The organism is Brachybacterium sp. AOP42-C2-15, from assembly GCF_052377065.1.
GTDB lineage: Bacteria > Actinomycetota > Actinomycetes > Actinomycetales > Dermabacteraceae > Brachybacterium.
In genome coordinates this window covers 55,708-110,700 of the sequence record NZ_JBQSWK010000007.1, presented here as the reverse complement: position 1 = coordinate 110,700, position 54,993 = coordinate 55,708, and the positions used below count along the sequence as shown (strand labels likewise).

Here is a 54,993-nt window from a genome sequence, read left to right as displayed (position 1 = left end):
ATGACCGCGATCGCCGCCCGCGCGGGCGGCGCGAGCACCGTCTTCATCTCCGACGTGCTGCCGCAGAAGCTCGCGCTGCTCGACGGGCTCGAGGGCATCGTCACGGTCGACGCCACCACGGAGGACCTGGGCGAACGGGTCCGCGCGGAGACCGGCGGCTGGGGCCCGCAGGTGGTGTTCGAGGCCACCGGCGCCACCCCCGCCTACAAGAAGCTCTGGGAGCTGCCCGCGCCGGGCGGCCGCATCGTGCTGGTGGGCATGCCGGTGGATCCGGTGCCCTTCGACATCGCCACCGCGCAGAGCCGCGGCATCTCCCTGGAGACGGTGTTCCGCTACGCGAACGTCTACCAGAAGGCGATCGACCTCGCCGCGACCGATGCCGTGGACCTCTCCCGCTTCGTCTCGGAGACCTTCACCTTCGAGAACTCCGTGCAGGCCTTCGAGCGCTTCCTCGAGGGCCGGCCGACGGATGTGAAGCTGCAGATCACACTCTGATGCCCCGCCTGCGGGTGCTGCTGGACCTCGACGGCACGCTGGTGGACCGCCAGCGTGCCTTCGAGGACTGGGCGCGGTCCTTCCTCGTGGAAGTCCGAGCCCCGGCGGCGGAGCTGGAGTGGCTGCGGGCGGCCGACGAGAACGGGTACCGCCCGCGACCCTAGCTCGCCGCGGCGATCGTCGAGCGGCTGTGCCCCTCTTCCCAGGCATCCGAGATCGAGCAGCGCCTGCAGCTCGAGGTGATCGAAAGCATCACCTGCTACCCCGGGGTGCTCGATGCGCTGCGCGTTCTGCGCGACGGGGGTGCTGAGCTCATCCTGGTCACCAACGGGACCGTTCTCCAGCAGAGCGCGAAGATCGAGCGCACTGGGCTCAGCCCGCTCCTGGGTCGAGTGGTGATCTCCGAGGCGGTGGGGGGTGAAGAAGCCGGATCCGAGGATCTTCGCGCTCGCTGTCGACGGGCTCGAGAACGGCATCGAGACGTGGATGGTGGGCGATCATCCGTCGGCCGATATCGCGGGTGGCCGCGCGGCCGAGTTCTTGACTGGCTGGGTCAGTCATGGGGAAATCTGGCCGCACCCCTGGGAGCCGACGTTGAGCGCATCGACAACCAGGGAGATCCTGTGGACCCTTGCCGCATGACGTGGGAGTGCTCCGCGGACGCCTCTCTCCGGAGGCGCCAGGAAGGGATAGTCTCAAGAGCTGATTTGCACCCCCATAGGAGCTGATGATGTCCGCCTCTCCCGTCACCGTCGTGCCCGCCGTGCGTCTGGCACCCGACGCCCCCGCCGCCGCCACGACGCCGGACCAGTCCCCGGTTCAGTACGCCGTGCACGTGCTGCACGACAATCCCGAGTGGCTGCCACCGTTCCGCCGGGCCTTCGAGGCTGAGGGCGTGCCGCTGGTCGAATGGCGACTCGGCGAAGGTCACCTCGACCTGGACTCCGAACCGCCCCGCGGAGTGATCTGGTCGCGCCTGAGCGCCTCCTCGCACACCCGCAACGCCCCGCTCGCCAAGGACGCCGCCCGCTCGATCACTGCCTGGGCCGCCTCCTGGGGTCGCCGCGTGGTCAACGGCCAGCACGTCGCGGACCTCGAGGTCTCCAAGATCCTCCAGCACGCCCAGCTGCGTCGCGCCGGCTTCGACGTACCTCGCACCCTCGCAGTCTTCGGGAGCGACAGACTGATCGACGTGGCCGAAGGCTTCCGCGCTCCGTTCCTGACCAAGCACAACCAGGGCGGTAAGGGGCTCGGAGTGCGTCGTTTCGACGACCACGCCACTTTCGCCGACTACGTGCACGGCGACGAATTCGAGGACGCCGCCGACGGGATCACCTTGCTGCAGGAGCTGCTGGTCGCCGACGAGCCCGCCATCACCCGTGCCGAGTTCGTCGGCGGTGAGTTCGTCTACGCGGTGCGGGTGGACACCTCCGGTGGGGCCTTCGAGCTGTGCCCCGCTGAGGCCTGCGCCATCCCCGGCCAGGACGACGCGGCGGAGCCGATGTTCCGGATCCGCCCTGAGGTGACCGCAAGTACGCCTCTGATCCGCCGGTACCAGGCGCTGCTGACCGAGCTGGGTATCGAGATCGCCGGGATCGAGTACATGACGACGGTAGACGGCCGTACCGTCACCTACGACGTCAATACCAACACCAACTACAAACCCGAGGTCGAGGCATCTCTGGAAGTCTCTGCCGCCCGGCACATCGCCCGCTACCTGGGTTCCCTGCTGAACGAAGAACGAGAGGCAGACGAGAACTGATCCCGGGACGTGGATGGTGGGAGATCGTCCCTCGGCCGGCGTCGGCGGCGCACGAGCCGTCTGCGGACGCGACGATCCGGTTCAGGCCGACTTCTTTGACAGCATTTAGAGGTTGTCCGATGAGTAACAGCGTTCAACTGTTGTCTAAATGCGCATACTGGGGTGCGTCATGGAGAGCTAGCCTCAAGCGATGAGCACCTACGACGACACCCGGCGAGCCTGGGACGACGCGTCCTCCAAGCATGTGCGGGAGTACGCGGAACTCCTCGAGCAGGCCCGCATCGCCCGGCTGCTGCCGGTCGAGGACGAGCTGCTGCGGCCCCTGATCGGCGACGCCGAGGTGCTGCATCCGCAGAGCGGTCACGGGCTCGACGACCACGCGCTCCTCCGACTCGGAGCTCGCAGCGTGCGCGGCCTGGACTACAGCCTGACGGCGGTCTCCGCTGCGCAGCGCCGGGCCGACGAGCTGGGCGTCCCGTGCCGCTACGAGGTCGCCGAGCTGCCGGACACCGGGCTGCCCGGGCAGATCGCGGATCTGGTCTACACCGGCAAAGGCGCCCTGATCTGGATGGAGGACCTCGACGCCTGGGCGGCGGAGATGCATCGACTGCTGCGTCCCGGCGGGCATCTGTTCGTCTACGAGGCGCATCCTCTGGTGCCGCTGTGGGCCTGGGACCACGACGAGGCGCGGGTGCGAGAGGACCGCAGCTACTTCGCCGCGCACCACGTCAACGACACCTTCCCGGCCCGCGGGGCGACGGAGCATCAGCGGACTTTGGCCGAGATGGTCATGACGGTGCAGGGCGCCGGCTTCGAGCTGCTGCATCTCGCAGAGCATCCCCAGCCGTTCTGGATGCCCGAGGACGAGGATGCGGCCGCCGCCTGGGACGGTCGGCTGCCGAACGCCCTCAGCCTGCTGGCGCGTCGGAGGAGCTGAGCGCCGCCCGGCGCTGCCAGAACACGACGGCGCTGGCCGCGGCGACGTTCAGGGAGTCCACTCCCCCGGCCATCGGGATCACCACGTGCGCATCGACTGCATCCAGCGTGGCGGGCTTCAGCCCGTGGCCCTCGGCGCCGAGCACGAAGGCGACCTTGCGGTCCGGGCCCAGATCCACCTCGTCGAGCGGGATGGCGCCCTCGGTGAGGGCCATCGCGAGCACATCGAAGCCGGCCTCGTGCAGCAGGTCCACGCCTTCGCGCGGCCAGGCGTCCATGCGCGTCCACGGCACCTGGAAGACGGTGCCCATCGAGACTCGGATCGAGCGGCGGTACAGGGGGTCCGCGCACTGCGGGGTCACCAGCACCGCATCGACTCCGAGCGCGGCGGCGGAGCGGAACATGGCGCCGACGTTCGTGTGGTCCACGATGTCTTCGATCACCGCGACAGTACGCGCGGTGCGCAGCAGCTCGCGAGCCGTCGGCAGCTCGGGCCGCTGCATCGAGGCGAGCGCCCCACGGTGCAGGTTGAAGCCGGTGAGCTGCTCGACCAGCGATTCCTCCCCGGCGTAGACGGGCACGTCAGGGAACTGCTCGTAGAGCGGGGCGAACTTCGCGAGCCACTTCTCGTTCATGAGGAAGGAGCGCGGCGCCATCCCGGCCTCGATCGCCCGGGAGATCACTTCGTAGCTCTCGGCCATGAACAGGCCCCGCTCCACCTCGACGCGGGAGCGCAGGCGGACGTCGGTCATGCGCAGGTAGTCGTCCAGCGCCGGATCTGCGAGGTCGGTGACCTGCTGCAGCTGAGGGTGCTCCACCACCGGGTCAGTTCAGGGAGAGCGAGCGGGCGGTGTACCGCTCGCCGCGCTGCTCGACGATCAGCGGCAGGCCGAACGTGCGGGTGAGGTTCTGGGAGGTGAGGGTCTCGCCGATGGGGCCGGCGGCGACCACGGCGCCCTCGCGCAGCAGCGCCACATGGGTGTAGCCGGGCGGGATCTCCTCGACGTGGTGGGTGACCAGCACGGTCACCGGAGTCGCAGGGTCCTTCGCGAGCCGTCCCAGGGTGCGCACGAGGGACTCGCGGCCACCGAGGTCCAGGCCTGCGGCGGGCTCATCCAGCAGCAGCAGCTCGGGATCGGTCATCAGCGCCCGGGCGGCGAGCACGCGCTTGCGCTCGCCGGTGGAGAGGGTGCCGAACATTCGCGCGGCGAGATCTCCGACGCCGAAGGCGGCCAGCAGGGTGCGGGCACGGTCCAGATCGATCTGGTCGTACTCCTCACGCCAGCGGCCCACCACACCGTAACCGGCGGTGACCACGACGTTCTCCGCGGTCTCCTCGACCGGGATGGTGTCGGCGAGCTCCTGGCTGGCCAGCCCGATCAGGGGGCGCAGCTCGAACACGTCGACCTTGCCGAGCCGCTCGCCGAAGATCTCGACGCTTCCGGTGCTGGGATGCATCCGGGCGGAGAGCAGCCGCACGAGGGTGGACTTCCCGGCGCCGTTGGGGCCGAGGACCGCCCAGCGCTCCCCCTCGTTGACCTCGAGGGAGACCGCATCGAGGATCGGCGCCCCGCTGCGGCGGACGGTGACATCGTTCAAGGAAGCTGCTGCGACGGACATGCCTCTGAGCCTATCGGGTGAGCGGCCCCTCACCTGCTCACGTGGCCGACATCCCACCCATAGACTGACCGAGCCCGACTCGCCGCTCCAGGAGGTGCTCGTGCCGCATCGGCCCGTCTCCCTGCACGCCCCCCGAGGGTCCATCGCCGCCGACGTGATCCGTGAGGGCATCGACGCCCTGCTCGCGGACCAGGATGGCGACGTCCCGCTCCAGTTCTCTCCGGAGGTGCTCGCGGAGGCGGAACGGGCCGCCGCCCAGGATCCTTCGGCCGCGCAGCGCATCGACCGCACCGAGATCCCGTTCATGACCCTGGATCCCGCCAGCTCCACCGACCTCGACCAGGCGATGCACCTCGAGCGCACGAGCGACGGGTTCCGGGTGCTGTACGCGATCGCCGATGTGCCGTGGTTCGTCGCGCTCGACGGCCCGCTGGACCATGCGGCCCGCGACCGCGGCGAGACGCTCTATCTGCCGGACCGGCGGATCCTCCTGCACCCCGAGGTGCTCTCCGGGGGCGCCGCCTCCCTGCTCCCGGACCAGGACACCCCGGCGTTCGTCTGGGTGCTCGACCTCGACGGGGCGGGCGAGGTGCGCAGCATCGGCCTCGAGCGCGCGATGATCCGCTCCGTGCAGAAGCTCGCCTACGACAGGGTGCAGGAGGAGCTCGATCAGGGCGCGGGCCAGCCGATGATGCTGCTGCTCCAGGAGATCGGGGCGCTGCGGACCCAGCTGGAGGCCCAGCGCGGCGGTGCGAGCTTGAATGTGCCCGAGCAGGAGATCGTCGCCGAGGGGGACGTGGTGCAGCTCAGCTGGCGCCGCCCCAATCCGATCGAGGACGCCAATGCGCAGATCTCGCTGATGACGGGCATGGCGGCGGCCTCGCTGATGCTCGAGCACGGTGCCGGCATCCTGCGCACCATGCCCCCAGCCGAGCAGCAGGCGGTGGACCGCTTCCGCCGCCAGAGCCAGGTGCTCGGGATCCCCTGGACCACCGAGCAGAGCTACGGGGAGTTCCTGCGCTCGCTGGACTGGCACGAGCCGACGCACCTGGCTCTGCTGAACCTGGCCACCTTCCTGTTCCGGGGTGCCGGCTATGCGGCGTTCGCCAGCGCTGCGGAGGTTCCCGAGGACCCGGAGCAGTCCGCGATCGCCGCCCCTTACGCGCACACCACCGCGCCGCTGCGCCGCCTGGTGGATCGGTTCGTGCTGCTGGTCTGCTACGACCATGTCTCCGGCCGCACCCCCTCACCGGAGCTGCTGGCGGCGATGGCGGAGATCCCGGAGGCGATGCGCGCGGCCGGAGCTCGTGCCGGTGATCTGGAGCGCAAGGCGATCGGGCTGGTGGAGACCGCCGCCCTCGCCGCCTGGGAGGGCGAGGAGTTCGAGGGGACCGTCCTCGAGCGCCGGGAGGCGACGCAGTCCAGCAACGGGAACGGTGGGGGGAACGGACAAGGAAACCGTCATGGGAACGGCAATGGGAATAGCGGTGCCCCCACCCGCGTCGAGGTGCAGCTGACGGATCCGCCGATCACGACCTGGGTGCCGATGGACGCCGCGCCCGGCGAGGTGGTGCGGGTCCGGCTCGAGTCCGTCGACCCAGCGAAGCGCCGCGCCGTCTTCGTCGCAGCCGGAACCGACGCCGCCGATCGGGCCGACGCCGCCGACGGGAACACGGCGTGAGCGAGGCCGCCGCGGGCAGGGACCTAGTCGCTCTTCCTCGCGCGGCGGTGCTGATGCTGTGGGTCTCCGCCTACCTGCGCGGTGACATGGGGCCCGACGACGCGGCACAGATGAGCTACGGCGTGGGGCGCAGCGGCCCCAGTGGCGAGGGAGAGGACCTCTTCAGCTGGATGACGGGTCTGCGACGGCTGCCGCTCGCGCAGCTGCGACTGGTCCTGCCTGTCCCCGGCCGCCTGGCCGGTCTCGTCGGCCCTCCCTCTGCGATCCCGCTCGCGCTCGCCGCGGAGCAGGCGATCGTGGTCACCGCCGCGGGCATCGCCGACCACACGCTGATCCCCGTCCTCTCGTCCGTCGAGCATGAGGGAGGCCCGGTCAGCGCGGTCTCCTGGGCACGCGCGGCCGCGCCGGTGGGCGCCCAGGTGCCGCCGGCCGCCACCTCGGGCAGCGCACGCCAGGATCTGCTGCAGGCGCTGCAGCGGGCCGCGAACGGGAGCGTCGAGCTGGATCTGGTGCCGGATGAGCCGGTGGAGCCGGCCCGGATCCCGCCCGGGTGGGTCTCCACCGCTCTGCCTCGCCACATCGACAGCTCCGCGGCGCATCTGCTGGTGCTCGCCGCGCGCACCGTGCTGCTCACCCGCGCGGAGATCGACGAGGGGCACGGCCACACCGTGCACCTCGCCGAGGCCCTGGCCCGGCGCGGGCTGCTCGACGAGTTGCATGAGGCGGCCCGCAGTGCGCTCGTCGAAGCCGTCGAGCGGATCCTCGCCGAGCAGACCGGCTGAGCCCCGGACCCCCTGTGCGTCAGGAGCTCTGCGCGAGCACGGTCCGGTACACCTCCAGGGTGCGCTCGGCGATCGAGGTCCAGGAGAAGTGCTCGGCCGCCCGGCGCCGGGAGGCCTCGCCCATCTGCTTCGCCCGAGCAGGATCGGAGACCATCCGCACCAGCGCGTCGCGGGTGTCCGCGATGAGCTTCTCGGGGTCCACCGGGGTGCCGGTCCCGTCGGTGACCTGCTCGAGCTGGACGAGATAGCCGGTCTCTCCGTCGACCACGACCTCGGGGATGCCGCCGGTCGCGGAGGCGACCACGGGGATGCCGCAGGCCATCGCCTCGAGGTTCACGATCCCGAGCGGCTCGTAGATGCTGGGGCACGCGAAGGTGGTGGCGTGGGTGAGGATCTGGGTGAGCTCGTGCCGGGGCAGCATCTCGGTGATCAGGTGGACGTTGCCGCGCTCCTTGGCGAGCTCTTCGACCAGCGAGCTCACCTCCTGCGCGATCTCCGGGGTGTCCGGGGCGCCGGCGCACAGCACCACCTGGTAGTCGCGGGGAAGATCCCGTACCGCGCGCAGGAAGTACGGCAGGCCCTTCTGGCGGGTGATCCGGCCCACGAAGACGATCGTCGGCGCCTCGGGGTCGATCCCTCGGGAGGTCAGCGCCGAGGTCTCCGGATTCGGGGACCACGACTCGATGTCGATGCCGTTGTGGACCACGTGGACCTTGGCCGGGTCGACCGTCGGGTAGGACCGCAGGATGTCCTCGCGCATGCCTGCCGAGACGGCGATGACGCCGGCCGCGCCCTCGTAGGCGGTGCGCTCGGCGAAGGAGCTCACCGCGTACCCGCCGCCGAGCTGCTCGGCCTTCCACGGCCTCAGCGGCTCCAGCGAGTGGGCGGAGAGCACGTGCGGGGCACCATGCAGCAGCGACGCCATATGGCCGGCGAAGTTCGCGTACCAGGTGTGGGAGTGGAGGAGATCCGCCCCCGCGCAGTCCGCCGCGATCAGCAGGTCCGTCCCCAACGTCGAGAGGGCGGCATTGGCGCCCTCGAGCTCGGCGGGAGTCGAGTAGGAGAATGTCCCCTCCTCATCCCTCGGGGCGCCGAAGGCCCGCACCCGCACGTCGATGTGCGGGCGCAGCACCTTCGTCAGCTCGGCGACATGGACGCCGGCACCGCCATAGACCTCGGGCGGATACTCCTTGGTGAGCAGATCGACACGCATGTCAGGCTCCTTCTCATGGGCTCGAACGGTTTCTCATGGGCAGAGTCAGATCATCGGACAGCGCCTGGGCCGCGCTGCGGTCCGAGGGACGAAGTCCGGCGTGATGGGTGCCACTTCTGGACTATCCTCGCACCATGTCGTCCAAAAAGGTTCTCGCCATCGTTCTCGCCGGCGGCGAGGGGAAGCGGCTGATGCCGCTGACCCTTGATCGGGCCAAGCCCGCGGTGCCGTTCGGCGGCATCTACCGCCTCATCGATTTCGCCCTGTCGAATATTGCCAACTCCGGCTATCTGCGCGTCGTGGTGCTCACGCAGTACAAGTCGCACTCCCTCGACAAGCACATCGCCCAGACCTGGCGGATGAGCTCGCTGCTGGGCAATTACGTCGCACCGGTCCCGGCGCAGCAGCGCATGGGCAAGCACTGGTTCCGCGGCAGCGCCGACGCGATCGCCCAGTCCCTGAACCTGATCTACGACGAGAAGCCCGACTACGTGGTGGTGGTCGGCGCCGACAACATCTACCGCATGGACTTCTCGCAGATGCTGGACGCCCACATCGAATCCGGGAAGTCCTGCACCGTCGCAGCGATCCGGCAGCCGATCGAGATGTCCGACCAGTTCGGGGTGATCGAGACCGATTCGTCGGATCCCACCACCATCAAGGCGTTCGTCGAGAAGCCGACCGAGACCGAGGGGCTGGCCGACGATCCCAGCTCGATCCTCGCCTCGATGGGCAACTACATCTTCAATGCCGACGCGCTGGTCGAGTCGGTGACCCGGGATGCCGAGGACGAGACCTCCAAGCACGACATGGGCGGGGACATCGTGCCCTCCTTCGTGGCTAAGAATGACGCGGCCGTCTACGACTTCATCCGCAACGACGTGCCCGGTTCCACCGACCGGGACCGTGACTACTGGCGGGACGTCGGCACGCTCGATGCGTTCTACGACGCGCACATGGATCTGATCTCGATCCATCCCGTCTTCAACCTCTACAACTCCGAATGGCCCACTTTCACCGGCCACCGCAACGAGCCGCCGGCGAAGTTCGTCCATGCCGGGCCGGGCCGCGTCGGCTCCGCCGTGGACTCGGTGATTTCCCCCGGGGTGGTCGTCTCGGGTGCGCAGGTCTCCAGCTCGGTCCTGTCCCCCGGCGTACGGGTGAACTCGTGGTCCAACGTCTCCGACTCGGTGCTGATGGACGGTGTGATCGTGGGTCGCCACTGCCAGATCCATCGCGCGATCATCGACAAGGGAGTCGTGGTGCCCCCGCGCACCCAGATCGGTCTGGATGCCGCGAAGGATCGTGCGCGCGGCTGGGTGGTCACGGAGTCGGGCATCACGGTGCTCGGCAAGGGCACGGTCATCACCCCGTGACCACTGCGGCGACCGAACCCACCGCCCGCACGGCGACCGGGCTGCTGGTCTCCGACGTCGACTCGACCTTCCTCACCCAAGAGGTGATCGAGCTCGTCGCGGAGCATGCCGGGGTGCGGGACCGGGTTGAGGAGATCACCACGGCTGCGATGCGCGGCGAGCTCGATTTCGCGCAGTCCCTGCGCGCCCGGGTGGCGCTGCTCGAGGGGCTCGATGAATCGGTGCTCGCAGCGGTCCGGGGCGTGCTGGTCCCCACCCCGGGCGCGCTCGAGCTGGTGCGGCGCGCGAAGGCGGCCGGCTGGGTGACAGCACTGGTCTCCGGCGGATTCCACGAGGTCATCGATGAGCTCGCCGCGGAGATCGGCATCGATCATGTACGCGCCAACCGTTTCGAGATCACGGATGGCCGTTTCACCGGAAGGGTGTCCGGACCGATCATCGACGGCGCCGCCAAGCGCCGTGCCCTCGAGGAGTTCGCCGCGCAGCATCGGGTGCCCACCTCGCGGATCATCGCCCTGGGCGACGGGGCCAATGACCGGGAGATGCTGGCCGCGGCCGGCACCGGAATCGCCTTCCGGGCCAAGCCCGCGCTGCGCGAGATCGCCGACGTGGAGATCGACGGGGAGTCGCTGCTGGACGCCTGGCCCCACCTCGAGAGCGCTGCGAGCACCGTCACCGATCGGTGACCCCAGGCAGCTGACCCACAACAACTGACGGACCATCGTCACCCGGCCGCAGGGCCTGGGTGACGAGGGTCCGTCATGCTGATCTGCTCCGTCGGGTCGACGGAGAGCCGTGCGTCAGGGCACTTCCGGTCAGGGACGGACGATCGTGTGCAGGGTCAACGACTCCTCCTGCAGCTCGTCCCAGCTGCTCGCCACGCCGGAGAGCACGGCCAGCCCGCCGGTCGGCATGCCGATGCGGGCCTGGGCGACTGCGCCGGGATCGGAATCATCGTCGGCCAGCAGCGCGCTGAGGGTAGAGATCGTCGGCTCATGGCCGATGACCAGCGTGACCGGGTGCTGGTCTCCGATGCCGTGCACCAGTGCGAGGAGCTCGGCAGCCCCACCGGTGTAGATCTCCTCGTGGAAGGAGACCTTGCCGTCGAAGCCGGGCATCATCGAGGCCGCCGCCTCCCAGGTCTGGGTGGTCCGCAGCGAATCGGAGACCAGCACCCGGGAGACCTGCACGCTCTGCGCGGCAAGGTACTCCCCGACGAGGCGGGCCTGAGCCTCCCCCTTCTCGGCCAGGGCGCGAGCGTGATCCGGCTGGCCGGATCCGCTCTCCGCCTTGCCATGACGCATCAGGAGCAGCAGACGACTGTCGGGGTCGGAAGATGACATGGAGATGCGTTCACGCCTTACGGGATCGGTGGTGCAGGTTCGGGCTCAGTGTCCCATGCCGAGGCCGCCGTCGACGGGGATCACGGCCCCCGAGATGTACGCCGCATCGTCACTCGCTAGGAACGTGACCGCCTTCGCCACTTCCGACGGATCCGCGAAACGGCCCGCCGGGATCGCCTTGCGGTAGGAGGCCTGGAGATCCTCGGAGAGCGCCTGCGTCATCTCGGTGTCGATGTAGCCGGGCGCGACCACGTTCGCGGTGATCCCGCGGGAGCCGAGCTCACGGGTGAGCGCGCGAGCGATCCCGATCAGCCCCGACTTCGACGCGGCGTAGTTCACCTGGCCCGGCGAGCCGTAGAGGCCCACCACCGAGCTGATCAGCACGATGCGCCCCTTCTTCTTCCGCATCATCGACTTGATGACCCGCTTGACGGTGCGGAAGGCACCGGTGAGGTTGGTGTCGATGACGGATTCGAACGACTCGTCGCCCATCCGCAGCAGCAGCTGATCGTCGGTGATCCCTGCGTTGGCCACCAGCACCTCGATCGGGCCATGGGCCTGCTCGACCGTCTGGATGGCCGCATCCAGGCTCTCCCCGTCGGTGACGTCAGCGGCGACGGTCAGCGCGCCGTCCGGCCCGCCCTGCCCAGATCTGCTGGTCACAGCAACCTTGTCCCCGCGACGGAGGAACTCCTCGGCGATCGCGCGACCGATCCCCCGGTTCCCTCCGGTGATCAGGACACTGCGCGGCTCGGTGGTGGCGTCGGACATTCAGACTCCTGGGTGAGAGGTGGGCGGGGCGGATGCCCTCATAAAGGACGATGTCATGCGGTGAGGGAAACGCCTCGGCATGTGCTCGTGCTCTACGATACGGGGCGAGAGAGTGTCGGGATCCATGGGGGGTACCCGTCCACGAACATCGCCCCGGAAGGTGCTGCCCGATGGCATATCGATTCAATCCTCCGCCGAACTGGCCGATCGACGATGCCAACTGGAGCCCGCCTCCCGGCTGGCAGCCGGATCCCTCGTGGGGCCCCGCTCCCGACGGCTGGAACTTCTGGACCGCGTCCGAGCAGGCCCCGGCCCCGCAGGCGACCTCCGAACAGGCTGGTGCGGCCGACGACGACGATGCCACTCGCGTCGCATCAACCAGTGAGCAGGGACCGACCGCTCCCGCACCTGACGCCGACGACGCCACCCGGGTGGCCTCCACCGGCGAGCAGACGCCTGCCGCCGAGCAGGCTCCCGTCGTTGAGCAGGCTCCCGACGTTGAACAGGCAGCCGGCGATCAGCAGGCATCCGCCGGGCAGTACGGGTCGCTGAACCCCTACGGGCAGGCTCCCGCCGCCCAGGATGCGCCCGTGCAGGGTGCGCCCGAGCAGGATGTCGACCAGTCCGCTGGCGGCGGCTCCATGCCGCTGGCCGACGACCAGAGCAGCTCAGCCCCGGCGGAGTCCGTCGGTCGCCACGCTGCGGAGCCCGCCGCCGCCGCGGAGCCCGTTGCCGCTCCGGAGCCCGCCGTCGCAGCCGAGCCGGCTGGGACCGCTGAGGAGTCCGGCCTTGCCGCCGCGCCGCAAGATGCGTCCGCAACGGCCGTCCATGATGACGCCACCCATGTCGCGGACTCCGGGCAGCGCGACAGCGCCGCTCCCGATGCCGCCGGTTCCCACGCAACGCAGGCGGAAGGCGCCGCTGAGACTGCCGAATATGGGGGCCCCGATCTCGAGGCCGACCTCGCACAGCAGGCACCCTACGAGTCCGCGCCGTACGAGTCCGCAGAGCCCGTCGCCGCCGATGACAGCAACCACTCCGGTGAGGGCTCTCAGGGCGCCGGCTACGGCATGGCGGCCGGTGCCGCAGCCGCCGGCGGGGCTGCTGGCGCGGCAGCCGCGTCCGGCCAGCAGGATCCCTCCGGTCAGGGCTACGGGCAGGCATCCCCCAGCCAGGGCTACGGCCAGCAGCCCGCGGACCAGGGCTATGGCCAGGGTTCGCCCGCTCAGGGCTACGGCGACGGCTCCTCCGCTCCCGCCTATGGCCAGGCATCACCTGCCCAGGGCTATGGCCAGCCCTCGCCGGCCCAGGGCTACGGTCAGGCCTCGCCCGCCGCGGGCTACGGCCAGGGTTCCGCACCGGACTACCCGGGACAGGGCTCCGCCTCGGACTATCCCGCACCGGGCTACGGCCAGAACTCCCCCGGAATCGACACCGGGTCCGGCTGGACCGCGTCGACCGGCGCCGGTGAACCGCCGAAGAAGGGCATCATCCAGCGCTTCTGGTGGATCGGCTGCCTGATCGCGATCGTGCTCGTGCTCGCGCTGATCGCCATCGGCGGCATCTTCCTGTTCAGCCGCTCGGGCGGCACGGAGGCCGGTGGTGGCGGTTCTACCACCACTCAGGAGGAGGATCCGACGACGGACGAACCCACCGACGAGGAGACCACCGAGGAAGAGCCGACCGAGGAGGAGACCACCGAGGACGAGATCCCGATCCCGACCGATCTCAACACGATCGACCCGGCCGCCGAGGCTGAGGCGATCAACATCGTGGGACCCGATGGCACGGGCACCATGGCGGTCCACATGGTCTACACCCCCGGCGCGGAGCTGGAGCGAAGCTACGGAGGTGCCGTCGAAGACGCGCAGCAGGGCGACTACGTCGTGCTCACCGCCAAGATGACGGTGACCGAGGGCGAGCTGTCCATGAACCCGTTCCGGTTCGATATCCAGACCCCCTACGGCGGCGCCGTGGAGCCGGCCACCGCGAGCTTCGGCCTCAAGGGCTCCGGGACCGACGGCCCGAACGAACACCAGGCAGGAGAGGAATACACGCTCACGCTCCTCTTCGACGTGAAGCGTGCCGGTGGCAACAAGCTGGTCTTCGACTCCCGTGCCGACCAGTACTCCTGGGACGTCCCTGCGTGACCCAGCGCCAGCGCTTCAACCCGCCGCCCCACTGGCCGGAGCCTCCGCATGACGGATGGATCCCGCCGGCGGACTTCCGACCCCAGTACTCCTGGGGTCCGGTGCCGGCGGGTTGGAGGCTCTGGCTGAAGGACCAGCCCTCAGGGCAGGGCGAGGCACCGTTGCAGGACTCCGAGGATGTCCCTGCCAGCGGTGCCCGCCCGCGGTCTCGGGTGGACCAGTACCCGGTCGCCGTGCTGAACCCCGGGATGTGGACGGAGAACCACCTGCAGTCCGAGGACTATGGGTTCCCTCCGGCGAAGCCCCGCAAGCAGCGGCCGCGGCTGCGGCTCGGGGTGACGATCTCGGTCACCGCTCTGGGATTCGTGGTCGCTGCGCTCACCGCAGTCATGTTCGTGCTGCTGGTCGACTTCGCGATCGAAGACCTGCCCGGGATGATGGCGGAGGCCGCGGGGCACCTGCAGGCCGTCGCCCCGGTGACCGAGGCGGGTGCCGCGGCACCGGTCGCCGAATGACCGACAGCACCGCCCGTCGACGCATCCTCTTCAGCCGAGAGACCCTGCTGGGGCTGGTGGCTGTGCTGCTCCTGGCGGCGCTCTGCGTGCTGCTGGGCATGTGGCAGTACGGACGCTACGAGAACCGCCGTGACGAGGCGGCCGTGGTCCGCACCAACTACGAATCCGCACCGGTCTCCCTGGACCAGGTGCTCCCTGATCCGCAGTCGCCGCTGAGCACCGCAGACGTCTGGACCCCGGTGACCCTGCACGGCAGCTACTGCACCGAAGGCGACTGCGTGCTCTATGTGCGCAATCGCCAGCTCTCGGGCCAGGTCGGGTATTGGCAGCTGGTTCCGTTCCAGGCCGACGACGGCACGAGTCTGCTGGTCGTTCGGGGCTGGGTGCCGCAGCAGGCGGATTCCTCCGACCCGGCGCAGCTCGCTCCTGCACCCGAAGGAGAGCTCACCGTCACGGTGCGCCTGCGGCCCGCCGAGCCCGTACTGGACCGGGAGCCGCCCCCGGGCCAGACCCATTCGGTCAACCCCGAGCAGTCCGCCGGGCTGATGGGACTGGAGGATGGGGGCCTCGTCTCCCAGGCGTATGGAGAGCTGGCCGCAGAAGATCCGGCAGCAGAACGGCCGACGGCGCTCCCCTACCCCGACACCTCCCTGGGCCCGCACCTGTCCTACGCCGTCCAGTGGTGGGTCTTCGCGCTGTTCTTCCCGGCCGCTCTGATCTACCGCACGCGCCGGCTCTTCCAGGATCTCGCAGCGGACGAGGAGGAGCGGGACGCCGTCGGCTCCGAGCACTCCGACGCCGCGCCCGCAGCTTCCCGGACCACCCTGGACCATGACGACGAGACGGGGCGAGGCGAAGCGGCATCTGCGGCCACGCCGCGCCCCTCCCGACAGCCCACCGATCACCGTCCCCGCCGTGCGGTCCGCGCTCGGCGCCGGGGCCAGGACGAGGAGGAAGAAGATGCCCTCATCGATCAGCAGACGCCCTGAGCGTAGCAGCGACCCGAGGTCCAGGTTCCTGCCGGGCCCGAGGCCGCGACGCATCGCCCACCGCGGCCTCGCCCTCGACGGGGCCGAGAACACGATGCGTGCCTTCGAGGACGCCCTGGCGGCCGGTGCCGGCATGCTCGAGACAGACACCCGCGCCACCCGCGACGGGCTGGCGCTGGCCTTCCATGATGAGGACCTGCTCCGCGTCGCCGGTGACGAGCGCCGGATCGATCAGCTCAGCGCCCATGAGGCCGGTACGGTGCGGCTCGCCGGAGACGAGCCGCTGGCGATGCTCGAGGATGTGCTGGGCACCTTCCGCGACGTCCCGCTCAACGTGGACATCAAGGACGCCGCGGCGATCGGGCCCGCGGTCGCCGCAATTGCGCGCACCCGCAGCGCCGACCGGGTCTGCGTGGCGGGCTTCGACGGCGACGTGGTCCGCAAGGCCGTCGCCACGATCCACGCAGCCACCGGGACAACCCCGGTGCGCAGCCCCGCCCGCGGCGTGATCGGGAGCTTCCTCGCAGCCCGTGCGGTGGAGGCCCCCGCCCCCGTCATCCGCCGGATCCTCGCTCCCTACGGCGCGCTGCAGGTCCCTCCCACCTATCAGGGGATCCCGGTGGTCACCACGGCGAATGTCGCTGCTGCCCACCGCGCCGGGTGCGAGGTGCACGTGTGGACGATCGATGACCCCAGGACCATGCGGGAAATGCTGGTCATGGGCGTGGATGGTATTATCACCAATCGGGTCGATCTGCTCTCCGAGCTGCTCTCGAATAGTCCCAGCAGCATCTGAGACGCGAGGACCCCACCCGGGTCTGGGAACAGATCCGGCTCCGTGCGCGTTGGCACCTTCGAGTGCCACCACACCACCTTCGAGTGCCACCACACCACAGACCTCTCCGGACGGCACACCGTCCGGCCGCCATCCCCGGCAGGAAGCGAGAACCGCATGAACAGCCGCAGCCTCCGAGGCACCCGACTGGGCTCCCTCTCCATGGAGACCGACGAGGGCGTCCTCGCCGCACCGCGCCAGGAGTCCGTCTACGACTGCCCCAACGGCCACACCATCGTCCTCCCCTTCTCGGTCGAGGCCGACGTGCCCGCCGTGTGGGAGTGCCGCTGCGGCGCCTCCGCGCTGCTCCGTGACCATGAGCGTCCCGAGGTGAAGCCGGGCAAGCCCGTGCGCACCCACTGGGACATGCTGCTCGAGCGTCGCAGCGAAGAGGACCTCCAGGTCCTCCTCGACCAGCGCCTCGCGCTGCTGCGCGCCGGGAAGCTTCACCAGCGCCGCAACCTCTGAGACATCCGCACTGCTCACCTGAGCAGAGCGACGAGGGGGCATCCACCATGCGGTGGGTGCCCCCTCGTCATGTCCCCCGCGCTCGTCGTGTCCCCCGAGCGCGTCGTGGTCCCCGAGCTCGTCATGGTCTCCGAGAGCCAGCGCACGATGGGTGGTGTGTGGCTCCACCCCTCTGAAGTTGTAGCTCCATCCCCTCTGAAGGTGCGGCTCCATCCCCTCTGAACTGTCGCCCACGAAGCCCCCAGGCGACAGTTCAGAGGGGATGGGCGACGCGAGAGCGACAGCTCAGAGAGGACGGGCGATGCGAGAGCGACCACCCAGACCGGATGGGCGGCCCGAGAGCGACAGTTCAGAGGGGATGGGTGACGCGAGCGGGCTCGCGCACGAGACATCGAGCGCTCTGGCCCTGGATGTCCTGGCCCTGGAGTGGCACGGAGCGGTGGGGAGGCTCAGTCTTGGGTGATGATGGGCGGCGTGCTGCCGTCACCGCGTGACGGGCCCGACGAGCGGCTGTCGAGGATGATCTCGCCGTCGATGACGCCGGTGCCGGAGCGGCGGTAGAGCACCTTGCGCGCCCCCTCGGAGCCGCTGCTCAGCCCCATCGCCTTGACCGAGCGGCGCTGCACCGGGGTGAGCAGCAGGACCAACCCGATCAGATCGGTGAGGATTCCTGGGAAGAAGAAGAACAGCGCGGAGAGCAGCGTGAACGCCGGGCGGGAAAGATGCTCCTGCACGTCTCCGCGACCGCGCACAGCGCGAACTAGAGAGCGCAGGCGCACGAAGGACTGCTGACCGGCGGCGACCAGCAACGCGATGCCGACGACCCAGCCCACGGCGATCGCGAGCACGGACCACCAGAGGCTGGTGTTGATCCCGATCAGGACCAGGATGGTGAGCTCCACGAGCCCCAGCAGGACGACCCCCAGCGGGATCAGGACCCCCCAGCGCGAAGTCGAGCCGGAGCGTGAGGTCGAGCCGGAGCGCGGGTTCTGCGCGCCGTCGGCGGCTGAAGCGCGTGCGGACGCCCCCGAAGTGCTGCGCTGCTGTGCGGCCATGAAGGCTCCCTTCCTGCGGTGGCGAACCAGTTCAGCCTAACTCAGGGCCTTGCGAACCGCCTGGGCACGACGTGACAGTCCCCAGACAGTGACCTTCACGAGCGCTTCCCGCACGATTCCCGAGGACATCTTGCTGGCCCCCTCGGTGCGCTCGTCGAAGTCGATCGGCACCTCGGCGATCACCGCCCCCAGGTCGCGGGCACGTCGGGTCATGTCCACCTGGAAGCAGTAGCCCTGGGAGGCGACGTCCTCGGCGATCACTCGCTCGAGCAGTTCAGCGCGGAACACCCGGAAGCCGGCGGTCGCGTCCGAGACACCGAGTCCCATCAGGGCCCGCACGTAGACGTTCGCGCCCCGGGAGAGCACCTGGCGGCGCAGCGGCCAGTCATGCACCGCCCCGCCGGGGATCCAGCGGGAGCCGATCGCGAGGTCGGCGCCGCGTCGCACCGCCTCAAGCAGCCCGGGCAGCTGCTCGGGTCGGTGCGAGGCATCGGCGTCCATCTCCCCCAGCTGCTGGTAGCCGCGTTTGATCCCCCAGGCGAAGCCGGCGAGATAGGCGGGTCCCAGACCCTGCTTGCCGGCCCGGTGCAGCACGTGCACCGCCGGATCCTGGGCTGCCATCTGCTCAGCCCACGCACCGGTGCCATCCGGGGAGGAGTCGTCGACCACGAGGACATCCGCCTCGGGCACAGCGGCGCGCAGACGGGCCAGAGTGCCCGGCAGCGCCTCTCGCTCATCGTAGGTGGGGATGACGATGAGGGTCGGCGGCAGCGGGGCATTGGAGGGATGCATGGTCACTGTCCTCGGCGGGTGCGGGATGGTGCGGTACCGGCAGAACCGCTGCGGGCAGAGCCGCCGCGGGCAGAGGCACTGCGGGTAGAGCCGGTGCTGGCGGTCGCGGAGCGGGCGAGGGCGCGACGGTCGGTGGTCAGCGCGGACAACAGCCCCACCAGTCCCAGGGCGGAGATCACGACTGCGTTCCACGGACCTGCCGCGACCGCCGGGGTGATGCCGGTGCGGAGGGGAACGTCGGCCAGCAGCGAGCCTCGGTCCCAATGACCGACCAGGTCGATCTGGCGACCTTCCGGGCTGAAGATCGCAGAATCTCCCACGGTGGAGATGTGGACGACGCTGCGGCCGGACATCACCGCCATCACCTTCGCCTGGGCGAGCTGCTGGATCGCCTCATGGGAGTCTCCGAACAGCGCGTTGTTGGACTGCACGACGATGACCTCGGCGCCTCCATCGACCACATCATGGACGAGGGAGTCGTAGGCGATCTCGAAGCAGATCAGGATCCCCACTTTCCCCTCTCCCTGATCGAGGGCGCCCAGATCCATCACTCCGACGTCCTGCCCCGGGATCATGTCCAGGGAGACCAGGTCGACCTTGTCGGTGAGCTGGCGGAACAGCCCGCGCATCGGGATGAACTCGCCGAACGGCACCGGATGACGCTTGGAGTACTGGTAGGGCGTGGTCGCCTCGGGGGTGAACAGCACCGACTGGTTCAGCCTCTCGGTCTCGCCCACCCGCGTCTGGGTGCCGATCAGGATCGGGGCACCGGCGTCCTCGGCCGCGGAGGTCAGCTGGTCCGCGAGCACCGGATCCTGCCGCGGATCCCAGCCGGTGGAATCCTCGGGCCAGACGATCAGGCCCAGCTGGGTGCCGTCGGCCGCCGTCTGCTCGATGATCTCCCGGGTCACGGCGAGGTGGTTCTCGAAGACGTCATCGGGCATGGTGAAGGAGATCGGATCGATCTCGCCCATCGAGCCCTGGATGGCGGCGATCGTCATGGACGGCCGGTCCACCGGTGCGCGGTTGTGCGGATAGGGGACCACCACGGTCACCAGCACGAGGGACACCGCGATCGCGCAGGGCCATACGCCGGAGAAGCCGATCAGCCCGCGGCGGCGCCTGCCCAGCAGCGCGAGCACGCCGAACAGCAGCAGCTGTCCCAGCAGGGCGGTCACCAGCGAGAGCCCGGCCATCCCGATCCAGGGACCGAGGTTCAGCAGCGGGGACTCGGCCAGTGCGAAGGCACTGGCACCCCAGGACAGGCCACCCCAGGGGGCGGTGCTGCGCAGCGTCTCGACTCCCACCCAGAGCGCCGCGACGATCAGTGCGCTGGAGATGCACAGGCCTCGACGCACCATCACGGTCCGAGCGACCAGGCCGAAGAGCACGATGTAGAGGGCCTCGAACACGCCCAGTGCGATCCAGGGCATCGTACCGGCGTAGGTACTCGCCCAATGCGTCAGCGGGACGAAGAACGCGAGCCCCCAGACCAGTGAGACGAACATCGCGAGCCGTGAGGAGCGGACGAGCAGGCCCGCCCCGAGCAGGGCGATCGCCACCGGCAGCAGCATCCACATGCCGTAGGGAGGAAAGGCCAGCAGTGCGCAGAAGCCGCCGAAGCCGCCGCACAGCACAGCAACCGGCCAGGGTGTGGGTGTGAACTCGTCACGAGACTTACGGCTGCGCTCGCGCGACGGTCTCGACCGTGTGGTCGCCGTCATCCGCCGTCCTGACCGAGCCGGTCGTGGAGGATGTGTCCGTCCACCACCGTGCGCAGGGCGCGCGGGGTCCCCTGGTCCAGGTCGGGCAGGAGCGGGGTGCGGGAGCGCGGGTCGGTGGACCAGCTGTCCACCCGCTGGGCATGGGAGCGGACAGTGAGGTCCCACGGCTCCCACACCACGAAGGTCGCCGGGATCCCCGTCTGCAGGGACCCGGGGTGGCGGTTCCCGGCCACCCGCTGCCCGCCACGGGAGGCGGCGAGGAAGGCCGCGCGGTCGCTGATGCGCTGCTCGGCGGGGCTGGTACGGGCGGCGCCGCGCACCCAGTCCCAGGGATCGGCCGCCGCCGGCTCGCCCGCGGAGGCGAAGGCGAGCGGGGTGCCCTCAGCGAGCAGGTCGAGATAGTCGGCGCTCTCGCTGACCGGGGCGACGATGCGCACTCCCTCTCGGATCCCGGTGGGGCCGGGCAGCCGCAGCACGATGCCGAGCGCGGCCGCTGCGGCATCATCCGCAGGATCAGGGGCAGAGCCGTCGGCGGTCGCGGCGGCGTCCACGAAGCCCGGAGTGATCAGGCAGCCGGTCGCATCGACCTGCTGAACATCGCCGTGGAGCACGCGCGCGGTGTCCTCCGGGCCGGTCCACGCGATGAGCCCGTCCGCGACCAGCATCGCGGAGGCCTCCGGATCGCCGGCGCTGTACAGCACGATCCCGGTGTAGAGCATCGGGGCGGCGGCCTGCCCGGTCGCGGGGGTCTGATGACGGTCGTTCTCGCTCACGGGGCCAAGCTTCTCCCGTCCGCCTGGGAAAAAGCTCATCGGTCGATCTCCTGGGCCACCAGACCTCGTCGCACGGCCCTGATCGACTCGCGTGCGATGTGTCCGAGCTCGGGGTCCGCAGTGAGCTGATCGAGCAGGTCGATCACCTGGCGGCAGTGCCGCACGAAGTCCCCGGGCGGCAGATCGTTGCCCTCGAGCGCTGCGGCCAGGTGCAGACCCTGCGCCCAGCGGTGCACGATCGCAGAGATCGCGGGATCGGGGGCACTGGTGGGCGTGATGCCATATCGGCTCTCAGCGGCCTGCAGGCGCGCGGCGACCCGGGCGGAGGCCTCGAGCGCGGCACCCACGGCGGGCTCGGGGATCAGCTCCGGGGCACGATCGTCGCGGCGAGACTCATGCACCGCGGCGGAGACCACCGCGGCCAGCCCGGCGGCGGAGAGTCCCGACCAGGCGCCGTGCTCCAGGCACTCGGCGATCAACAGGTCCCGGTCGCTGAACAGCCGTCGCAGCCGCAGGCCGCTCGCCGTCGGTCGCAGTTCCGGGGTGGGGGTCGGTCGCAGCTCCGCGGAGCCAGCATCCGTCACCGCGTCGGGGATGCCGACGGCGGACGAGGTGCTGACCCGTTCGAGATAGCCGAGCTCGATGAGCAGGCCGGTGAGCAGGTCGAACTGACGGGCCAGGGAACTGGTGCGCCCCCGGATCCTGCGCTGCACTCCCTCGAGCTCCGCGCGGCTCTTCCGCCAGCGGCCCACCCAGCGCAGATGCGACTCCAGGTCCGGACACTCGCCGCACGGATGCGCGCTCAGCTGTTCGCGCAGGCCGAGAAGCTGCTCATCGGTGGCGACGGTCGAGGGGGTGCGGCCGGTGCGGCGCCGCACCTCGCGGCGATCGGCGTCGTCCTGTCCGGCCAGTCGCTGGCGCAGCGCGGCCGCGGTGTCCTTGCGCACCTTCCCACTGCCCAGGGCATCCTGCCGCGGGAGGCGGAGGCTGTCGATCACGGCGGGCGGAGAGGGGACATCGCCCGGGCGCAGGCTGCGACGTCGGCCCTCGGTGTCCAGCAGGTCCGCCTGTGGGCCGCCGAGTACCGCGCGGTCCACGTCCAGCACCACCGCGTACCCCCGGCGCTTCCCGCCGGGCAGCGCGATCACCTCACCACGGCGGAGGTCACCGAGGACCGAGCGGGTCCGGTCCCGGTCCGCAGCAGCGCGAGCCTGGGCGAGGGTCTTCTCGCGCTCGGAGACGGCTTCCTGGAGCTGCGCGTACTCGAGGAGATCGCCGCGGTCGCAGGTCACCGCCTCCTGGTAGGACGTCACCGTGTCCTCGAGCTCCCGGGCGCGGCGGGCGAGCCCCACCACGGAACGGTCTGCCTGGAACTGCGCGAAGCTGGTCTCGAGGGTCTCCCGGGCACGTGCCAGATCGAAACGGTCCAGGAGGTTCACGGCCATGTTCGGGGTGGGTCGGAACGCCGAGCGCAGCGGGTAGGTGCGCTTCGAGGCGAGGGAGGCCACGGCGGGGGCATCGAACCGGGGCCCCGCGACGACCACCGCATGGCCCTCGGTGTCGATACCGCGGCGGCCTGCGCGTCCCGTGAGCTGAGTGAACTCTCCTGGGGTGAGGTCCGCGTGCTCGACACCGTTGAACTTCACGAGCTTCTCGAGCACCACCGACCGGGCTGGCATGTTGATGCCCAGCGCGAGGGTCTCGGTGGCGAAGACGACCTTGATCAGCCCCCGGGCGAAGAGCTGCTCGACCACCGTCTTCAGCAGCGGCAGCATCCCGGCGTGGTGGGCGGCAAAGCCGTCGAGCACCGCGCGGCGGAAGGAGGCGATGCCGAGGACCTCCTCGTCCTCGGCGCCGATCCCGGCAAGCTGCTCGTCGAGCACTGCGCGGATCTCACGTCGCTCCCGGTCATCGGTGAGGTGCAGGCGCGCCCGTGCACACTGCTGCACGGCGCCCTCGCACCCGGCGCGGGAGAAGATGAACACGATCGCGGGCAGCAATTCTGCCTGGTCCAGCAGGGCTACGACCTCGGGACGCCGCATCGTGCGCTGCGGCAGTCCGGGGGCCTGACCGCCGTGGCTCCTGCTGTCACCGCCCCTGCTGTCACTACCCCTACTGTCGCTGCTCCTGCTGTCACCGCTCCGGTTGCCGCCGTAGCCGCTGCCGTCGTAGGCGCCGGGGCCACGCCCCCTGCGCTTGTGGGGAGGGCGGTGCTGTCCGGAGCCGCGGGGCCGGTGGCGCCCGCCGGTGCCCTTCCTCCCCCGGTAGTCCTTGCCGCGCGCGCCGCCGGTCCGCTCGTCGACGGGAAGGGAGAACGAGGTGACGCGTTCGATCTCGGGGTTCACCTGGCGGTCGCTGCGGGCGCCCGGTCCCTGTGACACCACAGCTTGCCCGTCGGCATCGACGAAGAGGTCCAGGAGTTCATCGCCCGCGATCACGTGCTGCCACAGCGGCACCGGGCGGGTCTCGGAGACGATGATCTCGGTGCTCCCGCGGACCTCCTGCAGCCAGGCACCGAACTCCTCGGCGTTGGAGACCGTCGCCGAGAGCGAGACCAGCTGCACCGAGCGGTCGAGGTGGATGATGACCTCCTCCCACACCGGTCCGCGCAGGCGATCGGCGAGATAGTGCACCTCGTCCATCACCACGAATCCCAGTCCCTGCAGGAGGTCGGAGTCCGCGTACAGCATGTTGCGCAGCACCTCGGTGGTCATCACGACCACCTCGGCATCGGGGCGGATCGAGGTGTCGCCGGTCAGCAGACCCACACGTTCGGCGCCCAGCCAGTCCACCAGCTCGCCGAACTTCTGATTGGACAGCGCCTTGATCGGCGCGGTGTAGAAGACCTTGTGGCCCCGGGCCAGTGCGAGATGCACCGCGAACTCCCCCACCACGGTCTTGCCGGCGCCGGTGGGGGCGGCGACCAGGACCGAGCTGCCGCCCTCGAGCGCCCGCCCGCCCGCCAGCTGGAACTCGTCGAGATCGAAGGGGTAGCGGGCGGTGAAGGCGGTGAGCTCGCGGGAGGACTGCTCCTGCTGCTGCTCCTGCTTCCACTGGGCGTAGCGCTCGGAGGGAGAGGTCATTGCGCTCCCTCGCTGCCGTCGGCGGTCTCCGCCGCGGCGGGCAGCTCGGCGAGCAGCCGCACCGCTCCGGGCAGCACCCGTGCTGTCAGCGGCAGCAGCGAGCGGGGCTCGCCATCCGCGTAGGCGCGCAGTGCCCGGCCGTGGCGCAGGCCGACGGTCACCTCGCGCACGGGCTGGATCTTCACCGCGTCCAGGGAGGTGTGCGTGCCCCGGTAGACGCGCGGGAAGAAGCGCAGCAGCTGGCGGCGGCCCAGCCCGGCGACGGTGACCAGCTCGAGCATGCCGTCATCGATCCGCGACTCGGGGACGATCTTCATCCCGCCGCCGAAGATCCCGGAGCTGCACAGGGTCAGGATCGTGGCGTCCAGCTCGATCCGCTCGCCCCCGTCGATCTCGAGCCAGTAGGGCAGGGGGGTGAAGGCGGGCAGCTCGCGCATCAGGGCCGTCGTATAGCGGACCGTGTGGCGGGCCCGAGAGCTGTTGGCGCGCGCGTTGACCAGGGCATCGAAGCCCAGGTTCACGTTGCCCAGGGCGAGCGAGCGATGCGGCAGCGCATGCTCGCCGGCGGCGATGATCTCGATCGCGTCGATCGTCACCACCGGGCGCGACAGGGCGTGGAGGAGGGCCCGGGTGGACTCCTCCGGATCGTTGATCGTCAGCCCGAGGGCGCGCGCGAAGTCATTGCCGCTGCCGGCAGGGACGATCCCGAGCCGCACCGGGGAGCCGGCCACGATCTCGGCGCCGAGCGAGACGGTGCCGTCACCGCCGACGACCACCAATGCGGTCAGGGAGTCGCGGATCTCCTCGGCGCGGGCCCGGGCGAGGTGGGCGGAGGTGGCGGAGAGGTCCACCACGGAGATCCCGGCCAGCCGCAGCAGATGGCCGACCTGGCGGCCGACCCGGTGAGCGGCTCCCTGTGCAGCGGTGGGATTCGCGAGCAGACCCACACGGAGCCTGCTCACCGCCCGTCCCCGTCGGCGTCGTCCAGGCGGGACGGGCCGTCGATCTTCTCCACCTCGTCGTCGATGCTGCTGGCCTGGTCATCGTCGAGGTCCTCGTCACCGGACCTGCGCGCCTTGCGCCGATCGTGGATCAGCGAGATGACGATCGCACCGAAGAAGAGGCTGGCGATCGCTGCGGACATCGCGATCAGCGTGATCGGCTCCGGGGTGGGGACCATGACGGCGGTGAAGGCGAAGCTCAGGAAGATGATCCAGCGCCACGCCTTGAGCATCGCCTTGCCGCTGACCAGCCCCATGAAGTTCAGCAGGACCATCACCACCGGCATCACGAAGGCGATGCCGAAGGCGAGCATGGTCTTGATCAGCAGCGCGAGGTACTGGTCGTAGGGGATGATCTGCGAGACCGAGCCCTCGGTGGGCGTGAAGCTCATCAGCACCGGCACCAGCTGGCTGACGGCCCAGTAACCGGCCACGCAGCCGACGAAGAACAGCGGGATCGCGCTGCCGAAGAAGCCGATGGCGTACTTGCGCTCGTTCTTGTGCAGGCCCGGCATCACGAACAGCCAGATCTGGGCGATGATCATCGGTGAGGACAGGATCAGGCCGATGTACGCGGCCATCTGCAGCTTGACGTTCAGGCCCTGGCCCACGCCCTGGAAGTTGATCAGCGACTGGAGCTCGGAGTCCTCGCTGGCTGCCTCGATCGGCGCCTTGACGGCGTCGAAGACCCACGGGAACAGGAACCAGCCCACGATGGAGAGCAGCAGGACGGTGATCGCGCTGATCATCAGCCTGTTGCGCAGCTCGACGAGATGCTCGCCGAGCGACATCCGTCCTTCGGGGTCCCTGCGTGACTTATTCGCGGGCTCCGATTCGGTCTGCTCGCGTCCCTGCGTATCACTCGCCACGGATCTGCTTCCTCCCAGCGCTCCGGGTCCGGACGGTCTCCCACCCGGGCCCGCTGTCGACGGCGCGCTCTGCGCCGAGATGCTCAGTCGCGACGGTAGGAATCGTCGTCGTCGTGGGCGCGGATCGGCTCGCGGCCGCGGTCCGCGTCATCGCGAGGGTTGTACTCGCGGTCGTCGTGGGAACGGCTGTCGCGGTCCTCACGCGGGCGCGTGGAGCGGGCCGGACGATCGTCCTCCTCGTCCTCGTCGGCGGGCTTCTCCTCGCCGCGGAGCTCCTCGACCTCGCTCTTGAAGATGCGCATCGACTTGCCCATGTTGCGGGCCAGGCCCGGGAGCTTGTTGGCGCCGAACAGAAGGATCACCAGCACGATCAGCAGGACGATCGCCCAGGGGTTGCGGAAGAAGTTCATGGAAGTCCCTTTCAACAGCGCCACGAGACAGCGCGGGCGCACCTATCATCCCACAGCGGACTGGGCGCCGGACGGGTCGCCACGGTGGCGACTCGGCCCACCGCACGGCGGGTCGTCCCAGGGTAACGGCTCCTACGAGGTGTGACGTGCCACGCCGTCCCGCGCAACGGTCACGATCGTGTCTCTGAGATCACACGGCGAGAGCACCTGGGCTGCGCCCGCGGATTCCAGCACGGCGTCCACCAGCGGTGCCAGCAGGGGCGAGTCCAACCGGGCGAAGGTCTCGCCGTCCCCTCCATCACGTATCTCGACGGCGCCGAACGACTCGGCGATCCAATGCCCGGCAGGTTCGAGCCGCAGCCAGACCTCCCCCTCGACGCGCCCGGCCAGGGCCTGCTGCTCCCCCGCGTCGGCGCGGCTAATGGCGGTGCCGGCGGGCAGGATCTCGACCACGCGGTCCAGGCGGAACCGGCGCTGGTCACCGGCGAGATCGCAGTCGGCGAGCAGGTAGGAGCGCACGCCATCGCTCTCGATGCGCAGCGGCCGGATCCTGCGCACGCTGGTGCCGGGCCGGTCGGAGGAGGAATAGCGGATCACGAGCTGTCCGTCCTCCGCGCCGGGCTGCGCGCGCAGCGCGCCATGCACAGCGGCGAGGACCGTCTCCGCGCGGTCCGCGGTGCGGGCGGCCATCTCGTCGGCGGTGATCGCGTCGGCCAGGTCGGATCGAGTGGGCACCTGCGCGGAGTCGTCGGGGCTGCCGGTCACACCGGCCAGCAGCTTCGCTCGTGCCGCGGCCACTGTCTGCTCGGCCTGGCCTGCGACGGGCTCGAGAGCTGCCAGCCCTGCTAGCAGCGCGGTGATCTCCACTGCGCTGAGGCTCAGGGCACGACGGAGCGGCTCGGCGTTGCGCACCCGCACCGTTCCGTGCTCCCACTCCGCCTCGATCAGGTCCTCCCAGCCGTCACCCATATCGCCGCAGACGAACAGCACCTGCAGATCTGTCACCAGCTGCTTCTCAGTGATGTCGAGGGCTTCGGCCAGCTCCGCCAGATCAGCCTCGCCACGGCTGAGCACATAGGACGCGGCGGAGATCAGCCGTGAGAGGTGGTCGCCGCTCTGCGGGGTGAGCCGGATCCTGGGCGTCGGGCGGCCGGTCGCCTCCTGGAGCTCCGAGAGCTGCGGCTCCTGCGCATGCAGGTCCGCGATCGAGCTCAGCACCTGGGCGAGCTCCTCCCGCCAGGGCTGCGGCTCGAGCAGCTCGACCCAGCGGATATCGCCCAGCAGCAGGCGACGAGCGGCGGGACGCGGGAGGCTCGGCAGCGTGAGGCGCTCAGCCTCGAGCGGCGCCCCCGCCCGGTCGCGCAGCGACAGTGCCTTGTACGGTGCTGCGCGCAGCACCGCGGAATCCCGGTCGTCACTGTCGAGCATGCGCCCGAGGACTCCGGAGAGATCCGTGTCCTCGGGCCGGGGCTGCTGAGCCGCAGCGAGGTCAGCCGGGAAGGATTCGATGCGCGAGGCACGGAAGAGGCGTGGCGCAGAACGATCCAGGTCCCAGCCGTAGATGTACCAGTGGCCCTCGTGCACCCCGACGACCCAGGGCTCGACCCGGCGCTCCGCCGGGGCTCCGTGGGTGGCGCGATAGGTGAAGCGGACGGACCTGCCGCCCACGACCGAGTCCAGCAGCGGCGAGAGCACGGGCAGCGACTCGACCGCACCGCGCGGGGTGCGTCGCAGCAGATCGGGGTCGGCGTCATGCCCGAGGCTCAGCAGCTTGGAGCGGACCCGGCGGGCCGCTCCGCCGGCTGCTGCCGCATCCCAGGCACGGCTCGCCGCGAGCAGCACCGTGTACTCCTCCGTGGTGAGATCCAGCACCGCTCCGGAGCGTGCCGTCTCGATCCGGTAGTACACCGTGTTCTCGTCGAGCACATCGCGCTCGGTCGCCAGGGGCAGGCCGAGCTCGAGGATGGCGGCCTTGTCGCGCTCGAACATCCGCTCCGCGGCCTGGTCGGAGACCGCATTCGCGTAATCGGGGATGACGGAGAAGAGCTTGGCGCGATCGATCCGTCGCCGTGAGCCGATCGTCATGATGACGTTGAGGAGTCTCTCCACATTCTTCGAAGCCACCCGGTCAGACTATCCGTCCGGACCGGCCGAATGGGCCGCTTCCGCGCCGCGGCTCTAGGCTGTGCTCATGCTGCGATGGGAACGGGGAACCGTGAAGGACGCACTGAGCTCCTGGCACGGTGTGGATCGGTTCGAGATCGAGCTCGATGACGATGCGGGGACGATCACCGCGATCGCCTTCCGAGAGCTGACCGGTCAGCCCCAGCTGGGCGAACGGGTGCTGCTGAACACCAATGCCCTGCGCCGCGAGCTGGGCACCGGCGGGGACGCCATGGTGGTGGCCCGCCTCGATGTGCTTCCCGAGGCGACGGAGACCAGCGGCCACATGGTCAAGGCCAGGTACACCCCGATGCAGACCATGGTCGACGCGCTCGACGATCCCGACGGGGAGCACTACGAGACGGTCCGCGCCGCGAAGAGCATCGACGGGATGCCGGTGGTGGTCGCGGATCTCCACTCCTCGCTGCCCGCCATCATTGCGGGCATCCGGGCCGAGCGGCGCACCGCGAAGATCGCCTACGTGCACACCGACGCCGCCGCGCTGCCGGCGGCCTACTCCCGCATCGCGGCCCGGCTGCGGGAAGCGGATCTGTTGGCCTCGGTGATCAGCGCCGGGCAGTCCTTCGGCGGCGACCTCGAAGCAGTGACCGTGCACTCGGCGCTGCTCGGGGCGAAGCACGTGGTCGGCGCCGACGTCGCGATCGTGATCCAGGGGCCCGGCAATCTGGGCACCGGAACCGGCTGGGGATTCTCCGGAGTGCAGGCGGCCGAGGCGGTCCATGCCGCCTCGGTGCTCGGCGGCCGCCCCGTCGCGACGCTGCGGGTCTCCGGTGCCGATGAGCGCAAGCGACATCGGGGCCTGTCCCATCATTCTTCGACCACCTATGGCCGTGCGCTGCTCGCCCCTGTCCACCTGCCCGTGCTCCCCCGCAACGACAGCCGGTACAACGCATTTCATGAGTCTGTACGGAAACAGGTGAAAACCACGATCCTCAAGCCGGCGGAGAAGCGCGGAGTGCGGCACCAGCTCACCGAGGTCGATGCCAAGGGCCTGCGGGATGCGCTGGAGGACATGCCGGTGCGGATGACCACGATGGGTCGCACTCTGGCGGAGGATCCCTGGGCGTTCCAGTACGCGGCGCTCGCGGGACGCTGCGCCGCGTCCCTCGCGCCGCGGGCCTGACGCCGGTCCCTGAGCCCCCAGCCCGACGACCGAGCTCAGGCCCTGAGAGCCTCGTTGCGAGGACCGATCTCAGGCCCCGAGAGCCTCGTGACGACGATCGAGCTCAGTCGCCGACCGCTTCGCCCCGTTCCTGCACCAGCCCCAGCAGCAGATGCGCAGCGGCGATCGCCCGATCGCCGTCGTAGCGCTGTATCGCGTGCAGGGCGAGGGTCGAGCCGTCGGCCAGGTCCAGGTGCGCCCAGGGGTCGCCCATCGGGAAGCTGATCCCGATCACCTCGGCCCACTCCAGGGTGCGGGTGCTCATCAGGTTGCGCACGACCAGCACCTCGGGGCGGGCGGTGACCGTCACCGAGGCCTCGAGATGGCAGAAGATGAAGACCAGCACGCCGACGGCGACCAGTCCGAGCCGTCCACCCCATTGGAAGCTGGTGATCATCACCGCGCCGCCGATCATCCCCGCCATCACGATGGTGGCGCTGAGGTAGGCGGCCACCCGTACCGCCCGGGGACGCAGCACGATCGAGGCACGGCTCTCCCCCGGCTGCTGATCCGCTGCGGGGGTGCTCATCGGCGTCTCAGATGCGGCAGGCCTGGATCGCGGTGACCAGGATCGCGCGGGCCCCGGCGTCGTAGAGGTCATCCATCATGCGGTGGGCGGAGCGGGTGTCCACCATCGCGCGCACCGCGGACCACTCCCCGCCGTGCAGCGGGGAGACCGTCGGAGACTGCAGGCCGGGGGTGATCTCGACGGCGCGCTCGAGCAGGGCCGTGGGGATGTCGTAGTCGAGCATCACGTACTCGCGCGCCACCAGCACCCCGCGGATGCGTCGCGCGAGGACCTCGAGGGAGTGGGTGCCGTCCTCGTCGAGCTCGAGCCCGGGGCGGGAGAAGAGGACCGCTTCGCTGGTCATGATCGCCTCGCCGAAGGGCTCGAGGCCCGCCTGGCGGAGCGTGCTGCCGGTCTCGACGACATCGGCGATCACATCCGCGACCCCGAGCCGGATCGAGGATTCGACGGCCCCGTCGAGGTGCACCACCTCGGCGGTGACGCCGCGCTCGGCGAGGTAGTCCTCGACGAGGTTCTCGTAGCTGGTGGCGATGCGGGCGCCCTGCAGCTCCGAGGCGTCGCGGCGGGTTCCCGCTGGCGCGGCGAAGCGGAAGGTCGACCGCGCGAAGCCCAGCGGCAGGATCTCATCGGCCGGGGTGCGGGAGTCCAGCAGCATGTCCTGGCCGGTGATGCCGACGTCCACCGTGCCGGAGCCCACGTACACCGCGATGTCCCGCGGGCGCAGGTGGAACAGCTCGACGCCGTTCTCCTCGTCGACCACGACGAGCTCCTTGGCCGTGCCGCGGCGCCGGTAGCCGGCCTCCTGGAGCAGATCGGCGGCGGGATCGGACAGGGCGCCCTTGTTGGGGACGGCGATGCGGAGCACGGATCCTCCTCGGCCGCCGCGGCGGCCACGAGTGGGGGTGGGACGGAGAGGAACAGGATGGAGGCGGCGAGACGCTGCAAGCCCGGAGGATGCGGAGGCAACGGCGGAAGAGCCGGAGACCGCGGGACCGGGTGCGAACCTTCGACCGCAGACCGGCGCGGGTCGGAGCTGGTGGGTCAGAGCTGTCGGTAGACGTCTTCGAGCGAGATGCCCTTGGCGATCATCATCACCTGCACGTGATAGAGCAGCTGGCTGATCTCCATGGCGGCGTCCTCATCGGTCTCGTGCTCGCAGGCCATCCACACCTCGGCGGCCTCTTCGACGATCTTCTTGCCGATCTGATGGACCCCGCCATCGAGTTCGCGGACGGTGCCCGACCCCTCAGGTCGGGTACGGGCCTTCTCAGTCAGCTCGGCGAACAGTGCCTCGAAATCCTTCACGCCGACAGGATACGCGTTCCGGCAGGTGGCCCGTTCAGAGGACCACCTGCTGGAAGGCGAGTCACTCCTTGCGCACCGTGGGATCGAGATGGGCGGTCTCCACCGTCACCCGCGTCTCCTCCACCTGGCGGCGGCTGCGCACACCCCACCAGACGAAGAACCCCGTCAGGGTGAAGGCTCCGTAGAAGAGATACATGAATGCGCTCGCGTAGTACCCGGCATCGAGCAGCAGCGGGACGCCGACGATGTCGACCGCGACCCAGATCAGCCAGAACTCGACCCAGCCCTTGGCCATCCCGAAGGTCGCCAGCAGGCTGCCCATGAAGATCCAGGCGTCAGCCCAGACCGGCTCATAGGAGCCGAGCATCCGGAACAGGGGGGTCAGCGCTGCGGTGCCGCCCACTAGCGCGACCAGCAGCAGGACGCGAGTCCCCCAGGAGGCCCACTCGGGCTCCACTGCGGTGCCGCCGTCGTGCTTCGCCTGCCGCCACCGCTGCCAGCCGTAGATGCTGGTGGCGATGAACATCACCTGGCGTCCGGCCTGCCCCAGCAGGTCCACGGAGTTCGGGTTGCCGAACACCGAGCCCATGAACACCGTCAGCAGCAGCACATTGCCGACGATGCCGATGGGCCAGGCCCATACCTTCCGTCGCATGCCGCCGAGGGCGCTGAGCAGTCCGAAGACGTTGCCGAGCACCTCTCGCAGGAGTAGGAACTGTCCGCCCGCGAAATCGATTCGCGCGTCGAAGAGCCACTGCAGAAAATCCATGTCGGTCCTTTCGCCGTCGGATGCAGTGGCTCCGGGGGAAAAGGGTTCCGGCATGGCGCCAGCGCGCGCCGAGGGCGCCCTGGGACATGCAGGACGTGCGCCTCTCATCCAGGCTGTACTGTCGGCGCCGGAATTTCACCGGCTCCACCGCCGAAGCGGGTCGCGGACTATCACCGCCGGCTCGGAATTTCACCGACCCCGGAGCACGTCACTGGTCGTGACCAGATCATCCTAGACCGTCGGCCCCGCCACCGGAGAGCGCATGAACGCAGGTGACGGGGCGGGGGACACGGTGGAGGCGACCGCGCTGATCAGCAGGAGGCGCAGCCGCAGGTCAGTGGGCGGCGTGGCGCAGGTCAGGGGGCGGCGCAGCCGCAGGTCAGTGGGCGGCGTGGCCCCGGGCAAGTTCGCGCAGGGCAGAGATCTCAGCGGCCGCATCCTGGGCCCGATAGATCGCAGACCCCGCCACGAAGACGTTCGCCCCGGCCTCCGCGCAGCGCTCGATGGTCTCCCGGCTGACCCCGCCGTCGACCTGGATCGACACCTCGAGGTTGGCCCCGCTGATCGCCGCGCGCGCCCGACGGATCTTGGGGAGCATGGTGTCCAGGAAGCTCTGGCCGCCGAAGCCGGGCTCGACGGTCATGATCAGCAGCATGTCGAACTCGCCGATGATGTCGAGGATCGGCTCGACCGCGGAAGCAGGTCGAAGGCCGACGCCGACCTGCACGTTCTTCCTGCGCAGGTCACGGGCGAGCTTGACCGGGGCCCGGGCGGCCTCCAGGTGGAAGGTGACGGACGCGGCACCGGCCTCCGCATAGGCGGGAGCCTCGGTGTCGGCGTCGGCGATCATCAGGTGCGCATCGACCGGGATCGTGCTGCGCTCGACGATCTGCTCGACCATCGAGGGACCGAAGGTCAGGTTCGGCACGAAATGGTTGTCCATCACATCGACGTGGACGCTGTCGGCGCTGGAGATCTTGTCGAGCTCGCTGCCGATGCTCATGAAGTCGGCGTTGAGGATGCTGGGGTGGATGTAGTGGCCGTCGGTCGAGTACGGGGTGATCATGCCGTCGGGAGTCCTTCCTCGGTGGGGGCGGGCTGCTTGCGCAGCAGGTGGATGTACATCGCATCGGTGCCGTGGACGTGGGGCCACAGCTGGACCGCGGGGCCCTCGCCCAGCTCGACGTCCTGCCGGACTGCGGGGAGCATCCCGGCGCGCACCGCGTCGCGCGCGTCGAGCTGCTCGATGTCGTCGCGCCGCTTGAGCACGTCGGCGACGATCAGGCGGGTCTCGGCCAGGTGCGGGGAGCAGGTCACATAGGCCACCACTCCCCCGGGCGCGGCGGCGTCCAGGGCCGAGGTGAGCAGCCCGCGCTGGATCCCGCCCAGCTGGCCGATGTCGGCGGGGGTGCGGCGCCAGCGGGCTTCGGGGCGGCGCCGCAGGGCACCGAGCCCGGAGCAGGGGACGTCGGCGAGGACGCGGGAGAAGCGGCCGGGCAGCTCGCTGCCGATGGTGGTGCCGTCGGCGGTGCGGGTGGTGATCTCGCAGCCGGCCTCCTGCAAGGTGGCCACGGCCCGGTTGACGAGCTCGGTGCGATGCTCCTGGAGCTCGACCGCCAGCAGGTCCGCGTCGTGGCCGACGGTCAGTCCGCCCAGCAGCGCGGCCTTGCCGCCGGGGCCTGCGCAGAGGTCCAGCCAGTGGTGGTCCTCGGCGAGGACCAGGTCGTCGGCGCCGAGTGCGAGGGCGAGGGCCGCGAGCTGGCTGCCCTCGTCCTGCACGGCGACGCGGCCCTCCTTGACCGGGTCCATGCCGCCGGGGTCGCCGGAGGGCCAGGAGGCCGCGAAGATGCTCAGCCGGCCCTGGCTCGCGCCGTGGTCGATCAGCTCGTCGAGGTCGGTGAGGCCCGGTCGCATCACCAGCGAGACCGACGGTGCCGCGTTCTGGGCGGCCAGCAGTTCATCGATCTCGTCGCGGGAACGGCCGTGGCCGGCCAGGGCGTCGCTCAGGGCGCGGACCACCCAGCGCGGGTGGGAGTGCACCACGGCGAGGTGCCCGGTGGGATCCTGCTCGCGGTCGGGGGCGACCTCGAGCAGCCACTGCGGGAGGTCCTTCTCCCCGACGCGGCGCAGCACGGCGTTGGCGAAGCTCGCCGCACCGGCGCCGACCACGGAACGGGCCAGGGCCACGGTCTCGGAGGTCGCCGCGTGTGGGGCGACGCTCATGTCCAGCAGCTGGTAGGCGCCGAGCCGGATGACGTCCAGCAGCGGCGGGTCGATCTTGGCCAGTGGGCGATCCACGCAGGCGGTGATGACCGCGTCGAGCCGTCCCTGTGCGCGCAGGGAGCCGTAGAACAGCTCGGTGGTGAAGGCGGCGTCGCGGCCGGAGACGTGGTGGCTGCGCAGCAGCCGGGGCAGCACCAGGTTCGCGTAGGAGTCCTCCTCGCGCACCATCCGCAGCCCTTCGAAGGCGACCTGGCGGGAGGGGGTGGAGCGGCGTGCCCGCTCGGCCGGCCGTGACTCGGAATAGCCGCGGCGGGGGCCTCCCTGCCCGCGCGAGCCGGAGCGGGAACGGCCGTGCTGGTCGCGCTGGTCTCGCTGCGGGTTCTCGTCGCGTCGGCCGCGGTCCTGATTGCTGCGTCGGTCCTGGTTCATGCGGTGACTCCGTCCTGCGACTGGCTGGTGAATCGGGCATCGGGGGCGAGGCCCGCACCGCGGGCCCAGTCCGCGGCCCGCATCGGCCGCTTGCCGGCCGGGGCGAGGGTCGCCAGGGCGATCACCCCGGTGCCGGTGCCCACAAGCATCTGGCGCTTGGTGGCCGCGATCTGTCCGGGTGGCAGCGGAGGGTGCTCCGGGGCGCGTTCGACGCCCAGGATCTTCGTGCGGGCGCCGTCCAGCAACGTCCATGCGCCGGGCTGCGGGCTCATCCCCCGGATGTGGGCCTCGACTCGTTCGGCGGGGACCGTCCAGTCGATCTCGGCTTCGGCGGTGGTGAGCTTCGCGGCGTGGGTGGCCAGTGCATGGTCCTGGGGTGTGAGCACCGCGGTGCCGGCCTCGAGCGCGTCCAGTGCGCTCAGCAGCACGGGGGCGCCGTCGATCGCCATCCGCTCCAGCAGCTCGCCGGAGGTCTCGAACTCACCGATCAGGGTGGGTGCCGTGGCGATCAGATCCCCCGTGTCCAGTCCCTTCTCGAGGCGGAACACGCTCATGCCGGTCTCCTGCCGGCCGGAGAGCACCGCGCGCTGGGCGGGCGCCGCGCCGCGCCAGGACGGCAACAATGAGAAGTGGAGGTTCACCCACCCGTGGCGGGGGATGTCGAGAGCGGCCTGCGGGACCAGGTTCCCGTAGGCGACCACGGGCGCGGCGTCAGGGGCGAGCTCGCGGATCTGCTGCTGGACCGTCTCGTCGCGCAGCGTGGTCGGCTCGAGCACTGGGACGCCCGCCTCGAGGGCGAGGGTCTTCACCGGTGAGGGGGTGAGCCTGCGGCCGCGACCGGAGGGTGCGTCGGGTCGGGTGAGCACCCCGACGACCTCATGGTGCGAGTCGAGCAGGGTGCGCAGGGAAGGAAGTGCGGCCTCTGGGGTGCCGGCGAAGAGCAGTCGCATGATGGGTCGAGTCTACGGTGGCACCGCTGATGGCTGTCGCGAGAGCTCTCCGGGGGCGTCAGTAGACGAGCCCGAACACCCATACCGCCAGGCCCATCGTGGTGGCGGTCACCAGCACGATCCCGATCAGGTTCAGCCACAGCCCGGCCTTGGCCATCTGCGGGATCGTGACATAACCGGAGCCGTAGGCGATCGCGTTCGGGGGCGTCGCGACAGGGAGCATGAAGGCGCAGGTCGCGGCGATCGCGACGGGGATCGCGAGCAGCATCGGGTCGATCCCGGTGCCGACGGCCACGGCCGTGGCGAGCGGCAGGAAGGTCGCGGCGGTGGCAGTGTTCGAGGTCAGCTCGGTCAGGAAGAGGACGCCGGCGGCGACGACCGCCACGATCAGCACCACGGGCAGTCCGCCGACGCCCTCGGTGACCTCGCCGATCCATTCGGTCAGGCCTGAGGAGCTGAACTGTGCGGACAGGGCGAGGCCGCCGCCGAACAGCAGCAGCACGCCCCAGGGCAGCTTCGCGGCGGATTCCCAGTCGAGCAGCCTCACGCCCCGTGCCGCACCGGCTGGCAGGAGGAACAGCACCAGTCCCACCACCATCGCGATGCCGGCGTCCGAGATCCACGGATCCTCCCGGCCGAGCGCATCGGAGAGCAGCGGGATGAACACCCACGAGAGTGCGGCCAGCACGAAGACTGCCAGCACCCTGGTCTCCCCCGCGGAGATGCGGCCGAGCTTGCTGCGTTCCTGACGGATCAGCTCGGTGCCGCCGGGGATCTCGGTGATCTCGGGCTTGTACAGGACTTTCGTCAGCAGCAGCCAGGCGATGACCATGAAGACGATCGCGAGCGGCCCGCCCACCATCATCCAGCGTCCGAAGCCGATCGTGACCCCGAATTCCTGGCTCATGTGCGCCGCGAGCAGGGCGTTGGGAGGGGTGCCGATGATCGTGGCCAGGGAGCCGATGGAGGCGGCGTAGGCGATGCCGAGCATCATCGCGGTGCCGAACTTCGAGGTGACGGGGGCGACCTCGCCGTCACGTGAGCCGCCCTCGGGATCGGGATCCACTCCTTCGCCGGGTTCCTCCCCCTTCGCGACGGCGTCCTCGAGCCGCAGCTTGTTCACGAGCATCAGCACCGACAGGCCGATGGGCAGCATCATCACCGCGGTCGCGGTGTTGGAGACCCACATGGAGATGAATCCGGTGGCGACCATGAAGCCGAGGATCAGCAGCGAGGGGCTGGTGCCGATCGTCCCGACGATCGCGAGGGCGATGCGCTTGTGCAGGTTCCAGCGCTGCATGCCGAGCGCCAGCATGAACCCGCCCATGAACAGGAAGATGACGTTGTTGCCGTAGGACGCGCCGACGTCGTCGACGCCGACCTCGCTGTTGAGCACCGGGAAGACGACCAGCGGGACCAGAGCGGTGGCGGGGATCGGCAGCGCCTCGGTCATCCACCACGCGGCCATCAGCACCGCGGTCGCGGCGGTGAGCTTCGCACCGTGGGGAACGTCGGCGGGCATCAGGAAGTAGATGAGCACTGCGACGAGGAGGCCGAGGACCAGGCCGAGGCGACGCACCCGCAGGCTGCGGGCGCTGGCGGCGGGGGCCCGTTCCCCCTCGGAGAGGTCGGGCCGGTCCTCCTCCGCGGTGGCGGTCGAGTCCTGATCAGGGGCGGAGGTCATCGTCGTCCTTCCGTCTCGGCAATCCAGTGACGCCGATCACCCTACGGCGAGCGTGTTCTCCGCCGGGGAGGAACACTCAGAACACGTCAGGCGGATCCAGTCGCACGCGCAGGGAGCCCCGGGCCTTGCGGGCACTCCGGGCGGCGATGCCGGCACGCAGGGCGAGGGCGAGCTCACGGGAGCGGCCCGGCTCGATGCGCACCACCGCGCGGGCCCGGCCGGCGGCGTCGGGTCCCTCGAGATCGACCGGGCCGAAGACATCGGTGCCGTCCGGGAGCTCGACGGTCTCGAGGAATCCACGGCACGCCTCCCGGTCGCCCACGATCTCGGCGACCCGACGGAAGGGAGGCAGGTCCAGCTCGTGACGGTCCTCGAGCACCCGGTCCAGGAAGAACGAGGAGCGGTGGGCGACCAGGTCGCGGATCGCGGGGAGGGTGGAGGTGCCGACGATCAGCACCTCTCCCCCGTCGTCGGCGCAGCGCACCAGTGCGATGGCGCCCCGCCAGCGCCGCACCGCCTCGACGTCCGCATCGAAGGCGGCGCGGCCCAGCAGTGCGTCCGCATCCAGCAGCAGGCAGGCGGCGTACCGGGACCGGGGGGCCGGCTCCGCCCCGGGGGTGGCGACGATGATCGCGTGGTCCGGGACGGCATCGTCCGCGAGCGCTCCGTGCGCGCCGCCCGCCACCTTCAACGTCGCCTCGGGGAAGGCACGGTGCAGCTCCTCTGCGGTGCGGGTCGAGCCGATGACCATGGCCCGCACTTGGGTGCGGTCGCATTCGGGACAGCGGTAGCCGTCCTCCCGACGGCCGCAGACGCGGCAGTGCAGGGGTCCGCCGCGACCGCTCTGGGACAGCGGCGCCGAGCAGTGCGGGCACTGGGCGCGGGTGCGGCAGAAGGTGCACGCGATCGCCGGGGCATAGCCGGAACGCGGCACCTGCACCAGCACCGAGCCCCGCTCCAGCCCGCGCCGGATCACGCGCATCGCTTCCTGCGGCAGGCGAGAACGGCCGGAGGGGCCTTCACGTTCCCGCAAGTACTCATCCATCGCCACGATCCGCGGGCGGACGGCCGTGACCGGGCCGGGCAGCGGCTCCAGGCGCGCGAGATAGCTGAGATCCGCGAGCGCCCGCAGGGTCACGGACTCGCTCGGGCTGAGGAACAGCAGCGCGCAGCGCTCCTCGGCGGAGCGGCACTGGAGCACGGTGCGGGTGTGGGGATACGGGGCCCGCGGCTCCTCGAGCAGATCGTCCGCCTCATCCCAGCAGATCACCAGAGCGAGATCCTGCACCGGGGCGAACGCCGCGGAGCGGTTCCCGAGCACCACCCTGGTGGCGCCCCGCAGGATGCGCCGGAAGGTGCGGTAGCGCTTCTCCGGTCCTTCGGTGCCGGCGAGGATCTCGTGCTCGATGCCGCGCTCGGTGAGCACCCGGGAGAGCCGTGCGACATCTCGCTGATCGGGGGCGATCACAAGCGCCCCCTTGGCCGGATCGAGGTCCCCGATCGCGTCGGCGGCGACGTCGGTCCAGCTGTCGACGGCATCGAGGGTGAGGCTCGCACGGGGCACCGGACCCTCCGGGGTGCCGGCCCGGGAGAGCAGCGCGGCCAGTCCCGGATAGCGGTCGCCGGGCCGGTCGCGCCCGGGCTCCTCGGGCGGTGCGGCTCCGGAGTCCGGAGGCGGGAGCGTCTCGCGCTCCTTCTCCTCCGCGGCGCGATCGGCCTTCTCGGCGCGGGCATGGCGCGGCGGCAGGGCCAGGCGCAGCACATCGCCGACGGTGCCGGCGCAGCGCTCGGCGACCTCCTCGCAGACGCGCATCAGCGCGGGCGGGACCACCACGTCCTCGGAGACCAGGCGGTGCACGGGGGCCAGTGCCCGATCGGTGGTCGGCGCGGGGTGGCGGCCGAGCACGATCCCCTCGGTGTCCTTGCCGGAGAACCGCACCCGCACGCGCATGCCCGGCCGCGCGGCCGCCGTCGCCGGGGTGACCGCGTACTCGAAGGGCCGGTCCAGATGGGGAAGCACCCCCACCAGGCGCACGCTCGCCACCGGGAGCTCCGAGGCCACCTCGAACCCTGCCGTGGTGCGCAGCCCGGAAGCCCGGGCCGCGGCGGGGCGGCCCGGGTCGCTCGGCGCGGCGGCCGGCGGCGAGGGATCGGGAACAGGAACGGCGGGGGCCGCGAAGAGGGACTCCTGCCCTCCCGCATGCTCCCCCGCCGCACCGTCGGCGGTGCTGCTCAGCGCTTGTGCACCGCGACCAGGTCGCAGACGAAGATGAGCGACTCGTTCGGGGCGATCACCGGCGGAGCGCCCTGGGCGCCGTAGCCGAGGGAGGCGGGGATGTCGAGACGGCGGCGGCCGCCGACCTTCATGCCCTGGACGCCCTGGTCCCAGCCGGAGATGACCTGTCCCACGCCGAGCTGGAAGCGCAGCGGCTCGCCGCGGTCCCAGGAGGCGTCGAACTGCTCGCCGGTGGAGTGGGAGACGCCCACGTAGTGCACGTCGACGACGTCGCCGCGGCCGGCCTCCTCACCGTCACCGATGATCTCGTCGGTGCTTATCAGCTCGGTGGGGGCGTCGCCCTCGGGGAACTCGACCTCGGGCTTGGTGCGATCGGTCATGCGGTTTCCTCCTGTGGTGATGGATGGTCAAGGACAGTCTGGATGGTCAGGACAGGCGCCTGTGTCAGGCGTTGGTGTGGGCGGCATCGAGGATGTCGATCACGAAGACCAGGGTCTCACCGGCGAGCTCGCCCTGGTCGCGGTAGGCCTCCGCGGCAGGGATCACCAGCATCACCTGGCTGCCGACCGGCAGGTCCAGCAGGTTCTCGTCCCAGCCCTGGATCACCATGCCCTGGCCCTGGATGAAGGCGAAAGGGGCCCCGCGATCCCAGGAGGAGTCGAACTGGGAGCCGTCGGACCACTTCCAGCCGGTGTAGTGCATGGTGAGGTAGTCGCCGGCGCGGGTGGTGTCCCCGGTCCCGACGATGAGCTCCTCGCGGGTGGTCTGAGCGGGCGGCTCGCCCTCGGGCGGGGCGTCCAGCGCGGGAGCACCGTTCTCGGCCAGGGTGACGGTGGGGAAGCTGCCGGAGGGATCTGCGGGCTCGCCCTCGGCGCGCAGCGGGGAGACGACGCGGTCGACGTCCGCGACCTGGAGCAGCGAATAGGCCTGGCCGTCGTTTCCCTGCTGCCAGCCCGCCATCACGAAGCGGGAGCCGACGGGCACGGTGGTGAGGAACGAGAACGCGACCTCGCCCGCTCCGTCGGGGGTCACCTGCATGCCTCCGGCGGGGGCGCCCTGCCACCAGGACGAGAGGGTCTCCCCGGTGCTCGCGTCGACGAAGTGGCTGCGCCAGATGACCGTGTCCCCCTCGGCGATCATCGCGCCGTCCCCGGCGGTGACGATCTTCGCATCGGCGGCAGTGATCTCGAGCGGGGCATCGAACTCGACGGTGGGCTCGGCGCCCAGGTCGTCGCTGACGGTGACTCCGGCCAGGACGTCGCCGCCGCCGTCGGAGCCACCACCGTCGGACCCACCGGTGGAGCCTTCGTCGGTGCAGGCGGCGAGCCCGATGGCGGCGGTCGCGGCGAGGGCGGTGGTGAGCAGCGTGCGGCGGCGGATCAAGTCAGGACCTTTCGGATCGGCGGCCCCGCGGGAGGGGGCAGGCACCAGGGTACGGGCAGGCGGATGACAGCGAGCTGGGGTGTGGTCCTGCGCTCAGGCGAAGGGAGCCGGATCGGGGCCTCTGCCGGTGCCGGGCCCGGTGCCCAGCTCGCGGATCTGGGCGAGCAGATCGTCGACCGCGGGCAGCGTGGTGGTGAAGGGGTCCAGGACCTGCACCGGCATCGAGCCGGGGCGGGTGAGCCGCATCGTGGTCCAGTCCACCACGTGGTCCACGCCGTGCTGCTGGGCGGTGGTGACCACCTGCCCGCGCAGGTGTGCGCGGGTGGTGGTGGGGGCGGTGGTCCTGGCCGCTTCGATCCGCTCCTCGGGCAGCGTCGACGGGGCCAGGCCTCGGCGCTGCATGGTGTGGAAGATCCCGTGGGCCGGGTCGATGTCGTGATAGGCGAGGTCGAGCCGTTCGATCGCGGGGTCCCCGAGATCGATCCCGCGACGCTCCGTGACCTGCTGGAACAGTCGCTCCTTGATCGCCCAGTCCAGGTGCGTGGCGGCCCAGCTCCGGTCTCCCGTGCGGACCGCGTCGATCCCCTTCTGCCAGGTCTCGAGCACCTGCTGCTCGCTCTCGTCGGCGAACTGCGTGACGTGGTCGAGCCAGCGCTGCTGCACCTCGATCGCGGTCGTGGTCCCGCCGTGCGCGAGCGGGATCGGCGCCGCGCCGCTGAGGTCCCGGGCGACAGCGCGGATCGCGGTGATGTCGTCGTGGAGGCTGAGCTCGGGCAGGGCGCGCCCGGATTCGATCGCCCGCAGCACCAGATCGGTGGTGGCGAAGCGGAGGTGGGTGGAGACCTCGCTCATCGTGGAGTCGCCGACGATGACATGCAGGCGCCGGAACCGCGTGGGATCGCCGTGGGGCTCATCGCGGGTGTTGATGATGGGGCGGGTGCGGGTGGTGGCCGAGGAGACGGCCTCCCACATGTGATCGCTGCGGCGCGAGAAGACGAACTGCGCTGGCTCCGGTGCCGTGTCGGCGGCGGCAGGCGCGGCGCCCCCGGGCTGCGGGCGCACCACTCCCCCGGCCCCGGTGATGATCTGGCGGGTGACCAGGAACGGGAGCAGGTAGCGGGGCAGGCGGGTGAACTCGCCGCGGCGGTCCACCAGGAAGTTCTCGTGCGAGCCGAAGGCGTTGCCGGCGGAATCGACGTTGTTCTTCAGCAGGTGGATGCGGGCGTCCTGGCCGTCAGCGGCGAGGCGCTCATTGGCCTGGGCGGTGAGGTCCGCGAAGATCCGCTCACCGGCGCGGTCCTGGGCGACCAGCTCCCACCAGTCGTCGCATTCGGCGGTGGCGTACTCCGGGTGCGAGCCGACGTCCAGGTACAGGCGTGCGGCGTTGCTGAGGAACACGTTCGAGGAGCGGCCCATGGCCACCACCGGGCGGAACAGCTCACGCGCGGCGGCCTCGGGCTCGAGCGCCCGAGAGCCGTCGGCTCGCACGCACACCAGCCCGAATTCGGTCTCCAGACCTCCGACTCGACGCTTCATCGGGTCACTGGCCGCCCTTCTGGACGAAGGCGCGCACGAAGGTCTCGGCGTTGGACTCGAGCACCGAGTCGATCTCGTCGAGCAGATCATCGGCCGCCTGCGTCGAGGCGAAGGTCTGGCCGCCGGTCACGATCTCGGAGCCGTCGCCGGGCTCCTCGGGGCCGTTGCCGGGCGCATTCAGGGACTGCTGGGACATGGGTGCTCCTTCTCAGTCGGTGACGGCTCGGCGCAGGGCGTCGAGGATCGTCGCGGTGTCATCGGTGGGGTTCACGCCGTGCAGCGCGCACCAGGCGGCGGAGCCCAGGCGCGGATCGGCCAGGCGCAGCCGGTGGCCGCCCTCGGGATCGGCCAGGGTGATCGCATCCCAGCCGGCGGAGGGTACGTTCCCGCGGTGCGCGGTGATCAGCCCGCCACGCAGGTGGGCGCGGGTGCTGGTGGGGGCGATGCGCATCGCGGCGTCGACCTCGTCCTGGCTCACCAGCGCGGGCACTGCGCCGGCGGCACGGAGCTTGCCGAACAACCCCCGGCCCGGGCGCAGATCGGAGTACTGCAGGTCGATCATGACCAGCCGTGCATCGTCCCACTCCAGGCCGTGCCGTGCGCGGTAGCGCTCCAGCAGCTGGAGCTTGGCGACCCACTCCACCCGTTCGGCGGCGAGCATCGGATCCTGCTCGAGCAGCGTGAGGATCTCGCTCCAGGAGCGCAGCAGCGTGGTCGTCTCCTCGTCCGAGGGGTCGGCGACCGCGGCGAGGGCGTCGAGGTGGGCGCGCTGGATCTGCAGCGCGGTGAGCTCACGGCCGTCAGCCAGCGGCACCGTGGTGCGCAGCGACGGGTCATGGCTGATGGCGCGCACCGCTGCCACCGGATCCGCGAGGCGGAGGTCCGGCAGGATCGCGGTCCCGGTGCGATGCTCGGCCTCGAGCGCGGCGAGCACCAGAGAGGTGGAGCCGAGCTTGAGGAAGGTGGACTCCTCGAGCAGGTTGGCGTCCCCGATGATCACGTGCAGGCGCCGGAAGCGGGTGGGGTCGGAGTGCGGTTCGTCGCGGGTGTTGACGATGGGCCGGTTCAGGGTGGTCTCGAGACCCACCTCGGCCTCCATGAAGTCGGCCCGGGAGGAGAGCTGGTAGCCGGGTTCCTGGCCGCGGGTGCCCCGCCCCACGCGTCCGGCGCCGACGATCACCTGGCGGGTCGCCAGGAAGGGGAGCATCGCGGCGACCACGCGCTCGAAGGGGACGGCGCGGTCCACCAGGTAGTTCTCGTGGGTGCCATAGGAGGCGCCCTTGCCGTCGGTGTTGTTCTTGTAGAGCGCGACCTCGGGGATGCCGTCGGCCGCGGCCAGGAGCGCCATGGCGCGGCGGGCGATCTCCTCGCCGGCCCGATCGGCGACCACGGCTTCGCGGGCGCGCAGCACCTCGGGGGCGGCGTACTCGGGATGGGCGTGGTCCACGTACCAGCGGGCGCCGTTGCTGAGCACCGCGTTCCCGATCGAGCGCTGGGTCGCCCAGGTCAGCACCTCGGCGTCATCCCCCTCGGGGGCGATCTCGGGGCCGCTGAGCGGGATGTCCATCTCGACGCTCGGCACGTGGGCGTCGCGCACCTCGTCGGTGAGCTGGGAGGGGTGGGCGGCGGCGCGCTGCAGCTCGAAGCCGCGGGCATCCCGCAGCGGGGTCTCGTCCCCGTAGTCCCAGCGCACCCGGCGCCCGCGCTCGCCCTCTTGCGGGTCGAGCAGGGCGTAGGCGCCGACCACGAGGTGGGAGAGCAGGATCGAGCTGCCGGCGCCGGCGCGGGTGCGGTCCTCGAGATCGGCGTGGGTCACCCCGAACTCGGTCTCGATGCCCATCACCCGCTCGGTGGTCAGGCCGGTCTCGGGCTGCTGCCCGGTAGTCTCGTTCATGAGGGCACCTCCTCTGCGATCGCCTCTGCGGCGGGAACGCCGCGGGTGCGTCCCTGGAGCGGGACGATGGCATCGACTCGGCGCCGGCCGCTGCCGGGAAGGCCCGAGACCCGGGCCCAGTCCTCGGGGTGCGCGGCGGAGGGCATGTCCTCGTTCTCGACGAACTCTGCGGTGATCGCGTCCTGCAGGTGCTGCGCGCCGACGCCGATCTGCCCGGTGGCGAGCTGGTCCTTGACGGCGAGCTTCTTCGCGCGGTCCACGATGTTGCGCAGCGTCGCACCGGAGACGAAGTCACGGAAGTGGAGCGTGTCCTGGCCGCCGTCGGAGTACTCGACCCGGACGAAGGCCGAGGCCGGGCTCTCGTCGTAGATCTCGTGCATCGCGAGGTCCAGCAGCTGCTCACGGTCCTCGCGCAGCGGCACCGACTCGTCGAGATAGAGGCCGAGGATCTCCCTGCCGGCGCGCGCACCGGGACGGCGCACCCGGATCTTCACGTCCAGGCGGCCGGGTCGCAGGATCGCGGGGTCGATCATGTCCTCACGGTTCGAGGCACCGATGACGATCACGTTGTCGAGCCCTTCGACGCCGTCGATCTCGGCCAGCAGCTGCGGCACGATCGTGGTCTCCACGTCGCTGGAGAGCCCGGTCCCGCGGGTGCGGAACAGCGCCTCCATCTCGTCGAAGAAGATCACGACCGGGTGGTCCGCGGCGGCCTTCTCGCGAGCCCGCTCGAAGACCAGGCGGATGGAGCGCTCCGTCTCGCCGACGTACTTGTTCAGCAGCTCCGGGCCCTTGACGTTGAGGAAGGCGGAGTTCTCGAGCGCCTCGGCCACGCTCACCCCGCGCACCTCGGCGCTGCGCAGCACCAGTTCGTGAGCCACCGCTTTGGCGATCATCGTCTTGCCGCAGCCGGGAGGTCCGTAGAGCAGCACGCCCTGCGGGGGCCGCAGCCCGTAGGTGCGGTAGAGGTCCTGCTGGAGGAAGGGCAGCTCGACGGCGTCACGGATCGCCTCGATCTGCTCGCCCAGCCCGCCGATCTGCTCGAAGGACACCTCCGGCACCTGCTCGAGCACGAGGTCCGTGATCTCCGCTCGGTCGATGCGCTCGAGCACCAGCTGGCTCTTGAGGTCCACCAGCACGTGATCGCCGGGGTGCAGCTGCTCGTCGGTGAGGGTGCCGGCACGACGCAGCACCCGGGTGTCGTCGGGCGCGACGGCGACGAGGATGCGGGAATCGGCGAGGGATTCCACGACGGGCACCACGTTGCCGGCATCGCTCGCGGGGACCGCGTCGACGGCGGCCAGGGCTTCGTTCAGCCGCAGCTCGGTGCCCGGCAGCAGCGCGTCCAGGTCGAGGCTCGCAGCGGTCGCGACTCGCAGCCGACGGCCGTTGTGCAGCACGTCGATGGTGCTGCCCTCGCAGCGGCGCAGGAAGGTGGCGTAGGAGTTCGGCGGATCGCCCACCCGCTCCAGATCGCTTTTGAGCTGGACGATCTGTTCACGGGCGGCGCGGAGCCCGCCGACCAGTCGCTCGTTGTGGGTCGCGAGCTTCTCGAGCTCTGCGGTCATCTCGGCGTACGTCTTCATCGTCATCACACATCCCCTTCCCGGGCGCGATCAGCGATCGCGGCCCTGTCGGATATCGCGCAGGGCCCGCTTGAGCTTGCGCGGAGCCACGCCGCGCTCCCCGATGTCCTGCGGTCCCCATTCGCCGCCCGAGCCGCCGAAGCCCTCGTTGTCGGGGTGGTTCAGCTCCTCCTCGAGCCGGGATCCGGGCGCCGGGCGGGTGACGCGGGTGAGCGCCGGCTGGCCGTGCGCGGTGCGGCGGGCGGTGAGCAGGAACCCGGTGTGGGCGTTCATCCGGTGCTCGGGCCGCACGGCGAGGCCCTCGAGGTGCCAGGGCCGTACGAAGGACTCCCAGGCGTAGGGCTCGGTGAACTCGCCGTGGTCGCGCAGTGCTTCAGCAGTGCGGGAGAGCTGGGTGACCGTGGCGACGTAGCAGAGGAAGACGCCGCCGGAGACGAGCACCTCCGCGGCGGAGTCCACGCACTCCCAGGGGGCGAGCATGTCCAGCACCACGCGGTCCACGGCGGGCTCGTCGGGGGCGAGGGTCGGGGCGACATCCTGGAAGTCGCCGATGGACAGCTCCCAGGCGGGGTGCGGGCCGCCGAAGAACGTCTCGACGTTCTCGCGGGCCACCTCGGCGAAGTCCTCGCGGCGCTCGATGGAGTGCACGGAGCCCTCGGGGCCGACGGCGCGCAGCAGCGCGGTGGTCAGACCGCCGGAGCCCACGCCGGCCTCGAGCACGCGTGCGCCGGGGAAGATGTCCCCCCACATCAGGATCTGGGCGGAGTCCTTGGGGTAGATGATCGCGGCGCCGCGCGGCATCGCGAGCATGTAGTCCGCGTACAGCGGACGCAGCGCCTGGTACCGGATGCCGTGAGTGTTCTCCACGACCGTCCCATCCTCCGCGCCGATCAGCTGATCGTGGTGGAGCACGCCGCGATGGGAGTGGAACTCTCCGCCGGGCTTCAGGGTGATGGTGTGCAGGCGGTTCTTGGAGTCCGCGAGCTGCACCTTGTCGCCCAGGGCGAAGGGTCCGGTGCGGTCCAGACCGCGCTTGGGGGCCCGGGGGGCGGGCTCCTGCGCCCCGGGGTGGGCGGCGGGCTGCGGCTGATCAGTCATGGGTTCCAGCATATGGCTCGGGTGGGGGCCCTGGCCGTGATGTTCACCGCCGGCGCAGGAGTGCGTTGACCTCTGCGCTCATGAGCACCCCGTGGACGGTGCGGTCCTCGTCGAGGACCAGGTACGCGGGGGCGGGTTGGGACAGCATCGCCTCGATCAGCGCATCTCCCTGCAGGGAGAGAGGGAGCGTGCCGAGGGGCCCGACGGAGGAGGCCACGGCGCGGGCCGGGGTGGAGCCCCGGTGCTCGGCTGGCACCGACGCGGCGGCATCGGGGTCGATCCGGTATCCCCGACCGACACCGCCGGGGAGCGTGCTGTCACGCTCGAGGAGCAGCACCTGGTCGAGCTCCTCGGGAGTGCCGAGCGCGGCGAGCGTGGCGTGCGGGGGGACGATGCGCAGCGGGACGGCGAGGGTCCCGGCATCGAGGGTGCGGATACGGTGCTGCAGGGCCGCGCCGTCCAGGGCGCGGGTGGCGCCCTGCCACAGCATCCCCGCGATCAGCATCGCCCACACCAGGGTGAGCAGGGAGAGGCTCCCGGCCCCGCCGGTGCGCATGATCTGGACCAGCGGGTAGGCCACCACCGCCACGGCGATGCCGCGGCCCAGCCAGGCGGTGATCCTGGTGGCGAGCACCGGGTTCTTCAGCACCGCGCCCAGCAGCGATTCGAGCGCCCTCCCGCCGTCCATCGGCAGTCCGGGCAGCAGGTTGAACAGGGCCAGCACCAGGTTCAACCAGGCGCTGACGGAGAAGAACACCGCGAGCGTGGTGCCCTCGCCCGCCACCTGCGCGGCGACCGACATGAGCGCGGCCAGCACCGCGTTCGCGGCCGGGCCGGAGAGGGAGACGAGCACTGAGCCGAATGCGGACATCTGCCGGGCGCGATATTGCGTGTGCCCGCCCCAGAGGGTCAGGGCGATGTGGTCGACGGTGGCCCCGAAAGCGCGGGCGATCACGGCGTGCGCCGCCTCGTGCGCGAGGACCGAGACGATCATGAACAGTCCGATCCCGATGGCCAGCAGCACCACCGCGCCCGGCTCCGCACCGCCCCGGCTCAGCGCCGGGTACATCAGCACCGCGAGCAGCAGCACGGTGACGAGCGTTCCGGGGCTCACCTTGATCGGAGGCAGCGCGCCGAGGCGCAGCGTGGGGCTTCTCATGATCCATCTCCTCCGCCACCGGGGCGGCGGCTCCCTCTGGGCAGGCTGAGGATAACCGTTCCCCCTGCGCCCCAGCTCGGAGTCCCCCGGTGCCTATGATGGAGGGATGAGTCGAATCGCCATCACGGCTTTCAGCGGATGGAACGATGCCGGCGATGCCGCCACCGGGGTGATCGAGCATCTGCTCGAGGTCTGGCCCTCTCGGCCCGTCGGTGCGGTGGATGCCGAGGAGTTCATCGACTTCCAGGTCAACCGTCCCGAGATCCGCACGGACGAGGACGGGCTGAGGGTCATCGACTGGCCGGACACCCAGCTGCGGCTGGTGACGCCTCCGAGCGGTCCCGAGCTGGTCACCGTCATGGGCCCCGAACCGTCCCTGCACTGGAAGCGGTTCTGCGACGAGGTGCTCGAGCAGCTCCAGATCCTGGACGTCAGCGAAGTGGTGTCGCTGGGCGCTCTGCTCGCGGATTCACCGCACAGCCGCCCGCTGCCGGTCAGCGCCGAGGTCGAGGTGCTTCCCGCCCAGGCCGTCGACTCGGCCGAGCGCTACTCGGGACCGGTCGGGGTGCCCACGATCCTGGCCCGCCGCACCGCCGCCGCCGGGCTGCGGACCACCAGCGCATGGGTGCAGGTCCCTCACTACGTCTCCCAGAACTCGTCCCCGAAGGCCGTGCTGGGGCTGATGCGGGAGGTGCAGAAGGTGGTCAGCGCCTCGATCCCGCTCGATGAGCTGGTCGAGGACGCGGAAGCCTGGGAGCGCGGTGTGGATGAGCTCGCCCGCACCGATGAGGACGTCGCGGACTACGTGCGCCGACTGGAGCGTGCCCAGGACGCCGCCAGCCTGCCGGAGGCCAGCGGCGAGGCGATCGCCGAGGAGTTCGAGCAGTTCCTGCGCCGCCGGCGCGAGCAGGGCTGAGCTCAGCTCCGCTCACCCAAGGCCAGCCAGCCAGTCAGCCCGGCTCAGCCCGGCTCAGCTCAGCTCGGCTCTCAACTCAGCTCAGCTCAGGAGCGCGATCCCGAAGAGGGCATCGACCGCCGCCGCGACGTCTCCGGGGCCCTCGCTCGGATCATCGGAGCGCGCTGAGGTCCCACCGTCGGCCCAGCTGTCCAGGGCCTCGAGGGCGGAGGCGGTGTCGAGGTCGTCGCGCAGCGCCGCGCGCAGGGCCTGGACCGTCGCCGGACAGTGCCCGCCGCGCTGGGCTGCGGTGCGATAGCGGGCAAGGCGGGTATCGGCCAGCTCGAGCTCCTGCGCGGACCACTCCCAGTCCGAGCGGTAGTGGTGGGCCATCAGCACCAGCCGGATGGCCATCGGGTCCACGCCGTCCCGCACCAGGCGGTGCACGAAGACGAGGTTCCCTAGCGACTTGCTCATCTTCTCGCCGTCATAGGCGACCATCCCGCTGTGCGCGTAGGTCGTCGCGAACGGTCGGCCGAGGGCCACCGAGTGGGCGGCGCTGAGGTCATGGTGGGGGAAGATCAGATCGCTCCCGCCCGCCTGGATGTCGAAGGGGAGATCCAACGCCTCCTGCGCGATACAGACGCATTCGACGTGCCACCCGGGACGGCCACGGCCGAGCACCCCGGCATCCCAGGCAGGCTCGCCCGGTCGCTCGGCACGCCAGAGCAGCGGATCGAAGGGACCGCGCTTGCCCTCCCGCTCGGGGTCTCCCCCGCGTTCGGCGAACACCTCGAGCATCTGCGACTCGGACCAGCCCGAGACGTCGCCCAGGGCGCCGTCCACGGCGAGATCCAGATACCAGTCCGGCCCCTCGGCATCGTTCGCCGCGACCGGATAGGCCCGGCCCCGTGCGTGCAGAGCGAGGACCACGGCGATGATCTCGTCCATCGCCTCGCTCACCGAGCGATAGGTCTCCGGGGCGATGATCCGCAGCGCGGCCATGTCCTCGGAGAACAGCTCGACCTGGGACGCGGCGAGCTCCTGCCAGTCCACCCCGTCGCGGTCCGCGCGTTCGAGCAGCGGGTCGTCGACGTCGGTGATGTTCTGCGCCGTCTCGACCTCGAGCCCCGAATCGTGCAGGGCCCGGCGCATCAGATCCGCGGCGTGGTAGGTCGACGCGTGACCGAGGTGGGTGGAGTCATAGGGGGTGATCCCGCAGACGTACAGCCGTGCCCGTCCCGAGACCAGCGGAGTGATCGGTGCGACCCTGCCGGTGCGCGAGTCGTACAGGCGCAGCGGCCTGCCGGAAGCGGGAAGCGGGCTGAGAGAGGGGGAAGTCCAGGATTGCACTACGTGATCATACGATCCGTCGGCCTCCCGCGGTTCAGGCCCCGCCCAGGGGGTCGACCAGCCCCGTGCCGAGCAGCGCCAGCAGCACCAGACCGGCGACGATCCGGTAGATGACGAAGATCAGATACGAACGATTCTCGATCAGGCGCATGAACCAGACGATCACCGCGTAGCCCACGGCGAAGGCCACGACGGTGGCGACCACCATCGCCAGCAGTGACGGCTCACCGGCGGCTGCGGCGGCGGCGCGACCGTCGGCCGTCAGCAGCACCGGGACCTCTTTGGCCGCCTTGTACAGCCCCGAGGCGAACACGGCCGGGATCGCGAGCAGGAAGGCGTAGCGGGCGGCGGCCTGGCGGGTGTAGCCCATCAGCAGCCCGGCGGTGATGGTGCCACCGGAACGGGAGACGCCGGGGATCAGCGCGAGAGCCTGTGCCAGGCCGAAGATGATGCCGTCGCGCACGGTGAGCTCCTTGAGCTCCTTCCGCTGGGGGGCGATGCGGTCCGCGAGCCCCAGCAGCAGACCGAAGACGATCAGCATCGTCGCAGTGATGTAGAGGTTCCGCAGGCTGTGGTCGATCTGGTTCTCGAAGAGCAGGCCCAGCACCCCGATCGGGATCGAGCCGAGGATCACCAGCCAGCCCATGCGCACGTCGGGATCGGAGTGCGGGATCTTCCCCGCCAGTGCCTTGAACCACTTGCCGATGATGCGAGTGATGTCTTTCCAGAAGTAGATCAGCACCGCAGCCTCGGTGCCCAGCTGGATGATCGCCGTGAACGCGGCGCCCGGATCCTGACCGGGGTCCATCAGCTCCCCGACCACGCGCACGTGGGCGCTCGAGGAGACGGGGAGGAACTCGGTCAATGCCTGGACCAGGCCCAGGATCACCGCCTCGATGAACGACATGGACACTCCTCGATGGGTTCTGCGGGCCTGCGGTGCCGGCGAGCATCGGTGCCGGACCCGGACAGAGTACGCGGCGCCGAGCGGTGAGCCCGGCGCCGCGCAGCGGAGCAGTGGTGAAGACTACGTAGAGGTCCTGGGACGTGTGACCGGAGGCGCTCAGCGCTCAGCGCGGCGCGTCGTCCTCGTCATCTTCGTCCTCGTAGTCGTCATCGTCGTCGTCGTCCTCGTCATCGTCATCGTCGTCCTCGTCATCGTCCTCGAAGTCGTCGAGATCGTCGAAGTCGTCATCGTCGTCCTCATCGTCGTCGTCCTCGTCGAACACGATCAGGGGGGTGGCGACGTCATAGGCGTCGAAGAGTGCATCGTCGTAGGTGTCGAAGGCGTTGGCGAGCCGCTCGGTGGCGGACTCCAGCGCGGGATCGTCTTCCCCCCGCGAGCCGGCGGCGGCTTCGTAGTGGCGTTCGAGGGCAGCGATCAGCGCAGCAAGAGCGGAGCGAGGATCCGTGTTCATGGTTGGACCGTACATCCTCGAGCGGCAGAATGAACAGTGGAAGCGTGCACGCATTGGTCACGAATCCGCCGCAGTCCCAGCAGCGCAATCGACCACTGCTGTCGCAGGTCATCGACCACAGGAGGAAAACCGTTGATCCGACCCCGCACCCCTCTCGTCGCCGGCGTTCAGCACGTGAGCGATCCGCGCGGATGGCGCGACCTGCCCGTCGAGCGCGGACGGCGCGCAGCGGACTACGAGTTCCAGATCATCACGGTGCCGCGGGGCACCTCCTTCGGCCAGGTGCGCGCTGAGCTGACCGAGCAGGCGGAGTACGGCCGGTGGGAGCACGCCCGCACCCGCCTCTACCTCGGGGGCGGGAAGAAGGTCTGGATGCGCCGACGGATCATCCGGGTGGAGTCGACGCTCTAGCCCGGGTCTGTCCACAGCCGGCAGGAGCAGGCGGCAGAGCTCCTCAGCATCTGGTGCAATGGCCTGGTGTCCATGAGCTTCCTGCTGCTGTGCGCCGTGCTGCTGGTGATCTACCTGCCGCCCGCACTCGCGCTGGCCTGGGTCGACGGGCGAGAGCGCCGACTGCCTAACCGCTGGGTCGGGCTGCTGACCGGCGCGGTGACCCTTGCGCTGGCGGTCCTCGCCCTCTTGGTGCCGACGATGCGCCCGGACCTGGCCACGGCCGCGGTGCTCGCTCTGGTGCTGGGGCTCGGAGCGATCCTGGTGGCGCTGCTGGCTCCCCCGCTGCTGGGCATGGGCGATGCCAAGACGCTGCCGGTGGTAGTGCTGATGTCAGCGGCCCTCGGCGGCGAAGTCCTGATCGGGGCGCTCCTCGGGATCGCTCTGGTGGGAGGCGTGATCGGAATGGTGGTGCTCGGCGTGACCCGCCGCGCCGGGGTGCGGTTCGCGCTGGGACCGGTGCTGCTGGCCGGGCCGTTCCTGGGCCTGCTGGGGGCTCCGCTGGTGCGCGCCGCCCTCGGCACCGGCTGACCACCTCGGACCGACTGCCCCCGCGGACCGGCTGACCCCGCGGACCGGCTGCTCCCTCGGACCGATTGATCGCTCGGACCGGCTGACCCCTTGAACTGAGCGGCCGGTGAGCCGGTCAGGCACCTCCATATCTCAGACGGAGGGCGCGGCCCGCCGCTGGCGCCGGACCTCGTAGAGCGCGATGGATCCGGCGACCGACGCGTTCAAGGAGGAGGCGCTGCCGGTCATCGGGATCTCCGCGACCACATCGCAGGCCTCCCGCCAGCCGGCGCTCATCCCGATGGTCTCGTTCCCGACGACCAGGAGCGTGGGGCCGGAGAGGTCCGTGTCCGCCAGCTGGTGGCCGCCGGCCTCGTCGAGCCCGATCACGGTCCACGGCTCCCCCAGGGCCCGACGCTCATCGATCCACGCCATCACCTCGCGATGGGAGGGCAGGCGCAGCACCGGCATCGCGAACAGGCTTCCAGTGCTGGCACGTATCGCGGCCGGGTCCCACGCATCGGCGGAGTGCCCGGTGATCAGCAGGCCGGTCCCGCCGAGGGCGTCGACGGAGCGGGCCAGTGAGCCGATGTTGCCGGGGCCGGCGGGGCGGTCGAAGACGACCAGCACGTCCGAGCGCCCAGGGCGCAGCCTCTCCAGGTCATCTGCGGGCAGCGCCGCGATCGCCAGCAGCTCCGGGGTGCCGTCCTCGCGCTCCCCCAGCTCTGCCATCAGCTCCGGGGCGAGCACCACCACCGGCGCCGGGCTGCTCTGCAGCAGCTCCTGCGCCCACTGGGACGGATGCTCCCTGCCGTCGGTCAGCAGCGTCCGGATCTCGATGCCATGGGCGATGGCCTGCGAGATCGGACGCACGCCCTGGATGATCATCTCGCCGGCGCGAGAACGTTTGGTGCGGTTGCCCAGCAGCGCCTGCCATTGCTGGAAAAGTGCGTTGCGCCGGTCCAGTCGGGAGGGCAGGCGCGGTGCGCCCCTGCGGGCTCCGGGCGCGGAGGCGGAGGCAGAGGCGGAGTGCCGGTTCATGCTCCGGCTCCGTCGTAGCCGAGCTGTCGCCAGGCCTCGTAGACCGCGATCGAGACTGCATTGGCCAGGTTCAGCGAGCGCCGGGCAGGGAGCATCGGGATCCGGACGCGGGAGGTGATGCGCGGATGATCCATGACGTCCTGGGGCAGGCCGGTCGGCTCGGTCCCGAAGAGGAGCACATCCTCCCGGGTGTACTCGATGCTCTCGAAGCTCACGTCCGTGCCCGAGGTGAAGGCGAACACCCGCGCGCCGGGGACCGCGGCGAAGGCCTGCTCGATGCCGGGATGGATGCTGACATCGGCGAGGTCGTGATAGTCGAGACCTGCGCGGCGCAGCTTCGCGTCCTCGAGATCGAAGCCGAGCGGCTCGATCAGGTGCAGGTGCGCGCCAGTGACGGCGGACAGCCGGATCGCATTGCCGGTGTTCCCGGCGATCGCGGGTTCGTGGAGGAAGACGTGGACCATGCCGCAGATTCTTCCACGCCACCGTTGACGGCGATGGATCCGGGAATGCGAAGAGCCCCTCTCCACAGTGTGGAGCGGGGCTCTATTCGCGT

54 protein-coding genes, 1 tRNA gene and 1 riboswitch (2 of these 56 cut by a window edge) are annotated in these 54,993 nt (G+C 70.5%); of the genes, 18 read left to right on the top strand and 37 right to left on the bottom strand.

Features of this window, described 5'->3' with window-relative positions:
* From ACT3SQ_RS05875 to ACT3SQ_RS05855, 5 genes are all read left to right on the top strand, one after another.
* Positions 1–495 carry the final stretch of an NAD(P)-dependent alcohol dehydrogenase gene (locus ACT3SQ_RS05875; protein ID WP_441443049.1) on the top strand. It extends 537 nt beyond the left edge of the window, so only the last 495 of its 1,032 coding nucleotides appear in the window; the start codon falls outside the window, past its left edge; it ends in the stop codon at positions 493–495.
* A complete protein-coding gene (locus tag ACT3SQ_RS05870) occupies positions 495–659 on the top strand; it encodes a hypothetical protein (RefSeq protein WP_442331656.1) in 165 nt (54 codons plus the stop codon). Before ACT3SQ_RS05875 ends, ACT3SQ_RS05870 begins: the two co-directional genes overlap by 1 nt.
* A gap of 253 nt (positions 660–912) precedes the next feature.
* Positions 913–1,137: an HAD-IA family hydrolase gene (locus ACT3SQ_RS05865; protein WP_441443047.1), complete on the top strand. Its 225-nt coding sequence runs from the start codon at positions 913–915 to the stop codon at positions 1,135–1,137.
* An 88-nt stretch (positions 1,138–1,225) separates the two neighbouring features.
* A complete protein-coding gene (locus tag ACT3SQ_RS05860) occupies positions 1,226–2,257 on the top strand; it encodes an ATP-grasp domain-containing protein (RefSeq protein ID WP_444599709.1) in 1,032 nt (343 codons plus the stop codon).
* Between the two features lie 190 nt (positions 2,258–2,447).
* The gene (locus tag ACT3SQ_RS05855) at positions 2,448–3,194 is read left to right on the top strand and encodes a class I SAM-dependent methyltransferase (RefSeq protein WP_442331657.1); all 747 of its coding nucleotides are present in this window, start codon (positions 2,448–2,450) and stop codon (positions 3,192–3,194) included.
* On the opposite strand, the gene ACT3SQ_RS05850 is transcribed toward ACT3SQ_RS05855, so the two are convergent.
* Together ACT3SQ_RS05850 and ACT3SQ_RS05845 are read right to left on the bottom strand one after the other, a co-directional pair.
* Positions 3,166–3,945 carry a TrmH family RNA methyltransferase gene (locus ACT3SQ_RS05850; protein ID WP_441443058.1) on the bottom strand — a complete coding sequence of 260 codons (780 nt, stop codon included), beginning with the start codon at positions 3,943–3,945 and terminating at the stop codon, positions 3,166–3,168. The two genes, ACT3SQ_RS05855 and ACT3SQ_RS05850, sit on opposite strands and share 29 nt — an antisense overlap.
* A 73-nt stretch (positions 3,946–4,018) precedes the next feature.
* Positions 4,019–4,813 (bottom strand): ABC transporter ATP-binding protein, encoded by a 795-nt coding sequence (locus ACT3SQ_RS05845; protein WP_441443044.1) that lies wholly within the window; start codon positions 4,811–4,813, stop codon positions 4,019–4,021.
* A 100-nt stretch (positions 4,814–4,913) separates the two neighbouring features.
* Here ACT3SQ_RS05845 and ACT3SQ_RS05840 point away from each other — a divergent pair, with 100 nt between their 5' ends.
* Positions 4,914–6,494, top strand: a complete 1,581-nt coding sequence (locus ACT3SQ_RS05840; RefSeq protein ID WP_444600928.1) for an RNB domain-containing ribonuclease — start codon at positions 4,914–4,916, stop codon at positions 6,492–6,494.
* Entirely contained in the window at positions 6,491–7,276 is a 786-nt protein-coding gene (locus ACT3SQ_RS05835) for a hypothetical protein (protein ID WP_441443042.1), read from the top strand. The genes ACT3SQ_RS05840 and ACT3SQ_RS05835 overlap by 4 nt, the downstream gene beginning before the upstream one ends.
* 19 nt (positions 7,277–7,295) lie before the next feature.
* On the opposite strand, the gene glgA is transcribed toward ACT3SQ_RS05835, so the two are convergent.
* Entirely contained in the window at positions 7,296–8,489 is a 1,194-nt protein-coding gene (glgA, locus tag ACT3SQ_RS05830) for a glycogen synthase (protein ID WP_441443041.1), read from the bottom strand.
* Between the two features lie 134 nt (positions 8,490–8,623).
* Between glgA and glgC the strand changes: the two genes are divergently transcribed.
* Both glgC and serB read left to right on the top strand, forming a co-directional pair.
* Positions 8,624–9,865 carry a glucose-1-phosphate adenylyltransferase gene (gene glgC, locus ACT3SQ_RS05825; RefSeq protein WP_442331658.1) on the top strand — a complete coding sequence of 414 codons (1,242 nt, stop codon included), beginning with the start codon at positions 8,624–8,626 and terminating at the stop codon, positions 9,863–9,865.
* Positions 9,862–10,551 carry a phosphoserine phosphatase SerB gene (gene serB / locus ACT3SQ_RS05820; protein ID WP_442331659.1) on the top strand — a complete coding sequence of 230 codons (690 nt, stop codon included), beginning with the start codon at positions 9,862–9,864 and terminating at the stop codon, positions 10,549–10,551. Before glgC ends, serB begins: the two co-directional genes overlap by 4 nt.
* Before the next feature lie 129 nt (positions 10,552–10,680).
* Here the strand turns inward: serB and ACT3SQ_RS05815 are convergent, their stop codons facing one another.
* Entirely contained in the window at positions 10,681–11,208 is a 528-nt protein-coding gene (locus tag ACT3SQ_RS05815; RefSeq protein WP_441443038.1) for a SixA phosphatase family protein, read from the bottom strand.
* 45 nt (positions 11,209–11,253) lie between these two features.
* On the bottom strand, positions 11,254–11,979 hold the full coding sequence (locus ACT3SQ_RS05810; RefSeq protein WP_441443037.1) for a beta-ketoacyl-ACP reductase: 726 nt from the start codon (positions 11,977–11,979) through the stop codon (positions 11,254–11,256).
* Positions 11,980–12,149: 170 nt separating this feature from the next.
* Here ACT3SQ_RS05810 and ACT3SQ_RS05805 point away from each other — a divergent pair, with 170 nt between their 5' ends.
* The 5 genes from ACT3SQ_RS05805 to ACT3SQ_RS05785 all read left to right on the top strand — a co-directional run bounded on the left by ACT3SQ_RS05805 (position 12,150) and on the right by ACT3SQ_RS05785 (position 16,936).
* Complete coding sequence (locus ACT3SQ_RS05805) at positions 12,150–14,129, top strand: hypothetical protein (RefSeq protein WP_441443036.1); 1,980 nt, start codon at positions 12,150–12,152, stop codon at positions 14,127–14,129.
* Positions 14,126–14,644, top strand: a complete 519-nt coding sequence (locus tag ACT3SQ_RS05800; RefSeq protein WP_441443035.1) for a hypothetical protein — start codon at positions 14,126–14,128, stop codon at positions 14,642–14,644. The genes ACT3SQ_RS05805 and ACT3SQ_RS05800 overlap by 4 nt, the downstream gene beginning before the upstream one ends.
* Positions 14,641–15,633, top strand: a complete 993-nt coding sequence (locus ACT3SQ_RS05795) for an SURF1 family cytochrome oxidase biogenesis protein (protein WP_441443034.1) — start codon at positions 14,641–14,643, stop codon at positions 15,631–15,633. The genes ACT3SQ_RS05800 and ACT3SQ_RS05795 overlap by 4 nt, the downstream gene beginning before the upstream one ends.
* Positions 15,605–16,429: a glycerophosphodiester phosphodiesterase family protein gene (locus ACT3SQ_RS05790; protein ID WP_441443033.1), complete on the top strand. Its 825-nt coding sequence runs from the start codon at positions 15,605–15,607 to the stop codon at positions 16,427–16,429. Before ACT3SQ_RS05795 ends, ACT3SQ_RS05790 begins: the two co-directional genes overlap by 29 nt.
* 156 nt (positions 16,430–16,585) lie before the next feature.
* Positions 16,586–16,936, top strand: coding sequence for an RNA polymerase-binding protein RbpA (locus ACT3SQ_RS05785; RefSeq protein ID WP_299305221.1), 351 nt, complete (start codon positions 16,586–16,588; stop codon positions 16,934–16,936).
* A gap of 449 nt (positions 16,937–17,385) precedes the next feature.
* Here ACT3SQ_RS05785 and ACT3SQ_RS05780 read toward each other — a convergent pair whose 3' ends face one another.
* From ACT3SQ_RS05780 to ACT3SQ_RS05740, 9 genes are all read right to left on the bottom strand, one after another.
* Positions 17,386–17,991, bottom strand: coding sequence for an FxsA family protein (locus ACT3SQ_RS05780; RefSeq protein ID WP_441443032.1), 606 nt, complete (start codon positions 17,989–17,991; stop codon positions 17,386–17,388).
* 36 nt (positions 17,992–18,027) lie between these two features.
* Positions 18,028–18,783, bottom strand: a complete 756-nt coding sequence (locus ACT3SQ_RS05775; RefSeq protein WP_441443031.1) for a polyprenol monophosphomannose synthase — start codon at positions 18,781–18,783, stop codon at positions 18,028–18,030.
* 2 nt (positions 18,784–18,785) lie between these two features.
* Complete coding sequence (lnt, locus tag ACT3SQ_RS05770) at positions 18,786–20,507, bottom strand: apolipoprotein N-acyltransferase (protein ID WP_444600927.1); 1,722 nt, start codon at positions 20,505–20,507, stop codon at positions 18,786–18,788.
* A complete protein-coding gene (locus tag ACT3SQ_RS05765) occupies positions 20,504–21,319 on the bottom strand; it encodes a hypothetical protein (RefSeq protein WP_442331660.1) in 816 nt (271 codons plus the stop codon). The genes lnt and ACT3SQ_RS05765 overlap by 4 nt, the downstream gene beginning before the upstream one ends.
* Complete coding sequence (locus ACT3SQ_RS05760; RefSeq protein WP_444600926.1) at positions 21,316–24,363, bottom strand: DEAD/DEAH box helicase; 3,048 nt, start codon at positions 24,361–24,363, stop codon at positions 21,316–21,318. The genes ACT3SQ_RS05765 and ACT3SQ_RS05760 overlap by 4 nt, the downstream gene beginning before the upstream one ends.
* Positions 24,360–25,325, bottom strand: a complete 966-nt coding sequence (locus tag ACT3SQ_RS05755) for a diacylglycerol/lipid kinase family protein (RefSeq protein ID WP_442331663.1) — start codon at positions 25,323–25,325, stop codon at positions 24,360–24,362. The genes ACT3SQ_RS05760 and ACT3SQ_RS05755 overlap by 4 nt, the downstream gene beginning before the upstream one ends.
* Positions 25,322–26,155, bottom strand: a complete 834-nt coding sequence (tatC, locus tag ACT3SQ_RS05750; protein ID WP_441443026.1) for a twin-arginine translocase subunit TatC — start codon at positions 26,153–26,155, stop codon at positions 25,322–25,324. Before tatC ends, ACT3SQ_RS05755 begins: the two co-directional genes overlap by 4 nt.
* A 161-nt stretch (positions 26,156–26,316) precedes the next feature.
* Entirely contained in the window at positions 26,317–26,643 is a 327-nt protein-coding gene (tatA, locus tag ACT3SQ_RS05745; RefSeq protein ID WP_441443025.1) for a Sec-independent protein translocase subunit TatA, read from the bottom strand.
* A 132-nt stretch (positions 26,644–26,775) separates the two neighbouring features.
* Positions 26,776–28,767 carry a WYL domain-containing protein gene (locus ACT3SQ_RS05740; protein ID WP_444600925.1) on the bottom strand — a complete coding sequence of 664 codons (1,992 nt, stop codon included), beginning with the start codon at positions 28,765–28,767 and terminating at the stop codon, positions 26,776–26,778.
* A 67-nt stretch (positions 28,768–28,834) separates the two neighbouring features.
* On the opposite strand from ACT3SQ_RS05740, the gene ACT3SQ_RS05735 reads away from it, so the two are divergent.
* Positions 28,835–29,950, top strand: coding sequence for a DUF3866 family protein (locus ACT3SQ_RS05735; RefSeq protein WP_441443023.1), 1,116 nt, complete (start codon positions 28,835–28,837; stop codon positions 29,948–29,950).
* A 103-nt stretch (positions 29,951–30,053) separates the two neighbouring features.
* Here ACT3SQ_RS05735 and ACT3SQ_RS05730 read toward each other — a convergent pair whose 3' ends face one another.
* The 17 genes from ACT3SQ_RS05730 to ACT3SQ_RS05650 all read right to left on the bottom strand — a co-directional run bounded on the left by ACT3SQ_RS05730 (position 30,054) and on the right by ACT3SQ_RS05650 (position 48,770).
* Positions 30,054–30,518, bottom strand: a complete 465-nt coding sequence (locus ACT3SQ_RS05730) for a PH domain-containing protein (RefSeq protein ID WP_441443022.1) — start codon at positions 30,516–30,518, stop codon at positions 30,054–30,056.
* Between the two features lie 7 nt (positions 30,519–30,525).
* The gene (hisG, locus tag ACT3SQ_RS05725) at positions 30,526–31,383 is read right to left on the bottom strand and encodes an ATP phosphoribosyltransferase (protein ID WP_441443021.1); all 858 of its coding nucleotides are present in this window, start codon (positions 31,381–31,383) and stop codon (positions 30,526–30,528) included.
* Between the two features lie 176 nt (positions 31,384–31,559).
* Positions 31,560–31,823 carry a phosphoribosyl-ATP diphosphatase gene (locus ACT3SQ_RS05720; protein WP_442331664.1) on the bottom strand — a complete coding sequence of 88 codons (264 nt, stop codon included), beginning with the start codon at positions 31,821–31,823 and terminating at the stop codon, positions 31,560–31,562.
* A gap of 61 nt (positions 31,824–31,884) precedes the next feature.
* Complete coding sequence (pnuC, locus tag ACT3SQ_RS05715) at positions 31,885–32,592, bottom strand: nicotinamide riboside transporter PnuC (protein ID WP_441443019.1); 708 nt, start codon at positions 32,590–32,592, stop codon at positions 31,885–31,887.
* A 92-nt stretch (positions 32,593–32,684) separates the two neighbouring features.
* Positions 32,685–32,802: riboswitch (FMN riboswitch) on the bottom strand.
* Between the two features lie 169 nt (positions 32,803–32,971).
* Positions 32,972–33,658, bottom strand: coding sequence for a ribulose-phosphate 3-epimerase (rpe, locus tag ACT3SQ_RS05710; protein WP_441443018.1), 687 nt, complete (start codon positions 33,656–33,658; stop codon positions 32,972–32,974).
* Positions 33,655–35,244: a transcription antitermination factor NusB gene (locus tag ACT3SQ_RS05705; protein ID WP_442331665.1), complete on the bottom strand. Its 1,590-nt coding sequence runs from the start codon at positions 35,242–35,244 to the stop codon at positions 33,655–33,657. Before ACT3SQ_RS05705 ends, rpe begins: the two co-directional genes overlap by 4 nt.
* Positions 35,241–36,194, bottom strand: coding sequence for a methionyl-tRNA formyltransferase (gene fmt, locus ACT3SQ_RS05700; protein ID WP_441443016.1), 954 nt, complete (start codon positions 36,192–36,194; stop codon positions 35,241–35,243). The genes ACT3SQ_RS05705 and fmt overlap by 4 nt, the downstream gene beginning before the upstream one ends.
* 58 nt (positions 36,195–36,252) lie before the next feature.
* Positions 36,253–37,878, bottom strand: a complete 1,626-nt coding sequence (locus tag ACT3SQ_RS05695; RefSeq protein WP_441443015.1) for an SLC13 family permease — start codon at positions 37,876–37,878, stop codon at positions 36,253–36,255.
* Positions 37,879–37,954: 76 nt separating this feature from the next.
* A complete protein-coding gene (locus tag ACT3SQ_RS05690) occupies positions 37,955–39,940 on the bottom strand; it encodes a primosomal protein N' (RefSeq protein ID WP_444600924.1) in 1,986 nt (661 codons plus the stop codon).
* Positions 39,941–40,110: 170 nt separating this feature from the next.
* Positions 40,111–40,494, bottom strand: coding sequence for an FKBP-type peptidyl-prolyl cis-trans isomerase (locus tag ACT3SQ_RS05685; protein ID WP_299305276.1), 384 nt, complete (start codon positions 40,492–40,494; stop codon positions 40,111–40,113).
* 64 nt (positions 40,495–40,558) lie between these two features.
* A complete protein-coding gene (locus ACT3SQ_RS05680) occupies positions 40,559–41,497 on the bottom strand; it encodes an FKBP-type peptidyl-prolyl cis-trans isomerase (protein ID WP_444600923.1) in 939 nt (312 codons plus the stop codon).
* Between the two features lie 93 nt (positions 41,498–41,590).
* Positions 41,591–43,033: a Pup--protein ligase gene (pafA, locus tag ACT3SQ_RS05675; RefSeq protein ID WP_444600922.1), complete on the bottom strand. Its 1,443-nt coding sequence runs from the start codon at positions 43,031–43,033 to the stop codon at positions 41,591–41,593.
* A 4-nt stretch (positions 43,034–43,037) separates the two neighbouring features.
* Positions 43,038–43,229, bottom strand: coding sequence for a ubiquitin-like protein Pup (locus ACT3SQ_RS05670; protein WP_441443011.1), 192 nt, complete (start codon positions 43,227–43,229; stop codon positions 43,038–43,040).
* A gap of 12 nt (positions 43,230–43,241) precedes the next feature.
* Positions 43,242–44,927, bottom strand: a complete 1,686-nt coding sequence (gene dop, locus ACT3SQ_RS05665) for a depupylase/deamidase Dop (RefSeq protein ID WP_444600921.1) — start codon at positions 44,925–44,927, stop codon at positions 43,242–43,244.
* The gene (gene arc, locus ACT3SQ_RS05660; RefSeq protein ID WP_444501910.1) at positions 44,924–46,513 is read right to left on the bottom strand and encodes a proteasome ATPase; all 1,590 of its coding nucleotides are present in this window, start codon (positions 46,511–46,513) and stop codon (positions 44,924–44,926) included. Before arc ends, dop begins: the two co-directional genes overlap by 4 nt.
* Before the next feature lie 30 nt (positions 46,514–46,543).
* Positions 46,544–47,611, bottom strand: coding sequence for a tRNA (adenine-N1)-methyltransferase (locus tag ACT3SQ_RS05655; protein ID WP_442331672.1), 1,068 nt, complete (start codon positions 47,609–47,611; stop codon positions 46,544–46,546).
* A 43-nt stretch (positions 47,612–47,654) separates the two neighbouring features.
* Positions 47,655–48,770: a site-2 protease family protein gene (locus tag ACT3SQ_RS05650; protein WP_444600920.1), complete on the bottom strand. Its 1,116-nt coding sequence runs from the start codon at positions 48,768–48,770 to the stop codon at positions 47,655–47,657.
* A gap of 106 nt (positions 48,771–48,876) precedes the next feature.
* On the opposite strand from ACT3SQ_RS05650, the gene ACT3SQ_RS05645 reads away from it, so the two are divergent.
* Positions 48,877–49,686 carry a PAC2 family protein gene (locus ACT3SQ_RS05645; protein ID WP_442331674.1) on the top strand — a complete coding sequence of 270 codons (810 nt, stop codon included), beginning with the start codon at positions 48,877–48,879 and terminating at the stop codon, positions 49,684–49,686.
* Between the two features lie 81 nt (positions 49,687–49,767).
* On the opposite strand, the gene mshC is transcribed toward ACT3SQ_RS05645, so the two are convergent.
* From mshC to ACT3SQ_RS05630, 3 genes are all read right to left on the bottom strand, one after another.
* On the bottom strand, positions 49,768–51,018 hold the full coding sequence (gene mshC, locus ACT3SQ_RS05640) for a cysteine--1-D-myo-inosityl 2-amino-2-deoxy-alpha-D-glucopyranoside ligase (protein WP_441443006.1): 1,251 nt from the start codon (positions 51,016–51,018) through the stop codon (positions 49,768–49,770).
* Between the two features lie 34 nt (positions 51,019–51,052).
* Positions 51,053–51,925: an undecaprenyl-diphosphate phosphatase gene (locus ACT3SQ_RS05635; protein WP_441443005.1), complete on the bottom strand. Its 873-nt coding sequence runs from the start codon at positions 51,923–51,925 to the stop codon at positions 51,053–51,055.
* Positions 51,926–52,088: 163 nt separating this feature from the next.
* Positions 52,089–52,436, bottom strand: a complete 348-nt coding sequence (locus ACT3SQ_RS05630; RefSeq protein WP_444600919.1) for a DNA primase — start codon at positions 52,434–52,436, stop codon at positions 52,089–52,091.
* 132 nt (positions 52,437–52,568) lie between these two features.
* Here ACT3SQ_RS05630 and ACT3SQ_RS05625 point away from each other — a divergent pair, with 132 nt between their 5' ends.
* Both ACT3SQ_RS05625 and ACT3SQ_RS05620 read left to right on the top strand, forming a co-directional pair.
* Positions 52,569–52,847, top strand: coding sequence for a DUF5703 family protein (locus ACT3SQ_RS05625; protein WP_441443003.1), 279 nt, complete (start codon positions 52,569–52,571; stop codon positions 52,845–52,847).
* Between the two features lie 72 nt (positions 52,848–52,919).
* A complete protein-coding gene (locus ACT3SQ_RS05620; RefSeq protein ID WP_442331698.1) occupies positions 52,920–53,417 on the top strand; it encodes a hypothetical protein in 498 nt (165 codons plus the stop codon).
* Positions 53,418–53,549: 132 nt separating this feature from the next.
* On the opposite strand, the gene ACT3SQ_RS05615 is transcribed toward ACT3SQ_RS05620, so the two are convergent.
* From ACT3SQ_RS05615 to ACT3SQ_RS05605, 3 genes are all read right to left on the bottom strand, one after another.
* Positions 53,550–54,437, bottom strand: coding sequence for an RNA methyltransferase (locus tag ACT3SQ_RS05615; RefSeq protein ID WP_441443002.1), 888 nt, complete (start codon positions 54,435–54,437; stop codon positions 53,550–53,552).
* Positions 54,434–54,901: a tRNA (cytidine(34)-2'-O)-methyltransferase gene (locus ACT3SQ_RS05610; RefSeq protein ID WP_441443001.1), complete on the bottom strand. Its 468-nt coding sequence runs from the start codon at positions 54,899–54,901 to the stop codon at positions 54,434–54,436. The genes ACT3SQ_RS05615 and ACT3SQ_RS05610 overlap by 4 nt, the downstream gene beginning before the upstream one ends.
* A 91-nt stretch (positions 54,902–54,992) precedes the next feature.
* Position 54,993 (bottom strand) — tRNA-Leu (locus ACT3SQ_RS05605) (it continues 85 nt past the right edge of the window).

Excerpts from the sequence above, each read along its gene's own strand:
- ACT3SQ_RS05870 (WP_442331656.1), top strand. The coding sequence starts at position 495 with ATGCCCCGCCTGCGGGTGCTGCTGGACCTCGACGGCACGCTGGTGGAC.
- ACT3SQ_RS05860 (WP_444599709.1), top strand. The coding sequence starts at position 1,226 with ATGTCCGCCTCTCCCGTCACCGTCGTGCCCGCCGTGCGTCTGGCACCC.
- ACT3SQ_RS05855 (WP_442331657.1), top strand. The coding sequence starts at position 2,448 with ATGAGCACCTACGACGACACCCGGCGAGCCTGGGACGACGCGTCCTCC.
- ACT3SQ_RS05850 (WP_441443058.1), bottom strand. The coding sequence starts at position 3,945 with ATGACCGACGTCCGCCTGCGCTCCCGCGTCGAGGTGGAGCGGGGCCTG.
- ACT3SQ_RS05845 (WP_441443044.1), bottom strand. The coding sequence starts at position 4,813 with ATGTCCGTCGCAGCAGCTTCCTTGAACGATGTCACCGTCCGCCGCAGC.
- glgA (WP_441443041.1), bottom strand. The coding sequence starts at position 8,489 with ATGCGTGTCGATCTGCTCACCAAGGAGTATCCGCCCGAGGTCTATGGC.
- glgC (WP_442331658.1), top strand. The coding sequence starts at position 8,624 with ATGTCGTCCAAAAAGGTTCTCGCCATCGTTCTCGCCGGCGGCGAGGGG.
- ACT3SQ_RS05815 (WP_441443038.1), bottom strand. The coding sequence starts at position 11,208 with ATGTCATCTTCCGACCCCGACAGTCGTCTGCTGCTCCTGATGCGTCAT.
- ACT3SQ_RS05810 (WP_441443037.1), bottom strand. The coding sequence starts at position 11,979 with ATGTCCGACGCCACCACCGAGCCGCGCAGTGTCCTGATCACCGGAGGG.
- ACT3SQ_RS05805 (WP_441443036.1), top strand. The coding sequence starts at position 12,150 with ATGGCATATCGATTCAATCCTCCGCCGAACTGGCCGATCGACGATGCC.
- ACT3SQ_RS05795 (WP_441443034.1), top strand. The coding sequence starts at position 14,641 with ATGACCGACAGCACCGCCCGTCGACGCATCCTCTTCAGCCGAGAGACC.
- ACT3SQ_RS05790 (WP_441443033.1), top strand. The coding sequence starts at position 15,605 with ATGCCCTCATCGATCAGCAGACGCCCTGAGCGTAGCAGCGACCCGAGG.
- ACT3SQ_RS05785 (WP_299305221.1), top strand. The coding sequence starts at position 16,586 with ATGAACAGCCGCAGCCTCCGAGGCACCCGACTGGGCTCCCTCTCCATG.
- ACT3SQ_RS05780 (WP_441443032.1), bottom strand. The coding sequence starts at position 17,991 with ATGGCCGCACAGCAGCGCAGCACTTCGGGGGCGTCCGCACGCGCTTCA.
- ACT3SQ_RS05775 (WP_441443031.1), bottom strand. The coding sequence starts at position 18,783 with ATGCATCCCTCCAATGCCCCGCTGCCGCCGACCCTCATCGTCATCCCC.
- lnt (WP_444600927.1), bottom strand. The coding sequence starts at position 20,507 with ATGACGGCGACCACACGGTCGAGACCGTCGCGCGAGCGCAGCCGTAAG.
- ACT3SQ_RS05765 (WP_442331660.1), bottom strand. The coding sequence starts at position 21,319 with ATGAGCTTTTTCCCAGGCGGACGGGAGAAGCTTGGCCCCGTGAGCGAG.
- ACT3SQ_RS05760 (WP_444600926.1), bottom strand. The coding sequence starts at position 24,363 with ATGACCTCTCCCTCCGAGCGCTACGCCCAGTGGAAGCAGGAGCAGCAG.
- tatC (WP_441443026.1), bottom strand. The coding sequence starts at position 26,155 with ATGTCGCTCGGCGAGCATCTCGTCGAGCTGCGCAACAGGCTGATGATC.
- tatA (WP_441443025.1), bottom strand. The coding sequence starts at position 26,643 with ATGAACTTCTTCCGCAACCCCTGGGCGATCGTCCTGCTGATCGTGCTG.
- ACT3SQ_RS05735 (WP_441443023.1), top strand. The coding sequence starts at position 28,835 with ATGCTGCGATGGGAACGGGGAACCGTGAAGGACGCACTGAGCTCCTGG.
- ACT3SQ_RS05730 (WP_441443022.1), bottom strand. The coding sequence starts at position 30,518 with ATGAGCACCCCCGCAGCGGATCAGCAGCCGGGGGAGAGCCGTGCCTCG.
- pnuC (WP_441443019.1), bottom strand. The coding sequence starts at position 32,592 with ATGGATTTTCTGCAGTGGCTCTTCGACGCGCGAATCGATTTCGCGGGC.
- rpe (WP_441443018.1), bottom strand. The coding sequence starts at position 33,658 with ATGATCACCCCGTACTCGACCGACGGCCACTACATCCACCCCAGCATC.
- ACT3SQ_RS05705 (WP_442331665.1), bottom strand. The coding sequence starts at position 35,244 with ATGAACCAGGACCGACGCAGCAATCAGGACCGCGGCCGACGCGACGAG.
- fmt (WP_441443016.1), bottom strand. The coding sequence starts at position 36,194 with ATGCGACTGCTCTTCGCCGGCACCCCAGAGGCCGCACTTCCTTCCCTG.
- ACT3SQ_RS05695 (WP_441443015.1), bottom strand. The coding sequence starts at position 37,878 with ATGACCTCCGCCCCTGATCAGGACTCGACCGCCACCGCGGAGGAGGAC.
- ACT3SQ_RS05685 (WP_299305276.1), bottom strand. The coding sequence starts at position 40,494 with ATGACCGATCGCACCAAGCCCGAGGTCGAGTTCCCCGAGGGCGACGCC.
- pafA (WP_444600922.1), bottom strand. The coding sequence starts at position 43,033 with ATGAAGCGTCGAGTCGGAGGTCTGGAGACCGAATTCGGGCTGGTGTGC.
- ACT3SQ_RS05670 (WP_441443011.1), bottom strand. The coding sequence starts at position 43,229 with ATGTCCCAGCAGTCCCTGAATGCGCCCGGCAACGGCCCCGAGGAGCCC.
- dop (WP_444600921.1), bottom strand. The coding sequence starts at position 44,927 with ATGAACGAGACTACCGGGCAGCAGCCCGAGACCGGCCTGACCACCGAG.
- arc (WP_444501910.1), bottom strand. The coding sequence starts at position 46,513 with ATGAAGACGTACGCCGAGATGACCGCAGAGCTCGAGAAGCTCGCGACC.
- ACT3SQ_RS05655 (WP_442331672.1), bottom strand. The coding sequence starts at position 47,611 with ATGACTGATCAGCCGCAGCCCGCCGCCCACCCCGGGGCGCAGGAGCCC.
- ACT3SQ_RS05650 (WP_444600920.1), bottom strand. The coding sequence starts at position 48,770 with ATGAGAAGCCCCACGCTGCGCCTCGGCGCGCTGCCTCCGATCAAGGTG.
- ACT3SQ_RS05645 (WP_442331674.1), top strand. The coding sequence starts at position 48,877 with ATGAGTCGAATCGCCATCACGGCTTTCAGCGGATGGAACGATGCCGGC.
- ACT3SQ_RS05635 (WP_441443005.1), bottom strand. The coding sequence starts at position 51,925 with ATGTCGTTCATCGAGGCGGTGATCCTGGGCCTGGTCCAGGCATTGACC.
- ACT3SQ_RS05630 (WP_444600919.1), bottom strand. The coding sequence starts at position 52,436 with ATGAACACGGATCCTCGCTCCGCTCTTGCTGCGCTGATCGCTGCCCTC.
- ACT3SQ_RS05620 (WP_442331698.1), top strand. The coding sequence starts at position 52,920 with ATGAGCTTCCTGCTGCTGTGCGCCGTGCTGCTGGTGATCTACCTGCCG.
- ACT3SQ_RS05615 (WP_441443002.1), bottom strand. The coding sequence starts at position 54,437 with ATGAACCGGCACTCCGCCTCTGCCTCCGCCTCCGCGCCCGGAGCCCGC.
- ACT3SQ_RS05610 (WP_441443001.1), bottom strand. The coding sequence starts at position 54,901 with ATGGTCCACGTCTTCCTCCACGAACCCGCGATCGCCGGGAACACCGGC.